The sequence below is a fragment of the Natronococcus jeotgali DSM 18795 genome (assembly GCF_000337695.1).
Lineage (GTDB): Archaea > Halobacteriota > Halobacteria > Halobacteriales > Natrialbaceae > Natronococcus > Natronococcus jeotgali.
This window is the reverse complement of sequence record NZ_AOIA01000162.1, coordinates 54,078-103,589: the sequence shown is the minus strand read 5'-3', so window position 1 is coordinate 103,589 and position 49,512 is coordinate 54,078. Positions and strand designations below refer to the sequence as shown.

Genomic DNA, 49,512 nt, shown 5'->3' with positions numbered 1-49,512 from the left:
GATGGAAGACGCGGCGACGGCGACCGCCCTCGAGCGGTTCGATCTGCTCGAGCGCTACCTGAGCGTGCGCGCGGTCGCCAACTACGACCGCCCGGCGCCCGGCGAGACGGTCGAGGAAAGCTTCGACGGAACCGCGTCGAGTCTCGCGCTGGCGATCGACAACGCCGAGCGCGTCGGCTCGGCGGTCGTCGAGGAACTGCTCGAGACCGATCCGCTCGGGGTCCGGGACGAACGCGGTCCGGTCGAAAACTGAGCGCGGCGTCTCAGGCGCCGCGGGGTTCGGTCGCCGGCGGCGCCACGTCGTCCTCGAGCCGGCGGCCGCCGTAGGCGACCGCGACCATCGAGAGCCCCGTCGTGACGAGACTGATCCCGACGAGCAGCCCGATCGCCCAGGCTGCGGTGGCGGGGAACCCCGCCCACAGAAGCCCCGCGAGAACGAGCGAGAGGGCGCCGCTGACGGCGATCCACGCCCGTCCCGGTTCGCCCGCCATCCGAAGGCTTACGCCGAGTTCGGCGATGCCATCGACGAGCAGGTACGCCACGACCAGCAGCGTCAGACTGAGCAGGCCCAGGGCCGGATTGACGAACAGAAGCAACCCGGCACCGATCGACACCGCTGCGAGCGCGAGTTGCCACAGCGACCCTCGCCAGCCGCGCGCGGTGAACGCGTGTCCGGCGTGGACGATTCCGCCGCCGACCAGCAGGGCGCCGACGAGGTACGTGATCGCGATACCCGTCGCGAGCGGGAGGAGGATCGCGAGCAATCCCAGCACGGCGACGACGCCGCCCGCGATCGCGAGCGTCCGCCAGCCCTGCTGTAACGAGTAGGTTCCGGGTTCGGTAGTTGGTGTACTCATGGAACTCTCCGAGCGAACGGAGGCGCCGCACGGAGATAGCTATTATCTACGCGCTGACAGTAACTCCGAGAAAGGGACCGGTCCGCGTGGGTGAGGGTTCGAACACGTCTGAAACGGTCGAACGAGGTCCCGAGCCGATCAGACCTCGAGCGCCAGCCCCGACTCCGTCAGCGCCTCGTCGACGGAGCGGTCGTCGTGGACGATCCCGCCGACGGCCGTCGCGATCGCCTCGGGGTCCTCGTGCTGGAAGATCGACCGGCCCATCGAGATCCCGTCGCCGCCGGCGTCCATCGCGCCGCGGACCATCTCGAGGGTCTCGCGGTCGGTGCCCCGCGAGCCGCCGGCGATGACGACCGGGAGACGGGTCGACTCGACGACGTGCTCGAAGCTGTCGGCGTCGCCGCTGTACCCCGTCTTGACGACGTCGGCGCCGACCTCCTCGGCGAGCCGAACGGCGTGGCCCAGCGACTCGGGGTCGGCCGAGTCGATTCCCGGGCCGCGGGCGTAGGCCATCGCGAGGACGGGGATGCCGAACCGGTCGGCTTCGGCGGTGATCTCCGCGAGCTGGCTGGTCTGGTCGGGCTCGTAGTCCGAGCCGACGTTGATGTGGAAGGAGACGGCGTCGGCGCCGACCCGGATCGCCTCCTCGACGGTGCCGGTTACCCGTTTGTCCTGCTCGTCGGGGCCGATCGTCGTCGACCCGTTGAGGTGGACGATGTACCCCTTGCCGTTCTTGTTGTCGTGGACGCGGGGCGCGATCCCCTTCTGGGTGAGGACGGCGTCGGCCCCGCCGCGGGTCACGCCGTCGATGGTCGATTCGATGTCTTTCAGCCCCTGGACGGCTCCCATCGTGAGGCCGTGGTCCATCGGGACGATTACGTACGATCCGTCTGTACCGATCCGCTCGAGTCGTGCGTCGGTGCCTGTAGTCATTGCGAGTGTCTAGCAATCAGGTGGTTATGGCTGTTCTGGTTCCGGTACATCTACCCCGCCGCCCCGGCGGGCGCCGCGTTTGAGTTCGGCGGCCTTGGCCTCGAGGGCGGCGGCCGCGGGGGCGTTGCCCTCGCCGTGTTCCGCAATGATGTCGACCAGGGCGCTGCCGACGATGACGCCGTCGGCGCCGGCCTCGATTATCTCCGCGGCGTGGTCGCCCTCGCTGACGCCGAAGCCGACCGCCTTGGGCACCTCGTACTCCTCGAGGCGCGTCAGGCTGTCGTGGGTCGCGTTCGAGACGTCCGCCCGCGCGCCCGTCGTCCCCAGGCGGGCCTGGACGTACGCGAAGCCCGACACCTGGGACATGATCCGCTCGAGGCGTTCGCCCTCGGTCGTCGGCGCGACGATGAAGACCAGATCGAGCCCGTGCTCGTCGCAGGCCTCGCGAAGGGGATCGGCCTCCTCGGCGGGCAGGTCGGGGACGATGATCCCCGAGAGCCCGGCCTCGGCGGCGCGCTCGACGAACGGCCGAACGTCGGCTTCGTTCCGCGGCTTCTCCGCGTCACCTTCCGAGGCGCGTTGCGCCTCGCTTGGCCCATACTGGAGCAGCATGTTGTAGTAGGTCATCACCAGCAGCGGCGCCTCGGTCTCGAGGTCGTCGACCAGCTCGAAGAAACCCTCGGGGGTCGTGCCCGCCTCGAGCGCGCGGTTGATCGCCGCCTGGATCGTCGGCCCCTCCGCGATCGGCTCCGAGAACGGGAGACCGAGTTCGATCAGGTCCGCGCCGCCCCTGTCGAGGGCCTCGACGTACTCCGTGGTGTCCTCGAGCGAGGGGTCGCCCGCCGTGATGTAGGTGATCAGCGCGGGGTGGTTCTCGCGGATGGCGGCCTCGATTTCGCTGTCGGCGGTCGTCTGTTCGTCGGTCATTGTCGGTCGAACACCTCCACGTCCGGCGCGGCCTCGAGGTCGCGCGTTTCGGTCTCCTCGAGCACCGTCTCCAGGTCCTTGTCGCCCCGTCCGGAGACGTTGACGACGACGAGGTCGCCGAGGTCCTCGTAGTTCTCCTCTAAGTATCCGAGCGCGTGACTCGACTCCAGCGCCGGAATGATCCCCTCGAGGTTCGAGAGCCGGTGGAAGCCGTTCAGCGCCGCCTCGTCGGGGACGCTGACGGGCGTCACCCGTCCGGTCTCGACGAGGTGTGAGAGCTCGGGGCCGACGCCGGCGTAGTCCAGGCCCGCGCTGACGCTGTGGGACTCGACGATCTGGCCGTCCGTGCTCTGGAGCAACTTGGTCATCGCGCCGTGGAGCACGCCGTCGGTGCCCGTCGACAGCGTCGCCGAGTTGGGTGCGACGCCTTCCGCCTCGTCGATCTCGAGGCTCGAGCCGCCTGCCTCCACCGCGTGTAGCGCGATGTCCTCGTCGGGCACGAACTCGTGGAAGGCCCCGATCGTGTTCGATCCCCCGCCCGCGCACGCGAGGACGCTGTCGGGGAGCCGACCCGTCTTCTCCCGGATCTGCTCGCGGGCCTCGCGACCGATCACCGACTGGAACTCCCGAACCAGCTTCGGGAAGGGGTGGGGGCCGACGATCGAACCGATCACGTAGTGGGTTCGCTCGACGGTCGTCGCCCAGTCACGCATCGTCTCGTTGATCGCCTCCTTCAGGGTGCCGGAGCCGGCGGTGACCGGGTTCACCGCCGCACCGTTCATCCGCATCCGGTAGACGTTGGGCCGCTGGCGGTTGATGTCGGTCCGGCCCATGTAGATCTCGCAGGGCATGTCGAGGTGGGCCGCCGCCATCGCCGTCGCCGTGCCGTGCTGGCCGGCGCCGGTCTCGGCGACGATCCGTTCCTTGCCCATATACTTGGCCAGCAGCACCTGGCCGAGCGCGTTGTTGAGCTTGTGGGCCCCGCCGTGGACCAGGTCCTCGCGCTTGAGGTAGACCTCCCGATCGTAGCGCTCGCTGAGTCGATCCGCGCGCTGGAGCGGCGTGGGCCGCCCGCCGAAGTCGCGCATCCGCTCGCGGAACTCGTCCATGAACCCGTCCTCGTTCTCGAGGACGTACCGCTCGTAGGCGTCCTCGAGTTCCTGGAGGGCGGGCATCAGCGCCTCGGGGACGTACTGGCCGCCGTACTCGCCGAACGTCGCCTCGCCGTCTCGATCGCGGTTTCGTTCCGGTGTGCTCATTGGGTTGCCTCCGTCAGCCGTCGGGTGTTCTCGGTCACGTCGCTCCCGCCGCCGTGGTCCATGATCGCGCTGCCGACCAGCAGGGCGTCGGCGCCCGCGCGACGCATCCGCCGGACGTCCTCGGGCGAGGAGACGCCGCTCTCGGCGATCACGGTCACGTCGTCGGGCGCGTGGGGCGCCACGGACTCGAACGTTCCGAGATCGACCTCGAGTCGTGCGAGGTCCCGGTTGTTGATTCCGACGATCTCCGCCCCCGCCTCGAGGGCGGTCTCGAGTTCGTCGCGGTCGTGGACCTCCACGAGCGGCTGGAACCCTCGCTCGCGGGCGGCCGTCACCAGCTCCTCGAGATCGTCTACGAACCGCGCGATGAGCAGGAGGAGGTCGGCCGCGACGGCATCCAGTTGGGCTTCCCGGACGAGGAAGTCCTTGCGCAACACGGGGACGTCGACGGCCTTCCGGACCCGTCGCAGCGCCTCGGGGGAGCCCCCGAAGTGCTCGGGTTCGGTCAACACCGAGATCGCCGCCGCGCCGCCCGCGACCATCGCCTCGGCCAACTCGACGGGATCGTCCGCGCGGGTGCCCTCGGCGGTCGGACTCGTCGGCTTTACCTCCGCGATAACCGGGACGCGGCCCTCGCGCTCCGCCCGAGCCAGCGCGTCGGGCAGCGACCGCGCGTCGACCGAGACCCGCTCCCGATCGGTCGATCGCTTCCGCGCGGCCTCGAGGATGGCCCGGACCGCGGGATCGAGCTCCGTTTGAGAGGTCATTATTGTACATCGACGTACTGTTATGTACATAAGGCTTGCGTCCGCGTCGCCCGAACGACCGGCGAATATTCAAGCCCGTCGCCCGTATCGCCGCCCATGGAGGATGTCACCGACGCCGGGATCTACGCGCGGGAGTCGTCGTACCTCGACCGACACGTGCAGGTCGGCGTCGCGGGCGGACGGGTGCTGCGGGTTTCGTTCCCGAAGACGCCCGAGGACGACGCCGAGACCGACCACCCCGTCCTCGATCGGATCTTCGAGTACCTCGACGGACTCGAGGAGGTCGCGTTCGACGACGTCCAGGTCGCGCTGACGATGCCGACCGACCAGCGGGCGGTGCTGGAGGGGGTCCGGGAGATCCCGTACGGCGACCAGGTCGACGTCCGCACGCTGGCGCGGATGACCCCGGAGCTGGATCACGAGGACGACGAGGATCTCACCCTGGTTCGGACGGCGCTGGATAGCAACCCCGCGCCGATCCTGATTCCCGACCACCGGGTCCGCGACGGCCCCAGCGCCGCGCCGCCGCCGGTCGAACAGAAGCTGCGCTCGCTCGAGGGGTTGTAGGTTCGGCGCCCTCGGTTCTACCCTCTCAGGGTCGCGTAGGCGTAGAGGCCGATCCCCGCGTAGATCAGCAGCGTGCTCGCCAGGTCGACGACCACCAGCCGGGTAGCCAGGTGGACGAACTGGAGGACCCCGCCGGCGATCAGACAGCCCGCGGCGCCGGAGACGACCGTCGCCCCGTCGGCCTCCCGATAGAGGACCGCACCGATCCCGACCGCGACCAGCCCGAAGGCGACCTCGGCCGCGGCCGCCGCCGGCTCGCTCTCGGCGAGGGTGGCGTACGCGAACAGCCCGAAGTACGAGAGGATCCCGTAGACGATCAGCCGCCGCGTCGACGCCGAGAGCTCGATCGCGTCGCTCATACGCGAGTTCGGGCCCCGCGTCCCTTAGCTTTCGATGGTTCGGGCCCACTCGAGGTCGATCGCCTCGTGGACGACGAACTCGAGGGCGTTGATCAGGTAGTGGGCCACGACGACCACCAGGAAGCTCTCGGTCACGATAAAGACCGCCGCCAGCACGAACCCGAGCGCTCCGGTGACGACGACGCCGACGACGCCTTGCATCCCGTGGCCGAGCGCGAACGCGATCGAGGACGCCGCCGCGAGCAGCCACGGCGAGACCCCGAAGCCGACCGAGAGCGCGCCGATTAGTGCGGCCCGGAACAGTAGTTCCTCGAAGACGGCGATGATCGGGAGCACGCCCCCGAGCAGGACGACCCACTCCCGCGCCGAACCGGGCGCGAGCAGCTTTCGAAGCCGTTCGTCGTGGTCGAACCCCAGCCGGGTCACGAGCGCGGCGCCGAGCTCGTCGGCGACGTAGAGGACGATCCCGACCCCGGTCCCGACGACCAGCCCGGTCTCGAGGTACGTTCGCGAGAACTCGATCCCGAGCGCGTCGGCCGGCACGCCGGTGTAGACGACGGCGCCCAGCAGGACGAGCGCGAACAGCCCCTGGGAGGCCGCGACGTTCGCCAGCATCGCACCCGCTGTCAGCGAATCGGGATCGACGCCCGCGCCCCGGCGCGTTCGCGACCGTCGCCGCCGATCCGGCTCGGCGGTTTCGTCGGGTCCGACCCCGCGGCGATCGGTCGCCGCCGGCTCGGATCTCGGTGCGGCGTTCGACGCCGCGGGCTCGCGGTCGGGTTCGGACTCGACCTCGCGTCCGCGCTCGGAGACCGACTCGGCCTCGAGAGACTCGCGGGTCGACTCGTCGGCGGTCTCGAGATCGACGCCGTCGAACGCGGATTGTGTGAGGTGTGACAGAACGAGGAGAACGAGGAGGACGGCGCCCGTAATCGCCGCGAACGCCGTCCAGGTAGCCATCTACTGCGGGCTGGGGTTCGAACCGCTGGCCGAGCCGACGGTCTGCTGATCGAAGGCCGATCCGGTGATCGACTTGAGCCGATCGACCAGCGAGTCCTTCTTGGGTTCGCCCATCAGGGCGACGTCTAGGACCTCGCTGATGTTCGAGCACGGGATGATCTCGATCATCTCGGCGTACTCGTCTTCGATCATCACGTCCTGCTCGTTCGCCTTGGGGATGATGACCTTAGTGCAGCCGGCCTTGGCGGCGGCCTCGATCTTGTGGGTGACCCCGCCGACCGGGAGGACGTCCCCGCGAACGGAGAGCGACCCGGTCATCGCGACCGACTGGTCGACCGGGATATCCTCCAGGGCGGAGATGACGGCCGTCGCCACCGTGATGGAGGCGGAGTCGCCGTCGACGCCCTGCTGGCCGGCCTGAACGAACTGGATGTGGACGTCCTTCTCGGAGAGGTTCACGTCGGAGAACTTCTTGATGATCGCCGAGACGTTCTGGACCGACTCCTCGGCCATCTCCTGGAGTTTGCCGGTGGCGATCACCTGGCCCTGGCCCTGGGCGGGTGCGATCTCGGCCATCACGGGGAGCATGATACCCGAGTCCTCGCCCATGACCGCCAGGCCGTTGACGCGTCCCTCCATGCCGTCCTGGGTGACCTGCAGCTCGTAGTCCTTGCGCCGTTCGATGTAGTCGTCGGCGAGTTGCTGTTCGATCGACCGCGAGCGTCCCTTCGCCTCGAGGACGTGCTCGCGGGTCGTGAACTCGGCGTCCTCGGCGCGGGCGATGTCGCCGGCGACCCGCACGAGCCCGCCGAGGCTCCGGAACTCGAGGGTCAGGTGCTCCTTGCGGCCCGCGCGGCGTTTGGCCTCGAGGATGACCTCCTCGACGGCATCGCGCGTGAAGTGGGGAAGCCGTCCGTCGCGCTCGACCTCCTGGGCGATGAACCGGGCGTACTTCCGGCGCATCTCGGGGGTGTCCTCGATGGTGTCGTCCATGTACACCTCGTACCCGTAGCCCTTGATACGGCTCCGGAGCGCGGGGTGCATGTTCTCCATCGCGTCGAGGTTGCCCGCAGCGATCATGACGAAGTCACAGGGGACGGGCTCGGTCTGGACCATCGCGCCCGAGGAGCGCTCGGACTGGCCCGTGATCGAGAACTCGCCCTCCTGGATCGCCGTCATCAGCTTCTGCTGGGTGCGGATGTCGAGCGTGTTCATCTCGTCGACGAACAGCACGCCCTTGTTGGCCTTGTGGATGGAGCCGGGCTCGACCCGGTCGTGGCTCGGCGTCTCCATGCCGCCGGACTGGAACGGGTCGTGGCGGACGTCGCCCAGCAGGGCGCCGGCGTGGGCGCCGGTGGCGTCCTCGAAGGGAGCCTGGCGCTGCTCGCCGTTGTCGACGATCATGTTCGGCACCATCGCGTCCGACCCGCGGGAGGTGTACCGGAAGATAAACCAGATGATCCCCGCAGCGAGGATGCCGAGCAGGATCTGTCCGGAGAGGATCGCGTACCCGACGACGATCGCGATGATGATCCACATCAGGATCGAGCGCATCTGGTTGCGCTTGCGGGCTTCCTCCTTGTGGGCGTCGATGATCTGTTCGCCCTTGCCGGCTGGAACCGTTCGAACCTTCGGTTCGTTACCGTCGTCGGGGTTGTGGTAGACGAGGACGTCCTGGAGGTCCTCCTGGGGCAGTAGCTGGCTCATCGCCTTCGCCAGCATCGACTTCCCGGTCCCCGGCGACCCGATCATCATCACGTGGCGCCGTTGCTTGGCCGCCTTGATGATGATGTCGCGGGCCTCGTCCTGTCCGATCACTTGGTCGACGAGTCGGTCGGGTACCTCGATGTCCGCGGTCGAATCGATCTTGAGGCCACCGAGGAGGTCGTCCTCGGCGTTTTCCTCGTCGATCTCGACGCCGGGATCGACGTCGACCTCGCTACCGAGGTCCTCGACCGTCTCGATGTCGTCCCCGTCGGGGTCCTCTTCGAACCCCTCGGGCGGACGTTGCTCGGACCCGTCGGGCCCCGACTCGCGGCCGAACTCGCCGTTCGGCCGGCGGCCGGACTCGTCGGTCCGATCGCCGGAGTCCGTCACTGGCGATCGATCCCCCTGGTCGTCCGACGCCCGGTCCCGTTCGGTCTCGTCGGGAGCGGCGTCAGGTGCGCCTTCGGGGGAATCGTCGACGTTCGTATCGTTGCTCATAGAACTCTGTTCAGTACCTGATTCGAAGGGATTGCGACTGATATACTTTCTCCATGCGGGTCGCAGCGATAGACGCCGTAAGCGACGACTACGGCCCTCGAGACGCCCGATTCCCGCTGCGACTGCTCCCGATGTCGCCGCCCCGAAGTAGCGTCCGCGCGAGGAAACTCGCCACGCTTAAGCGCCGCCCCGAACCAGTACCCGCCATGAGGGGGTTTTACATCGGTCGCTTCCAGCCGTTTCACAACGGTCACCGCAACATGGTCGAGCAGATCGCCGAGGACGTCGACGAACTCGTCCTGGGAATCGGAAGCGCCGACGACTCGCACTCCGTGCGCAACCCGTTTACCGCCGGCGAGCGAATCATGATGATCACCAAGTCGCTGGTCGACTCCGATCTGGTGACCTACGCCGTCCCGATCGAGGACCTGGACCGCAACTCGGTGTGGGTGAGCCACGTCCGGAGCATGAGTCCTCACTTCGACGTCGCGTACTCGAACAACCCGCTGGTCGTCCAGCTGTTTCGCGAGGCCGACTTCGAGGTTCGCCAGTCGCCGATGTTCAACCGCGAGGTGCTCGAGGGAACTGAGGTCCGTGAGCGGATGATCAACGACGGCGACTGGGAGTCGCTGGTTCCCGAGGCCGTCGTCGAAGTCGTCGAGGAGATCAACGGGATCGAGCGGATCCAGATGGTCAGCGGATCGGACTCGAACGGCGGGTAGCGCGACGGTACTCGCCGATTACGCCCGCCTCGCGGCCGCCCCGAGCCGCATCCGTTTTCATCGACCGCTCCGTACCGCCGACCATGATCACGCTCGCGTCAGACTTCGGAACGCCCTACCCCGCCGCGATGAAGGGCGTTCTGCTCCGACGAACCGACGCGCGGCTTGTCGACGTCGGTCACGACTTCCCGCGCCAGGACGTCCGCACCGCGGCGTTCTGGCTCCGGGAGACGCTGCCGTACTTCCCGCCGGCGACCCACCTCGTGGTCGTCGACCCCGGCGTCGGCACCGACCGCGCGGCGATCGCGATCCGGGCCGGCGACCACGCGCTCGTGGGGCCGGACAACGGCGTCCTGGTTCCCGCGGCCCGCCGTCTGGCCGGCGACGGGCCGATCGAGACGTACGCCGTCGACGAGCGGGCGATCGAACCGGTCGATCCCGCAGGCGAGTCGGCGCCGGATCCCGGTGCGGGCCCGCAAAGCAACACGTTCCACGGGCGGGACGTCTTCGCGCCCGCCGCGGCCGCGGTCCACGAGGTCGCCCTCGATCGACTCGGCTCGCTCGAGGCGCTCGGACGGACCGACGACCGCGTCGATCTCACCTTGCCCGAAGCGACCGTCGAGGACGGCGCGGTCGACGGCGAGGTGCTGGTCGTCGACGACTTCGGCAACGTGGTCACGAGCGTTCCGGGTGACTACCTCGAGGGTCGCGACCGGGTCCTCGCGAACGGCGAGCCCGTGCCCGTCGGCGACGCCTTCGCGGACGTCCCGGTCGGTCGGCGACTCGCGCTCGTCGGCAGCCACGGCTACGTCGAACTCGACGTCAACCGCGGACGTGGCGAGGCGGCGTTCGACCTCGCGGTCGGCGACAGGATCGTCCTCGAACCCGTAACGTGAGCAGCTCCCGGCCGCGGGTCAGTCGCCCTCGGGCGGTTCGATGCGGAACTCGCCGGACGCGTATCCGGTGACCGCACAGCGAGCGAACCGAAAGGAGACGCTCCCGGTCCCGGGACGGTGGCGCGCCCAGTGGGAGAACAGCGCGTCGAGCGCGTCCGGATCGATCCGTCGCGACAGCGTCTCGAGGTCCGCCGGATCGGTCTCGAGTACCGACGCGACGGCGAGTACTAGCGCCGTGCTCGCCGACTGGGACTCGTCGCTGGACCACCACACGTGGTAGGTGTCGCCGTCCTCGTCGTAGTAGACGGTTCGGCCGGCCGCGTCGTCGACGGGAGTCAGCCGATCCGAGGGAGGCGAGACGGACATACTTCAACGTGTCCGCATATTATTCCTTAAGACTATCGTCAAAAATACAATTAGTGTTAGAGGGGAGACGAACTGCGCTTACTCGGCGGCGATGACGTCGTCGATGCGGACGATCATCGTCGCGGCCTCGGTCGCGCTCTCGATGGCCTCCCGTTTGACGTCGGCGGGGTCGACGACGCCGTACTCGAAGGGGTCGTCGATGGTGACGGTCTCGCCGTCGGTGATGAGGCCGGCGCGGTCGCCGCCCTCGTGGGCCGCCCGCAGGTCGACCAGCGTGTCGATCGGGTCCTGGCCGGTGTTGGTCGCCAGCGTCCGCGGCACGACGTCGAGGGCGTCGGCGAAGGAGGTGACCGCGAGCTGTTTGCGGCCCTCGATGCCGGCGGCCTCCGAGCGGATCTTGTCGGCGATCGCGATCTCGGTGGCGCCGGCGCCGGGGACGACCTCGCCGGACTCGAGCGCCGTCGCGACGACGTCGAGTGCGTCGTTGATCGCGCGCTCGAGCTCGTCGACGACGTGTTCGGTGCCGCCGCGGACGAAGACGGTGACGGCCTCGGCGGCCGCGCCGCCCTCGACGAACGCCAGGTCGTCGTCGCCGTAGTTCTGTGCGCGCACGCGGTCGGCCGCGCCGAAGTCGCTCTCCTCGAGGTCCTCGAGGGCGCCGACGCGGTTGGCGCCGGTCGCGGAGACGATCTGGCGGGCGTCGGAGTCGCCGAGGCCGTCGAAGACCAGCACGCCCTCCTTCGCGAGGAACGAGCTGATGCGGTCGTCGACGTCGTCGGTCGTGAAGACGACGTCGGCGCCGCTCTCGGCCAGCGTCTCGGCGTAGCCCCGAACCTCGCTCTCCTCGGCGTCGATGGCCTGGTTGAGCTGGTCGATCGAGTCGATGGCGTACTCGGCGTCGAGCTCGCCGGTGCGGACGCCGAGTTCGACGTCGAGCACGGCGATCGAGGCGTCCTCGACCTCGCCGGGCATCGAGTCGTGGGCGGCCTCCTCGTCGATGACGATCCCCGGAACGAGCTCGGTCGCGTTCGAGGAGGCGCCGATCTGGGTGTGGACGGTGACGTTGTCACGCTCGACGCCGGCGTCGCTCTCGACGTGGCGGATGGCCTCGACGACCGTCTCGGCCAGCGATTCGGCGGTCAGGCCGCCGGTGCCCTTGCCCGTCATGCTGGATTCGGCGACCTGCTTGAGCACGTCGTCGTCGACGGTCTCTTCGCTGACCTGCTCGTCGATCGCCTCGAGGGCGATCTCGGCGGCCTCGTGGTAGCCCTCGACGATCGTCGTCGCGTGGACGTCCTGTTCGATGAGGTCTTCGGCCTCACCGAGCAGGTTGCCGGCGATCACGGCCGCGGTCGTCGTCCCGTCGCCGACCTCCTCCTCCTGGGAGTCGGCGACCTCGACGAGCATCTGGGCCGCGGGGTGTTCGATGTCCATCTCGTTGAGGATGGTCGCGCCGTCGTTCGTGATGACGACCTCGCCGCCCGAGTCGACGAGCATCTTGTCCATCCCGCGGGGCCCCAGTGTCGTCCGTACCGACTCGGCGACGGCCTTGCCGGCCATGATGTTCGACGACTGGGCGTCCCGGCCCTGGGTTCGCTGGCTATCCTCGCTCAGAATGAACATGGGCTGTCCGCCCATGCGTCGCTGTTGTGCCATTGTGGATCCTCACTAACCATGTCGTCAGCACTTCTATATAATTGTTTCGCTAGCCGGCGCGCCTCCGTCTTGCGATTTCCCCTGTCACCGTCCGACGCACTGCGGTTCCGGGGCGATCGACCGCCGCAGTCGGCCCGTCCCGGTTCGCTCGCGGTCCCCCGCGGGCCGGCTCGAGCCGTTCGAACGCCGCCGAGGCGGGACGTTCCCTCGACCGAGTGAGGCGATTTATATCGCTCCCGGAACGTGCGGTACGTATGGTCGCGAAACGGGTAGTCGATTCTCCGGCGACATCGACCGAACGGTGACTCCAGGCGTGTTACCCGCTCTCGAACGCCGGCTGCGATCGCGGCTGTCGGTGCTTCGCGTCTACTGCTACGGGCTCTGTATGGGCACCGCCGACGCCCTTCCGGGCGTCTCCGGCGGCACGGTCGCGCTTCTGCTCGGGTTCTACGAACGGCTGATCGCCGCCGTGACGGCGTTCACGCCCGGGCGCGTGCTCGACGTTCTCGGAGGGTACGACCCGCGGCGCCGCGCCCGGGCTCGAGCGGCCCTCCTCGAGCTCGATCTCCAGTTCCTGCTCCCGCTGGGCGTCGGGATAGTAACCGCCGTCGCGCTCGTCGCGGGCGCGGTGTCGGCCCTCGCGGAGTCGCACCCGGTCGCGCTGTTCGGGTTCTTCGTCGGACTGATCGCCGCCTCGGCGGTCGTGCTCTTTCGGAGCCTGTCGCTCGGCTCGGCCCGCCGCGTCCTCGCGGCCGCCGCCGGGACCGCGCTCTCCCTGCTGGTCGCGACCAACGTCCTCCAGCTGCCGGGCAGCGGCGCCGTCGTGATCTTTCTCTCCGGCGGGCTGGCGGTCAGCGCGATGATCCTCCCGGGCGTCTCCGGCTCGCTGATCCTCATCTTGCTGGGCCAGTACGTCTTCCTCTCCGAGTCGCTCACCGCCTTCCTCGGGTCGCTCCGAGATCTCGCCCTCGGCGACGGGACCGTCGGCGCGGTCCTCGAGCCGGGGACGACCGTCGCCGTCTTCGTCGCCGGCGGCGCCGTCGGACTCGTCACGGTCGCGCGGGTGGTCCGGTTCGCGCTGGAACGCCACCGCGAGCCGACCCTGCTCTTTCTCGTCGGCCTCATCGCCGGCTCGGTTCCCGCGCCGCTGCACGAGATCGCCGACGCGCGCGCGCTGACGGGCGAGGTCCTGGCGCTGACCGCGGCCTGGGCCGTCGCCGGCGCGGTCGCGCTGTTCGCGCTCGACAGGCTCGCGGGCGGGTTCGATCCCGAGTGACGCCCCTCGCGGGGCGGCCCCGAACGTTATGGCTCTGGCGGCGAACCGCTCGGGCATGGAATCCGTTGGCACGGGACTCGCACGCATCGATCGGAACGACCGACGGGCCGACGTCTACCTCGCCCGACCCGAGAAGCGAAACGCGATGTCGGTCGAACTCATACGGGATCTGACCGCGGCGTTCGAACGCGTCGACGCCGACGAGGACGTCCGGGCGGTCACCCTGCTCGGGGAGGGGCCCGTCCTCAGCGCCGGAATGGATCTCGAGATGATGCGCGACCGGGTCGAGCCCGACTCCGACGTCGACCGGGACGTCTTCCCGACCCTGCTCGAGACCGTCGAGACGACGCGACAGCCGACCGTCGTCGGCATCAAGCGGGCCGCGCCGGCCGGCGCGTTCGAGCTGACGCTGCCCTGTGACTTCCGGATTCTGGGCCGCGACGCGAAGTACGGGCTGCTCGAGGTGACGCTCGGCACGTTCCCCCACGGTGGCGGCACCCAGCGCCTCCCCCGACTGGTGGGACTCTCGAAGGCGAAGGAGATCGTTCTCACCGGCGAGTACGTCGACCCCGAAGCGGCCGAACGGATGGGGCTCGTCCACGAGGTCTGCGCCGACGAGGCGGTCGACGAGCGCGCGAAGGCGTTCGCGGACCGACTCTGCGAGAACGCGCCGCTGGCCCTCGAGAACGGAAAACGAGCGCTCAACGCCGCCCTGGAGACGCCACTCGACCGGGGACTCGAGTTCGAGCGCACCCTGGCGCGCGAACTCGACGACACCGACGACTACCGGGAGGGGTTCGACGCGCGACTCGCCGACCGGGAGCCGCAGTTCCGCGGGGAGTGATCACCGGCGGTCGTAGATCCGAACGGCCCGGTCGTGGCGCACCGACAGCCCGTTCGGATTGCGCCGCGTCGACCGGTCGGCGTACCGGGCTCGGAGCCCGTCCTTGAGGCCGCCGGCGGCGTTCGTGACGACGTCGACGCCGTCCGAGAACCAGCCCGTCGGCGTCGCGCTCCCGGCGACGATCCCCCGAACGCCCGCGGCCCCGTCCCGGATCGCGCTGCCGACGGTGCGCCCGAGGACCGTCGGTCGCGGGCCGTAGTTCTTCCCGAGTCCGTAGGCGAGCGCCCGGTAGGCGGTCCCCCAGTCGGGGTCGGCTCGCCCGCCGTCCGCGCCGACGTCGCTCCGAGCGGTCATCGACCGCTCCCAGGCGACCTCGAAGCCGAGGCCGCTCGCGCGGTGGGCACAGTCGACGGCGCCGTCGCCCTCGATGTACTCGTCGAACCCGTCCAGGGCCTCGAGCGAGGTGCGGTCGAACGCGACGTTGCCGCCGTCGAACAGGGTCACCTCCCGTCCGGCGACCGACCGCGTCCGTTCGGTCTCCGCGAGCGTCCCGTCGGCCTCGCCCGTCGGGCCGGCGACGACGTCCGCGCCGTCGGCGACCGCGCCTTCGAGACCCCCGTACCAGCCCGGCTCGACCGCGTACCCGGCGTCGAGGAAGGCGACGACGTCGCCGGTCGTCGTCTCGAATCCGGCGTTGCGGGAGACGTTCGAGTTTCGCTCGGAGATCTCGACGAGAACGTCGACGTCCTCGCGCTCGCGGACGACGCCGGTGGTTCCGTCCGAAGAGGGGCCGTTGACGACGACGAGTTCCGTCTCGACGGGGGTCTCCGTCGCGAGCGCGTCGAGACACGACAGCAGTCGCTCCCGGTCGTTGAGCGTCGAGACGACTACCGAGAGCTCCATGCCCTACAGTAGCCGCGTCCGAGGATAAAAATAGGGTGGAATTCGATCCCGCTCACCGCACGCGGGTGTTCCAGTAGGAGACCGACGCGAGGTGGTCGGTCAGCGGGCGGCCGCCTACCGTCTCGTCGACCGAGCGGATCGCGTTCGCCAGTCCGTTCGGGATCGATCGGTAGAGTCCGTACGGCGCGAGGAAGTCGTCCTCGACGTCGACCAGCGTCAGGTCGGTCTTCGCGAGCAGGACGCTCACCTCGCTTTTCGAGTAGAGGCGCGACCCCATCGGTAGCGCCCAGTTGTAGACGCTGCGCGCCGAAAAGCGGTTGAACGTGTCGAAGACGATCTGATCGCGCGAGACCCGGCGCATCTCCCGGAGGAACGCCTCGGGATCGTCGGCCAGGTGGAAAAACCGCATCGCGACAACGGTATCGAAGTGATCGTCCGGGAACGGCAGCCGTCCGGCGTCGCCCCGCAGAAACTCGAGGGTTCCCGCGACGTTCGCCGCCTTCGCTTTCTTGCGTCCCTGTTGCAGCATCGCCGCCGAGATGTCCAATCCGACGACGTCCGCGCCGCGCTCGGCAAGCATGACCGTAAACCGCCCGGTACCACAGGCGATCTCGAGGACGTTGCGGTCCTCGACGGGCATGATCGCCTCGAGTACGGCCTCCTTCTCCCGGCGGTCGATCAGCTGTCCGCCCTGGGAGAACCGCTTGTCGTCGTACTCGGCGGCGACGTCGTCGGCCTGGTACCACTCCTGTCCTTTCACGCTGGCTCCAACTACGGCGACGACAGGATAAAACGATACTGGAGTCCGACGACGACCGTCCGAGGACTGACACGTTCTCGAACGTCGGAAACGACCTCGACGGCGGCTGTAGCCCGACGGTTCGGTTACCCGGCGAGTTGATCGGTCCGTTCGCGAGCGAACACGTCAATCGGGAGTGATAATATGTCGGGTATACACCTTATACAAACTGGATTGTTCGTATCCACATATAGGGAAGCTTTACCAGTACCGACTCCGCTGTACTCGGTATGAGCATGAGTACCGCAGAGGATCGCGCCGGCGCTACCGAGCAGTCGCTCTCCGAGGAGGAGTACCGCGATCGGCTTCGCGACCTGCCCCCGAGCGCGAAACTCGTCGCCAAGGTCCTCGAGACCGACTCGCCGCTTTCCCAGGGGCAACTCGCCGAGGAGTCGCTGCTGCCCGACCGGACCGTCCGCTACGCGCTCAACCGCCTCGAGGACGTCGAGCTGATCGGTTCCCGGTACAGCTTCCGCGACGCCCGCAAGCAGGTCTACTTCCTGAAGCGGTAGCGACACCCCTTTTTTCCCCGACCGTAACGTCCGCCCGTGAACGTCGTTTCCAGCGCCGTCCCGGTGTCGACCTGCGCGCCCGGGGGCCAGACCAACGCCTACCTGCTCGGCGAGGAGCCGTCGGTCCTCGTCGACCCCGCGGCCCGAACCGACGCGCTCGATCGACTGGTCGCGGCCCGATCCGTCGAGCACGTCGTCCTCACCCACACCCACCCCGACCACGTCGGCGCGGTCGCGGCGTACGCGGCCGAGACCGAGGCGACGGTGTGGGCGCGGTACGGCCGCGCCGACCGGTTTCGCGAGGCGACGGGAATCGAACCCGACCGCGAGTTCGCCCCCGGAGCGACGATCCCCGTCGGGGACGAGCGGGTGCGCGTCCTCGACGCCCCGGGACACGCCCCGGACCACCTCGCCTTCGAGGCCGGCGCGGACGGTCCGATCGTCTGTGGCGACTGCGCCGTCCGCGAGGGCAGCGTCGTCGTCGGCGCCCCCGAGGGCGACCTGCGAGCGTACCTGACGACGCTGCGTCGGCTCCGGGCGATCGATCCGCCGACGCTGTTCCCGGGTCACGGGCCCGTCATCGAGGACCCCCGGGAGACCCTCGAGCGGCTCATCGCCCACCGGAACCGCCGCGAGCGACGGGTCCTCGAGGCGGTCGAGGACGGCGCGAGCGCGCCGCCGGAGATCCTCGAGGCGGCCTACGAGAAGGACCTCTCGGGCGTTCGCGACCTCGCGCGGGCGACGGTTCGGGCCCACCTCGAGAAACTCGCCGTCGAGGGGCGGGTCGAGTGGGACGGCGAACGCGCCGCGACCCTCGAGACGGGCGTCACTCGCTCGAAGTGAACTGGAACTCGAAGCTGAGCTGCTCCTCCGCTTTGACCCGGACGCCGCCGAACTCCTCGGCGATCTGCTTTTGGGCTTCCGAGCTCGGTTCGACGGTGAACGAGACGCCGTTGTGGTTCGCGTTGTACTCGATCCCGCTGACGGTCACGTCGAAGGCGAACAGCTCCGGAACCTCCGTCCGGAGGCGGTCCCGGACGCGATCGATCTCGGTCTGAACGTCGGCCATCTCCTCGTTGAGCGTTGCCATGCGGTACCGTAGGTCGCGGTCGATCCTAACGGTTCGTTCCGGTCCGGGAGACGGTCCGATCGACCGACGGACGCCCGGAGCCAAGCGACTCGCTTTTGCCCCTCGAGGCGTACGAACGGGTGTGCAATCGCTGGAGGCCGAACTCGAGTCCGCCCGCGAGCTCGCGATCGACGACCTGGCCGACGCCATCGAGTCCATCGGCTTCGAGTGTACCCGGTGTGGCGCCTGCTGTACGGGCCACGGCGAGGAGGAGCATACGGCGACGGTGTTCCCCGACGAGGTCCGCCGGCTCGAGGACGCCGAGGCCGCCGCCGTCGGGAGCGACGGAGGCGAAGACGACGCGGTGCCAGAGGTCGAGGACCGCGAGTGGCGCGACGTCGCCCGACCGGTGCCCTACGGGCTCGCCGAGGGCGCGGACGGCCTCGAGGGCGAGACCTTCGAGTGGGCGTTGCAGACCGACGGCTGCGGCGACTGCGCGTTCTACGCCGAGGGCGACGACGGCGTCGGCGCCTGCACCGTCCACGAGGACCGCCCGCTGATCTGTCGCACGTACCCCTTCAGCGTCGCGCTCGCGGGCACGAGCCAGCCGATGGGCGAGGCCGTCGACGAGGAGGGCGTCGTCCGCGCCCACGAATGCGAGGGGCTCGGCCGGGAGATCGCCCGCGAGGACGCCGAGGAGCTCGCCCGCGCCCTGAAAGAGCGGGCGGTTCGAGAGCTCGAGGAGGCGATCGGCGTCCGGGACGCGTACGAGCCCGCCGACCCCGGGCCGGGCGAGGTCGTCGTCCACGACTCCGAGGGCGCCAAAGGGATCGACGGAACCCCTCTGGAGGACTGACGCCGCAAGCGCGTTCGAGACCGACAGGACTTTGCGGCGACCGGGGTATCCGTGGCTATGGACATCGACTGGGACGCGATCAGCCACGTCACCAAGGTCGATCCGGCGAAACCCCTCCCGTCGGATCTCGGCGCGCTCGAGGGGACGGATCTGGTGCTCGTCGGCGGCTCGGACGGCGTCACCGAGGCCAACAGCCTCGCGGCGATCGAGCGCGTCGCCGACTCGTTTCCGTCGCTGCCGGTCTGGCAGGAACCGTACAGCTCCTCGCACGTCTCCCGTGAGACCGTCGAGGCGGCCGACGCCGTCTCGATCCCCGCCGTCTACAACGGGGATCGGAAGCACTTCGTGGGCAAACACCTCGAGCTGTTCACCGAGGTCGGAAAGAAACCCGACGAGCTGCTGGGCTCGAGCGTTCCGCTGGTCGGCGAGCTGATCGCCTCGAAGGGCGTCGACGCGGTCGCCGAACTCGCTGACAAGCTCGTCGGCGAGGGGTACGTCGTCCAGCACCTCGCGTCGACGGCCGCGGCCGTCTCCGGGGTCGAGGCGGCCTACTCCCCCGAGGAGGTCGCCGGCGCCGCCCTCGCGACCGAGTCGTTCTACGGCTTTCCGATCTTCTACGTCGAGTACTCTGGCACCTACGGCGGGACGGCGGACGTCGAGACGGCTACGCGGTACCTGGAGGAGACGACGCTGCTGTACGGCGGCGGGATCGACAGCGCCGAGAAGACCCGCGAGATCCTCGAGGCCGGTGCGGACGCCGTCGTCGTCGGGGACTGTTTCCACGACGATCCCGAGACGTTCCGGGAGACGATTCCGCGGTAGGGCGCGTTCCGGACCCGCGGCCGACCTGACGCAACTTCCTCGGTGCCGATCGTTCTACTCGCCGTCCGAAATCATAACGAAAATAAAATCCGTTCGACTATCGAGCCAGTATGGGCTCGCTTTCTTCGTACCCGCAACTGGCCGGAGAGCTCTTCGAGACCGTCCAGCTGTCGCGGACGCTCGAGGACTCGAAGACGTTCGTCGACGCAATCCCCGAGGACGAGAGCGACGCGATCAGGGAGCGCTTCGAGCGGCGACGCGGCGAGCCCGACTTCGACCTCGAGGCCTTTCTTTCGGATGCGTTCGCCCTCCCCGAGGATCCCGTTACCGCCGCCGATCCCTCCCGGCTCTCGATGGAGCGCTACATCGACGAGCTCTGGGAGCACCTGATCAGGGAGCCCGCCGAGGGGGCCGAAGGGAGCACGCTGCTGTCGGTTCCCGGTCGGTACGTCGTCCCCGGCGGGCGGTTTCGGGAGAGCTACTACTGGGATACGTACTTCACCGCGACCGGGCTGGCCGTCACCGGACGGCTCGACCTCATCGACGAACTCGCGGAGAACTACGCGGCGCTTATCGAACGGTACGGCTGCGTCCCCAACGGGAACCGGCTGTACTACTCGAGCCGATCGAACCCGCCGATGTTCTGTCACCTCCTCGATATCCTCGAGAGCGAGCGCGGGTTCGAGGCGGTCCGGCCGTACCTGCCGGCGCTGCGCCGCGAGTACGAGTTCTGGATGGACGGGCGAAACGATGTCGCCGAGGACGACCGCGCCGTCCGACGCGTCGTTCACACCGACGACGGGCCGCTGAACCGGTACTGGGACGACCGCTCGGCCCCGCGCGAGGAGTCCTACCGCGAGGACGTCGCCCTCGCGGAGACGACCGATCGACCCGACCGGGAGCTCTACCGGGACGTCCGGGCGGCCTGCGAGTCGGGCTGGGACTTCAGCAGCCGGTGGCTCGCCGGCGACGAACTGGCGACGATCCGGACGACCGAACTGCTCCCGGTCGACCTGAACGCCCTCTGTTACGGCCTGGAGCGAACCCTCTCGCGGTGGGAGCGGACCCGCGGGAATCCCGACGCCGCCGACCGGTACGCCCGCGCCGCGGGGCGACGACGGCGGGCGATCGACGCCCGCTGCTGGGACGACGACGCGGGCTTCTATTTCGACTACTGCTGGACCGAAGGGAGACGGACGGACAGCTGGTCGCTCGCCGGGGCGGTGCCGCTGTTTTGCGGGCTGGCGACCGACGACCAGGCGGCCGCCGTCGCCGCTCACCTCGAGGAGCGGTTTCTCCACCCCGGCGGGCTGGTGACGACGCTGACCGAGTCGGGCGAGCAGTGGGACTACCCGAACGGGTGGGCGCCGCTGCACTGGATGGCCGTCGTGGGGCTTCACCAGTACGGGTACGACGAGCTCGCGGAGACGATCGCGGGCCGCTGGCTCGACCTCAACCGCGAGGTCTTCGACCGTAGCGGGTTGATGCTCGAAAAGTACGACGTCGCCGGGGGCTCCGGCGCCGGCGGGGGCGGCGAGTACCCGCTTCAGTTCGGCTTCGGCTGGACGAACGGCGTCGCGCTGGCGCTCCCGGCGCTGTTCTACTGAGCGACGCCGCTTGCGGCTCGGCCGCTTTCGGGGCGTCCCGACGGCTCGAGCGGTCCGTTTACGACGGGAAGAACCGGCGCGATCTCTCGATCGCGCGGCCTCTCAGAACGTGTCCTCGATAATCTCGCCGACGGCGAAGTTCGACTTGACTTCGGTGATCTCGACCTTGACCCGTTCGCCGACCTCGGCACCGGGGACGATGATCACGTACCCGCGCTCGACGCGGGCGATGCCGTCGCCCTGCTTGCCGATGTCCTCGATCTCGACGTAGCGAGTCTCGTCGACGTCGACCGGGGGCTGGGGCTCCGACGGCGCGGTCTGGGGCTGGGACGCCGAACTCGAGGCGTCCTCGGTTGCTTCATCACGAGAGATGAGCGCGACGCGGTAGACGTCGCCGGCGTCGATATCGCCGGTTTCGACTTCCTGTCGTGGCACCTCGATGACGTACCGATCCTCCTCCTCCGAGACTTCCGTACTGAACAAACACAGCAGTTTTTCAGATATTTCCACAGGTAGACCCTCGCGTTTGACTCTGCGCCCCGACCGTAATAGAACTACCGAACGACTACCGTGGTGAGCGGTGTCAGTCAAGGGCCGCCAGTCCCCGTCAGTCGGCCCGCTCGAGCGGCCGCGCCGTCGCGAACCCCTCGAGATCGACTTCGCCGCCGAACTCGGCGTCGGCGACCGACTCGTAGGGGCGGTTGACGACGATGTCGCCCGCGGTCGAGCTCCCGATGCCGGGAACGGTCGTGAGTTCGTCCATCGACGCCGCGTTCAGATCCAGCGGGTACGGCACCCCCGTCACCGACCGGTAGCCGTGGTCGACGACCGCGACGTCGGTCGTCTTCCCGAGTTCGCGCTCGCCGGGGATCCCGACCAAAAGCGGATAGGTGCCCAGCTGGCGACCGAACGTCTTCCCGTCCTGGTGGTACTCGAGGTGGACGTCCGGGAGGACGGTTCCCGTCGGGGCGACCCGGGCGAGCATCGGGTTGTCGATCTCCTCGCGGACCTGGCGTTTGTAGCGCTTGAAGAGCTTCTTGTGGTCGTTTGCGATCTCCGCACCCGTCTCGCTCATCTCGGTGCCGTCGAACGACATTACCTGCCGGATGTTCACCCGCCGGAGCATGTACCCCTCGTCGTACACCCGACGGAGAAACTCGAGGTTGCGCTCGTAAGTCTCCTCGCGTTCGCCCTTGAGCCCGTGCAGGAGGTTGATCCCGGGCAGGAGCTTGGGAAGGCGCGTCGGGGCGTCCTCGTCCGCGCTCGCGTGACCGTCGGGCCTCGGATCCCTCGGTCCGCCCGGTCTCCAGCCAGCCTCTTCGTTGACGATCCGAACCGCCTCGAAACACTCCTCGGCGGTGACGTTGAGGTTGTTCTCCTCCTGGACCAGCGGGTCGGCGGACTCGAGGCCAAAGGCCGCGGTGTCGCCGGGCGTGTTGTGCTCGGCGATGATCCGGATCCCCTCCCGAGACTTCTCGGGCCACTCGACGATCGTGATGGGGTTCATGTTGTCCAGGTGCAGCGTCTCGAGGTCGGGCGCGACCTCGCGGATCCCGCCGTACAGCGAGCGGAGCGCGTCGGGATTCGGGGCCTCGCCGTCGCCGCCGTAGGCGAGGATGTCGGCCTGGCGGCCGATCCGGAAGTGTTTGACGCCGAGATCGGAGAGCGCGTCGACCTCGCCGACGACCGACGGCGGCGGACGGAAGGTCGGATTCCCGTAGAGGGGTTCGGTACAGAACGAACACCGGTAGGCACAGCCCCGCGAGGTCTCGAGTTCGGCGATGAGGTACTCGGGATGGTTGGGGTGCTGTTCGACGATGAAGGCCCCCTCCCGAGCCCACCGGGAGACCTCGTCGACGTCGCGCATCCGGTTGTCGAATCCCTCGAGACCGCTCTCGACTACGTCGTGGACGGCGGCCTCGACGTCGCCCTTGGCGACGAAATCGAAGTCCAGATCCTGCCGTTCGGTCTCGGTGGCGCCGGCGTTTTCCTCGCCGACGCCGAACTTGACGGGACCGCCCATCAGGCTCGTCCCGCTCGCGGTCCAGGCGAGTTTGCGCACCTCGTCGGGCTCGGCGGGCGTGCCGCCGACGTACTTTCCGGGGACGGTCATCCCCCCCAGGTAGATCAGCAGGTCGGCCTCGTCGACGTCGCGCCACCGATCGGGCTCGTCGCGCAGCCCGTCGATCGTGTGGTACGTGATTTCCTCGCGTGGAACGCCCGCGTCGACGAGGGCTCCCGCGGTGTAGCGGGGGTACGTCGAGATGTACGGCGGCACCCCGAAGTGGGCGGGTTCGTCGACGTAGCCGTCGACGATCGTCACCGACAGCGTCTCGGGGTCGGACATAGCGGCCGGTAGCGCCTCGAGCGGTAAAACGGTGACTACACGGAAGCCCTCGCCAGCCGCGCTGCACGACAGCGCGGGCGGTGACCCCTTTCAGTCCCGCCCGAAAGCCCCGACGCGCCGGGCTGTGACTCGGCGTATCGTCCCGTTCAGTCCCGCCCGGCGGTGACCGGGTCGAGAGGCCGACACCGACGGATCGTACGGGTCTCGAGCCGTCTCGATCGAGTCGACGCTTCGGCGTCGGCGACGGTTCGGCGTGCCGTAACCCCGACGTTGATAGTACTCGTGGCGCTACTAGGGCCCATGCCACCGACCGAGGAGATCGTCTGCACCGCCGAGGACTGCTTTCTCGACCTCTTCGAGAACCACTACACCTACGACGTTCCCGAGGACTTCGACGTCTCGGAGCTCTCCTGTCCGGTCTGCGGGGGGACCGACTGCCTGCGGCCCGTCGAGCTTTGATCGGTCGCCGCCGTCTCCGTATTTTGCACGGGCACAATCACTAAGAGCGAGCCCGCCGTACCGTTCGAATCTGACGATGACCTGGATCCCTCGGTCGAGTTCCGTCCCGGCGTTCGGTCGCCCTCGCTCGCGTCGGTCGCACGGAGGACGACGCCGATGAGTCTCTCGGATCTCGCGGGCGCGGTGAGCGGGGCCATCTACCGGCAGATCGGGCGCGCGAACGGGTGCGTACAGCGCCACCGCCCGCTCGCGGTCGACGTCCTCGAGAACGAGACCAGCTACCTCGTCGTCCTCGACGCGCCCGGTGCCGGCGCCGACGACGTGCAGGTTCGCTACCTCGAGGGAACCGTCAGGGTCCAAATCGACCGGTTCCGGCAGTTCCACGACGGCTACGAGATGCGCTTTCCCGGCCGCGGGATGACACTGGAGGGTGAGGCCGACCTTCCCGACGACGCGCTCGTCGAGCCCGACGCGGGGACGGCCACGCTCACCGAAGCGGGCGCCCTGCGCATCGAGATCCCGAAGCGGGCGGCCGTCGACGACGTCGAGCTCGAGGAAGCGGTCGAACCCGGGACCGACGGAATCGCGATCGACGACTAGTTCTCCGGGAGCGTCATCCCCTCGGCGACGTCGAACGCCTCGTCGCCGTCGAACCGCGTCGGATCGAAGGGGTCGATCCCCGCCCCGCCCAGCACCTGGTCGGCGATCCGTTCGCCGATCGCGGGCGCGCGCATGAAGCCGTGGCCCTGGAACCCGGTGGCGACGTAGAGTCCGTCCGCGAGCTCGCCGACCAGCGGGTCCCGGTCCGGCGTCGCCGTACACAGTCCCGCCCAGGCCCGCACGAGGTCGTCGCCCTCGAGGTGAACCCCCGAGACGCGGCGGTCGACCCGCTCGAGCAAGTTCGTCGCGAAGCCCGGCGAGGCGTCCCGGTCGTAGTCGTCGGGGTCGGCCTCGATGTACTCGGTGCCGTCGCCCGCCAACAGCCCCTCGGGGTGGGGCCGCAGGTAGAACTCGGCGGTCGCGTCGTAACACATCGGCTCGGCGAGTTCGCAGTCGGCGACCAGCGCCTGCACGCGGTAGGGTTTCATCGCGATTGCGACTCCCGCGTCCGCGAGCAGTCGCTCGGTGTGGGCGCCCGCGGCGACGAGGACGGCGTCGACCTCGTGGGTGGTTCCGTCCGCATCGCGCACGACCCGCGCGGGATCGGTCCGAACGCGAACCGGCGTCTCCGGGCGCAGCGTCGCGCCGGCGCCGTCGGCGGCGGCCGCGAGACAGGCCGTGTACCTCGCGGGGTCGGTGTAACCCGCGGCGCCGGCGATCCCCGCGACCGCGACGTCGTCGGTCCGCAGCGCCCGGAATCGTTCAGCGAGTTCGTCGCCGTCGACCTCGAGCGCGATCGTCCCGTTCTCCTGCATGCGGGTGATCTGATCGCGAAGCGCCGCGGCGTTTCGCTCGTCGCCCTCCCGAGCCAGCCAGACGTAGGGGCACTCGACGAACGGGAACGTGTCGTCGCCCGACAGGTCCCGGAAGCGCTCGATCGCGTCGCTCCCGATTTCGGCGTCCAGCGGGTCGGCGAAGGCGTCGTAACAGACCCCCGCCGCGCGCCCGCTCGAGCCGCTCGCGATCGTCCCGCGGTCGTACAGCGTCACGTCGGCGCCCTCCCGAGCCAGGTCGTAGGCCGCGGTCGCGCCGATCGCCCCTGCGCCGACGACGGCCACCTCGAGGTCGCGACCGCGCTCGGTGAACGCGTCCGCGCCGACCGCGAGTTCGGACTCCCCGCTCATCGGCGATCACGAGGCCAGCAGGCCTCGAGCGGGCGCTCGGCGAGCCACTCGAGCGGCGCGCGGAGACGTTCCCGCCCGGTCGCGCGGGCGACCGCCCCCGACGGGGGCGCAGGGTCGTACGGTTCGGTGCTTCCGGCGGAAACGACCGTGGTGGCGGCCGCCTCGGGGTCCTCGGCGGTCGTCGTCCGTTCGGCGAGCGACGTCATACCCGCCGGTGGACGCCGGAGGAACTTATTTACACGGGGGAGAATCGAAAAAGAGCGCTCGAGGAACCCCTTCGAGGGTGGTCGAACGTGTCTACCGAGAGTGGTCGGTTTGGACTGATACTGATACCGAGCCGGGACACACCACCGTTTCAGCAATTCCTTAGAAGGCGCGATCAGGAGACGGAACGGCGCTACTCGAGCAAGGGATCCAGCCCGCGGGCGGGGTAGCCGACGACGGTCGTCGCGCCGGCCTCCCGGAGGGAGTCGGTCTGCTCGCTGACCTCCCGTTCGGTGCCGACCAGCGCGTAATCCCCTGCGGCCTTCAGCAGGACCTCGCGTGCGCGCCCGGTGGCGCTCGAGTCGGTGGCACAGTCCTCGGGCAGCGCGCGGGCGACGGGCCGACGGCGGGCGACGTAGTCGCCGACGGCGTCGAGGACGGCGTCGTCCTCGCCGGCGAACACCGCGGGCGCGTAGACGGCGAGGTCGCCCTCGAAGCCGGCTGCCCGCAGGGCCCGGAGCTCGCGGGGGGTCGACCGCGAGAGCAGGTCGTACTGGGTCGCGCCCGTCGCCATCGCGATCCGTTCGACGCTCTCGGAGCCGACCCAGGCGTCGGGGTCGGTCTCGAGGGCCGCGCCCAGTCGGGGCGCAACGGCCCGCTCGCGTTCCTCGTCGGTGAGGTAGGCGGGGTGGCCGGCGACCAGCACGCGGCTCACGCTCGCGGGCAGGTCGGCGAGCAGGGAGTCGTCGCCCAGCGGGTCGAAGCCGTCGGCCCGGACCGGGGTCGTCACGAACACGTCGGCGTCGGCCGACAGCGACTCGAGGACCGACGGTGCCGGGACGTACTCGCGACCCTCGTAGTCGACGGCGATCGTCTCGGCGGGGATCGATGCTGCTCGGGAGACGTCACACTCGGTCGGTTTCAGTGCGATCGCGTCCAGTCCGGCGCGGGCGACGGTGCTCGTGGTCAACATTGGAACTCACCTCGCGCGACGAAACGACGGCTACGATCGGTGCGGAACGCGATCGCTCGTCTGCGCGATCATGGCCGTTCTGGGCGGTCCGCGAGCAAAAAGCTGACGCTCCGCACAGCGCTCACGGCGTCGAGCGGTCGACCCGTTCGGGGGCCTCGAACTCGGTAGCGAGCTCGAGCAGCTGGACGAGCATCCGTCCCGTCGCCCCCCAGACGGTGTAGCCGTCGACGTGGAAGTAGTGGATGACGATGTCGCCGTAGTAGGGGTGGTCGCGGCGCTCGTACTCGTAGTTCGCGGGGTCGAGAAACCCGGACAGCGGAAGGACGACGATCTCGGCGACCTCGATTTCGTCGCGCTCGTACTCCCGGTTGGGGATCCGGGCCACGAAGGGGGTGACGGCGTACTCCGAGATCGTCCGAATGTCGTCGAGCTGGCCGACGACCTCGGCTTCCTCGGGCTCGAGGCCGATCTCCTCGTTGGCCTCCCGCAGCGCGGTCGCGAGGATCGACTCGTCCTCGGGTTCGGCGCCGCCGCCGGGAAAGCTCATCTGTCCGGGGTGGTTGCCCAGGTCGTCCGATCGACGGGTAAACAGCAGGTAATCCCCGTCGTCGCGCTCGACGACCGGGGCGACGACGGCCGCGTCGTACTCCTGGTCGTGGATCTCGTCGGGTCGGTGGGCCGCGACGGGCTCGAGGGTCAGTCTCGGTCCCATCGGATCACTCGAGTGCGTCCTCCAGGCGCGCGCGTTCGTCCGCGAGCTCGACGGGCGCCCACGTCTCGACGTCGTAGCTCGCGTCCAGCAGCGTCTCGATCCTGTCGTCGTCGCCGTCGGCGACGGCGTCCTCGACGGCCGCGACGAACTCGGTCCGGGCGGTCTCCCCGAGGGCCTCGCGGTCGAGGCGCCTGGGTTCGATCTCGAGGATGTGCGGAACGTCCTCCGCGCCGTCGGGGACGGTCGGAAAGGCGGTGGGGCCGGCGACCAGCAGCGGCTCGCCGGGTTCGATCCCGTCGGGGGCCGATCGGTTGGGGGGGTCGTAGGCGACGAGCGCGAACGACTCGAGGGCCCGATCGACCCGCGCCTCGAGGGCGTCGCGATCGACGTCGCCGCCGCCGTCGCGAAACGCGGCCTCCGCGAGGGCCCGATCGAGTTCGTCCCGAGTCAGGCCGCCGAAGAGGTCGACGACGCCGGCGAGTTCGTCGGCGGTCGCGTCCATACGCCGTCCAACGGTCGGTGCGCTGATAAAGGTTGAGCGGTCAGCTGTCGCTCGCGGAACCGACGCGGGGCTCGAGCCACGGTCGGGCCCGCTCGCGGACGAACTCGGGGTCGATCGGGGCGTCGCGCCACCGGGGGAGTCGGCGGTCGGGGCCGGGCGGCGCGATCGCGTCGGCGTAGCGAGCGAGCTGGTCGCGCTCGCCGTCTGGATCGTAGGCGAGTCCGTTGAACGCCGCGTCGGCGCGGTACTGGGCGATCAGCTCGCGGCCGGCCTCCCGGTAGCGCGCGGGCAGGGTCTCGTAGTCGGGGGCGACGCCGCCCTCCTCGAGCACCCGCAGCAGCTCCGCGCCGACGGCGCGGCTCATCCCCTCGAGTCCCGCCTCGCCGGCGACGGCGCGGTGGTCGTGCTCGTGGACGCCAAGGTCGACCTGGGCGGTCCCCTCGAAGCCGGCGTGCTCGAGGGCGTCCCCGAGGGTGCCGACCTCGAGGCCCCACGTCCGGGGCGGGCGCAGCCGTTCGGCTAACCCGGCGGTCATCGCGAACTCGCCGGCCAGCGCGTACCGGAACGCGCCGCAGTACTCGAGGACCGGTTCGTCGTGCCGGGCCGAGAGGGCTCGAATCAGCGGCTCGTAGAGCAGACGGAACAGGCGTCCGTAGAGCCGCCCCCGTTCGACGCGCGCGTAGTACCCCTTCGAGAAGGCGAACTCGGCCGTCAGGGGCGCGAGCAGCCGACGGACGTGGTCGGCCTCGTAGCTGCGGGCGTCGGCGTCGTGGACGACGACGAACTCGCCGGCCTCGGCGGCGGGCCCGAGCGCGAGCCAGACGTCCCGGCCCTTACCGGCCCCGCCGTCTATCCCCGCGGCCGTGAGCGCGCTCTCCAGCGCCGGCGCGTTACACCACAGCACCTCGATCGGCAGGGAAAACGACTCGAGCCACTCGCGAAACGGCCCGATCCGATCGGCCGAGGCTCGGACCGGGACGACGACCGCGGCGGGATCGAGCGCCTCGAGTTCGCCGAGCACGCGGGCGGCGGCGGGGCTGTGGTGTTCCCGGTCGGTCATCGGGACGACGACGGCCGCCTCGGCGACGGGGCCGTCCGACGGGCTCGCGTCGCCGAGGTCGTGGAGCGTCGCGATCCGCTCCTGGACGTACTCCATCGGTCAACTGTTGGTGCGAGCCGGTAAAACGACCACGACTCCGGCGAGCCGGACGAGGGCTCTCGTCGGTGACCGCTCGCCCGCGACTGGCCCTGTGGGAGGCACTCGCCAGCGCCTCCGTCTGCTTCGTCGCGACCGCGGAGACGGGCGATCGGTCGGCGCTGGCGGCGGTTCTTCGCAAGCGGAGTCGACCGCGCTACCGCCACTTGCCGGCCATCGCCGCGAACAGCCGATCGTCGAAGGCCGCCCGCCCGCTGCCGTCCTCGGTCTCGATCGCCTCGAGGTGGTCGGTCGGGATCTGACTGCCGCCCATCCGGGCGTGACCCCCGGCGTTGGCCATCGGGACGTCGCTGACGGCATGGCGAAGCGTCTCGCCCATGTGGACCCGGTCGTCCCGGGAGCGGCCCGAGACGTGGACCGTCCCCTCGTACTCGCCGTAGACGGCGACCGCGGTCACCCCCTCGAGCTGGATCAGCTCGTCGGCGGCCTGCGAGATCGCGTCGACGTTCCCGATCGAGCCGACGTCGCAGACGGCGAACGAGCCCTCGATCCGGCGCTCGGTGATCGCCCGGGCCTTCGTCTTGAGGACGTCGTCGCTGACCTGGGGGTTGGCGATCCGATCGAGCAGATCCTCGTCGATCCCGTCGTAGAGGTAGCCACACGCCGCGAACTCGGCCCACGAGCAGCCGCGGGTCAACCGGTTCGTGTCCGACTGAATGCCGTAGAGCAACCCCGTCGCCAGCGCGGGCGAGAGCGCCGGCTCGAGCCCCCCGTCGGTCTCGCCCGCGGGGGCGCCCAGCTCCTCGAAGTACTCCGCGACGATCGTCGAGGCCGCGCCGTAGTTCGTCCGAACGTCGGTGAACTCGGTTCCGGTGCCGTTCCCGGGGTGGTGGTCGACGACCGCGACGGGCTCGACGAGCTGGGCCCCCGTGAACCCTCGCGGCGTGTTGTGATCGACGAGGACGACGGGCTCGGCGGCCAGCTCCGAGGCCGCCTCGACGCGCTCGAGATCGAGCTCGAGGACGGTTCGGAACGCGCGGTTCTCCTGGTGGCGGATCTCGCCGGGAAACTGCAGGATCGGATCGGTGTCGACCGACGAGGCGATCTCGGCGATCCCCATCGCACACGCCATCGCGTCGGGGTCGGGATTGGGGTGTAACAGCACCGCGACCTCGTCGTAGCTCTCGAGCAGGTTGCGAAGCCGCACGCCGGGCGGGCGGCGAACCCACCGACCGAACCACCAGCCGCCGACCGCGACGCCGCCGACCGCGACGACGAGCAGGGAGACCACGAGCGGATCGAGCGTCCGAACCGCATCCCCGGCCGGGTCGAGGGCCAGCGTGACGGCCTCGATCCCGTCGCTATCGGCGCCTCGGCGTCGCATACCGCACCATTACATCGGATCCTCAAGAAGGTTCTCCCCGGCTCGTTCCGCGTAATCGCCACCTACTCGCGGGCGGCGATCGCCTCGCGGTACCCCTCTCGGAACGTGGGGTAGGCGAGCTCGTAACCGAGCTCCCGGAGCCTCGCGTTCGAGCAGCGCTTGCTCGCCAGGATCCGACGGCGGGCCGTCTCGGAGAGGTCGTCGTCCTCGAGTCGCTCCGCCTTCGTCCGCTTCGGCGGTCGCTCGAGGCCCGCCTCGTCGGCCAGCCAGTCGGCGAAGGTCCACTTCTCGACTGGCTCGTCGTCGACCACCTGGACGACCTCGCCGCGGGCGCGGTCGGCCTCGAGCAGGTGCCGGACGGCGCCGGCGGCGTCGTCGCGGTGGACCATGTTCAGGTACCCCGCCGTGACCGGGCCCTCGAGGTAGCGCTCGAGGCGGTAGCGGTCCGGCCCGTACAGTCCCGCATAGCGCGCGACGGTGCCGTCGAACCCGTACTCCGGAGGGGTCTCGCGGGCGATCCGTTCGGCCTCCGCAAGCACCTCGGTCTTTTCGGTCATCGGCTCGATCGGGGTCTCCTCGTCGACCCAGTCGCCGCCGTGGTCGCCGTAGACGCCCGTCGAGGACGTGTAGACCAGTCGCTCGGGCGGGTTCTCGCGCTCGCCGAACGCCCCGATCGCCGTCTCGAGTCCCTCGACGTAGATCTCGCGGGCGGCCGCCGCGTCGCGACCGCCGCTGCTGGCCGCGAAGACGACGGCGTCGACGTCCGGAACGGCCTCGAGGTCGGTCGGGTCGGTGAGGTCTGCCCGGATCGGGTCGATGCCGTCGCCCTCGAGCCGTTCGATCCCGTCGTCGGAGCGGCGGACCCCGATCGCCTCGTGGCCGCGCTCGAGGAGCTGGCGTCCCAGTTCGCGGCCGACGTAGCCACAGCCGAGAATCGCAACTCGCATACCCCGACTCGGTGCCCGGCCCCCATAACCGCACCGACGGCCCGGGAGCCGACGGGCGCCTCCTCGAGCGAGGTCCCGGGCCGATTCGAGCCGGGAACGCGCGGAGCACCTTTGCCGCTCGAGGCGAAACGGGGGGGTATGAGCTTCATCGCCGAGTTCGAGCTCTCGACGCCGATCCTCCGGGAGACGGCGGTCGCGAGCTCGAAACTCGCGGTCGAGCAGATCTACCGTTCGGGGGACGACACCACGAAGCTCGTCTTCTGGGCCTACGGAGACGATCCAGGGGCGATCGAGGCGGCCCTCGAGAACGATCCCACCGTCGCCGAGTACTCGCTGCTCGAGGCGCTGTCCGAGCGTCGGCTCTACAGCGCGGCGCTGACCGAGTGGGGTACCGACCTGCTGATCTACCCCGCGGCCGCGACGAACGACATCTCCTTTCGCGACGTCACCGTCACGGGGGACGGAGAGACGCGGATCCGCGCCCGCGTTCCCTCCCGCGAGGCGCTGCAGGCCTACCGCGAGAGCTGTCTGGAGCGGGACCTCGGGTTTCGGCTCCGGCGGATCTTCCGGGAGTCCGAGTCCGAAACCTCCCCATACGGCGTCTCGAGCAGGCAGCGCGAGGCGCTGCTGGCCGCCCTCGAGGCGGGCTATTTCGACGTGCCCCGGGAGGCCACGCTGGCGGCGGTCGCCGAGGAGCTCGAGATTTCGGATCAGGCGCTGTCGGCGCGGCTCCGCCGCGGACAGGCCGCCCTGCTCCGGAACACGCTCGCGACTGCCGACCCCACTTGAAACGTTGGCGATCCAATCAGTGCCGTTTCACCGCTCCCGGCGATACGGGGAGGTATGACTTCGATGACAGCATCCGACGGGGCGAACGGATCCCCGACGACCTACCAGGCCGATCCCGACCAGTCGCTCAGCCAGGCCGTTCTCGAGGCCGTCGGCGAGGCCACCGGCGTCGACCAGCTCGAGCTGGCCGACGAGTTCGGCCCGCTGTACCACGCGATCGACCCGTCGGCGCTCGACTCGCTGTTCCGCGAGCGCGCCGAGACCGGCCGTTCGATGGGCAGCGTCACCTTCGAGTACGCCGGCTACCTGGTGTCGGTCGACCGAACCGGACAGGTAACCCTCACCTCCTGACGGCCGCTACCGCGCGCGACCCGCGATGACGTGCTGGAGGCGGACGTACTCCTCGAACGACATCGGCGCGCGCCGTTCGATCTTCTGTTGAATCTCCTTGGCGTCGAGGTCGAGCTCCAGGTGGCTCTCGACGGCGTCGACGTCGAGCACCGCCGTCGTCATCCCCAGCAGCAGGTGCTCGCAGGCCATCGTCTCGATCGTCTCGGCGTCGGGCTCCCCGTCCTCGAGGGCCTGGATCTCGGCGGCCGCCTCGAGCGAGAGGGCGGGCGACTCGCCCGCCAGCAGCGCCTCGAGGGCGTCGCGATCGGCGCTCGTTCGCTCGGCGACTGTCTCGAGCCCGCGCCGGTCGACGATCGAGGCGAGCTGGTCGTCGTACTCCGCCCGGAGGTCGGCCGCCGTCTCGGGGACGGACGTCCGCTGTTCGTAGAACATACGCGAGACCACAGCGGTCGGCCCCAAGTGGATTGCCCTTCCGGCGGCGCCGTCGGTATTTATACCCGTCCGCGATATCCCGAATCGTTCGAGTTCGCCCGACGCGCCCCCTGCTAACGGTTTTCAGGGGTAAAGTGACCGGTACATTTAAATTACCGGCGACAGTAGATGCGGGTACCAGAACGCCACCGGGGCGCGTATCGCTCGACGATCGATGACAGGAAATCTTATTCACCGAGGTTTCGCAGGTCTCGAGCGAACGCTGTACGCGGCGGGGCAACGAGCCGGCGACTCGCCGAACGCGCGGGTCGACGCCCGGCGACGAGCAGCTCCGACCGCTCCCCGGTGCGGGTATGGCACAGAGGTTTGACTAACACATGGTAGACGAATCGAAAAACATCGAACTGACAGAGGACGACCTCGAAAACAACTCCAAGGGACAGCTTATCAAGAAGGCGGGTCAGCTCCGCGACCGACGAAACGAGCTGAACCAGATGGCCTCCGAGCGCGCCTCCGAGCGCGACGACCTCAACGCGAAGACCCGCGAGAAGGTCGACGAGGCCCAGGAGCACCGCGAGAAGCGCGACGAGCTCAACGAGCAGGTCCAGGAGCACAAGGACAAGCGCAACGAGCTCAACGCCGAGGCCAACGAGCTGTTCGACCGCGTCGAGCAGCTCAAGTCGGACATGGAGCTCGACGAGGGCAAGGACCTCGAGGAACTCGAGGAGGAGATCGAGCAACTCGAGTTCAAACAGCAGACCGAGGTCCTCTCGAGCGAGGAAGAACAGGAGCTCATCGAGAAGATCGAGTCCAAGCGCGAGGAGTACGAGGAGCGCAAGCAGAAGCTCGACCAGAACGAGGATCTCGAGGAGCTCGTCGAGGAAGCCGAGGAAGTCCGTTCGGAGGCCTCCCAGCACCACCAGAAGGTCACCGAGCTCGCGGACAAGGCCCAGGAGCACCACAACCAGATGATCGAGGCCTACCGCGAGGCCGACGACATCCGCGACGAGGCCGACGAGATGCACGAGTCCTTCGTCGAGGCCCAGGAGGCTGCCGACCGCCACCACGAGGACTTCGTCCGCGTCCAGAAGCGCCTGCGCGAGCTGGACAAGCAGGAAGAGGAGGAGCGCAAGTCCGAGCGCGACAAGAAGAAAGAGGAGGCCAAAGAGGAGGCCGAGGAGATCTATCAGAAGTTCAAGGAAGGCGAGACCCTCGACACCGAGGACCTGATGAAGCTCCAGAAGACCGGACTGCTGTAGGCCGATTCGTCAACCTGTGTCTGCTGCCGTTCGTTTCTCTCGGTAGTGACCGCCCCCCCCCTTCTCGACTCCGGGCGGTCCTGCTCGGCGGTCGGACAGTCGTCGTCTCGAACCCGTAGCCGTCGAGTACGATCCCCGATTCGACGGTCTCGAGGGACGGAGCTCGACCGCGAGCGTCGGCTCTGATCCGAAGACCGTGGTAACCGGGACTTACGTCGGCGATCGGGGACCGTGTGCGGGCGCCGGCTCCGGAGGCGATCGGTAGTCCGGCAATAACAATGCGTCCGTCGCGTGGCCCGACTCACATGCACGAGTCCAGGGACGACGTCGCCGTCTTCGTACCCGGGATCGACGCCCCGAGTACGGTCGCCTGCCTTCGGTCCCTTCGCCCTCGCGGTATCAAAACGATCGTCGGCTCCGAGACCGCGACCACACCCGGCGCGGTCTCGCGGTACTGCGACGAGTTCGTCCGCCTGCCCGATCCGGCCGAGGAGCTGGCGGCCTACGGCGACGCCCTCCTCTCGGTCGCCCGTCGGCCCGACGTCGAGACCATCGTTCCGGTCCGCGAGGAGGACGTCTACGCGCTGGCCCGACGCCGGGAGGCGTTCGCGGCATCGGTTGCGACCCCGTGGCCGTCGTTCGAGGCGCTCCGGACGGTTCAGGACCGGATCGAACTGTTCGCGGCGGCAGAGCGGGCCGGCGTCGCCGCCCCCGAGACCGCCCTCCTCGACGAGTGGGACGACTGGAATCGCGAGACGATCGTCAAACCCCGCTACTCGGTCGCCACGCCGGAGTACCTCGGGCCGACGTACGATCGGGTCGAGGTCGGTTCGACGGCCTACCAGACGCCCGGGACGCCGCCGAACGCGGCCGCGGAGATCGAGGCTCGCGGACACGTCCCGCTGGTCCAGGAGCGAATCGCCGACTCGAGGGAGTACGGCTTCTTCGCGCTGTACGATCGCGGCGAGGCGGTCGCGACCTTCCAGCACTGTCAGCGACGGGGCTGGGAGTACTGCGGCGGCCCCAGCGCCTACCGCGAGTCGATCTACCTGCCGGAGCTCGAGGCCGACGGCCGGGCGCTTTTGGACGAACTCGAGTGGCACGGGCTGGCGATGGTCGAGTTCCTGCGGGACCCTCGCGACGGGCGGTTCAAGCTAATGGAGATCAACCCCCGGTTCTGGTCGTCGCTGCCCTTTACCGTCCAGGCGGGCGCGGACTTTCCGTTCTACTACTGGCAGCTGGCGGTGGACGAGCCGATCCCGGGGAAGCCGACCTACGAAACGGGGCTGGGCGGCCACCTCCTGCGGGGGGAGCTGAGCTACCTGCACAGCGTCCTGACCGAGGAGTACCCCGCGGTCGAGCGCCCGTCGCCGCGGCGGGCCGTCCGCGAGGTCGGACTGTCGCTGGTTCGACAGCCCCGGTTCGACTACGCGGTCGCCGACGACCCGCTGCCGTTCGTCCGGGACGGCCTGAACGTCCTCCGGGAGTGGGTCGGCGACTGGACGGCCGATCCCGACGGCGAACTCCCCTACCGCGCCGACGCCGACGGACGGGTCGCCGACGACGGGGATTCCGCCGACGCACCCGGGGGCGTGACCGCCGAGTGACGCCGTCGGATCGCCAACGCTTAACGGGGTTGCGGCGTCACTCACGGGTATGACTCGAGGTGTCCGGAGTGGTCAGTAGCGATGGAATCGGTCGACTCGCCGTCCTCGCGGCCGGCGCCGCGGCCTTCGCGGTGGTCGGGGTCGCGCTGTTCGTGGTCTACCCCGAGACGCTCGCCGACCTCGCGGGCGTGCTCGCCGCGCTCGCCGCGACCGCTCTGGGCGTGCGGATCGTCGGTCCGATCGCCGGCAGCGTCTTTCCCGGCTACGACGTGGCCGAGGTCGCCGTCGAGGGACCGATCACCCGCGACGGCGGGGGCGGACGGTTCCCCTCGAGCCCAGGGTCGACGCCCGCCGACGACATCGTCGACCAGATCGACCGCGCCGACGAGGACGAGGCCGTCGACGCCCTGCTGGTGAAGCTGAACACGCCCGGGGGCGAGGTCGTCCCCAGCGACGACATCAAACTCGCCGCCGAGCGCTTCGACGGGCCGACGATCGCCTACGCGACCGACGTCTGCGCCAGCGGCGGCTACTGGATCGCCAGCGGCTGCGACGAGCTGTGGGCTCGCGACGGCTCGGTCGTCGGCTCGATCGGCGTCATCGGCTCGCGGGTCAACGCCAGCGACCTCGCCGAGCGGCTCGGGGTCTCCTACGAGCGCTTCGCCGCGGGGCAGTTCAAGGACGCCGGCACCCCGTTAAAGGAGATGAGCGACGACGAGCGGGCCTACCTCCAGGGGCTGATCGACGACTACTACGAGACGTTCGTCGAGCGGGTCAGCGAGGGCCGTGAGCTCGACCCGGAGTTCGTCCGCGAGACCGAGGCCCGGATCTACCTCGGCGAGCAAGCCCACGAGATGGGCCTGGTCGACGAACTCGGCACCCGCCGCGAGCTCGAGGACGAACTCGCCGATCGGCTCGAGCGGGACGCGGTGGCCGTCGAGGAGTTCGAACCCAGGCGGCCGCTGATGGCCCGCGTCGGCGCGGGCGCCCGGAGCGTCGCCTACGCCTTCGGCGCCGGGGTCGCGGGCCTCGTCGGCGACCGCGAGTTCCGGCTGCGATTCTAGCCGTGGTTTTATCGTCGCACGGGATCGAACGCCTACCGTGACAACGCTGGTGGTCTGTCTCGACCGGACCGACGACGTCGGACGCAAGACCGGGCTCCGGTCGCCCGTCGTCGGCTGGGAGGCAGTTCGCGCGCTGGTGACCGACGTCGGCCTCGCCGACCCCGAGGACTCGGGGGTCAACTCGCTGCTCGAGACGCTTCGGGTCGCCCAGGACCTCCGCGACGACGGCGAGGCGGTCGTGGTCGCCGTCGTCTCGGGGGATCGCGAGTCGATGGTGTCGGCCGATCGCTCGGTCGCGCGACAGCTCGACGACCTGATGGCCGCCCACGACCCGGAGTCGGCGGTCGTCGTCATCGACAGCGCCGAGGACGAGCGGCTGGTGCCGATCGTCGAGAGCCGCGTGCGGGTCGACTCGGTCGACCGCGTGGTCGTCCGCCAGGCCAGGGACATCGAGTCGACGTACTACCTGCTCAAGCAGTTCCTGGCCGACGAGGAGCTGCGCCAGACCGTACTCGTCCCGATCGGGCTGACGCTTCTGGTGTTTCCGATGCTCGCGTGGTTCGTCGGCCCCGCGGAGGGCGCCGCGGCGATCACGACGGTTATCGGGCTCTTCTTGCTCTACAAGGGGTTCAACGTCGACGAGGTCGTCACCGGGCTCGCCCGCCGGATCCGCGAGTCGCTGTACTCCGGACAGGTCTCGGTCGTCACCTACGCCGTCGCGGCCGGACTGACCCTCGTCGGGATCTTCGTCGGCGTCCTCGGCGTCTCGAGCCTCGAGGACGCCTCGGGCGTCGCGCTTCCGGCGGTGCAGTTCGCCTTCGACAGCGTCCCCTGGCTCGCCGCCGCCGCTCTGACCGCAAGCGCCGGGCGACTGCTCGACGAGGCGATCGGCGAGGAGCCGATCCGCGGCTCCTACCTGAATCTGCCCTTCATCGTCGTCGCCGTCGGGCTGGTCGTTCGGGGGTTCTCGGCGTACTTCCTCGAGCAGCAGGCGCTGATCGATCCGGTCCGGGTGTCGGCGATCGAGCTGGGCGTGCTCTCGATCGACACCTTCGGCATCGCGGCCGGCGAGCGGTTGGCGGGCTACGTTGTCGGCGCCATCGTCGTCAGCCTCGTCGGCGCCAAGGTCGCCGCGACCTTCAGCGGCGACGCCGACCGAACCGTCCTCGAGGACGTCGCGCCGGAGTCGGGGCTCACCGACGGCGGCCCCCAGGAACTCGACGGCTGGCGGTCGGACTCGGACGGCGATTCGAGCCCGGGCTCCGAGTCCGAGGCGGCCGACTCGGCGCGCGACGAGGACGGGTCGGGCCCAGACTACCCCCGGTAGCGACCGAAACTCGTCACCCATTTCCCCCTCCTCGCCCCAGAGGTCGATATGAGCGACGCAGACGGCGCCTGGGTCAGCCTCTTTTCGGGCGGCAAGGACTCGGCGTGGGCGCTGTACCGGGCCCTCGAGCGCGACCTGAACGTCGAGCGGCTCGTGACCGTCCACCCGACGGGCGACTCCTACATGTACCACGTCCCCGCGACCGAACTGGCCGGGCTGGCCGCCGAGAGCATCGGCGTTCCGCTGCTCGAGGTCGAGCCCGACGGTTTCGGGGCCGACGCCGCGACCGACGCGAGCGCGCAGGGCGACGACGAGCTCGAACCCCTCGAGGCGGCCCTGCGGGAGCTCGACGCCGAACTTCCGGACGGGATCGCGGGCGTCACCGCGGGGGCCGTCGAGAGCGAGTACCAGACGAGCCGGATCGAAGCGATGTGCGAGCGTCTGGACTGTGACCTGTTCGCGCCGCTTTGGCGCGAGGACCCCCGCGAGCTCGCCGACGCGATGCTCGCCGCGGGCTTCGAGATCCGGATCGTCCGGGTCGCGGCCTACGGCCTCGACGAGTCCTGGCTCGGGCGCACGCTCGACGCGGAGGCCCTCGCGGAGCTCGAGGCGCTCAACGAGGAGTACGGCGTCCACGTCCTGGGCGAGGGCGGGGAGTTCGAGACGCTGGTCGTGGATGGCCCGCACATGGATCGACGCATCGCCCTCGAGTACGAGACCGAGTGGGACGGGACTCGCGGGACGCTGCGNCGCTGGTCGTGGATGGCCCGCACATGGATCGACGCATCGCCCTCGAGTACGAGACCGAGTGGGACGGGACTCGCGGGACGCTGCGGGTGACCGACGCACGGCTGGAGTAACGGTACTGGACTGCGAGTGAGCGGAGCGAACGAGCAGTTTTTGGTCCAGATTTTTGCTCGAGCGGTTCGACCGAACGAAGTTCGGGAGAACCCGAGAGGAAAAAGGTGGTTCTGAGACGCTGGTCGTGGATGGCCCGCACATGGATCGACGCATCGCCCTCGAGTACGAGACCGAGTGGGACGGGACTCGCGGGACGCTGCGNCGCTGGTCGTGGATGGCCCGCACATGGATCGACGCATCGCCCTCGAGTACGAGACCGAGTGGGACGGGACTCGCGGGACGCTGCGGGTGACCGACGCGCGGCTGGAGTGAGCGGACTCGCGACGAACGTATCGTTCCTCGAGGAGCTACTGCGATTCCGCCGGATCGGGCCACGCGGGGGACTCGAGGTCGCCGTCGAGGACGGCCGACAGCGACGGCTCGAGGGCCGCGAGCCGATCGGTCGGCTCGACGAGCCGTCGCTCCCCGTCGTACTCGATCAGCTCGAGGGCGGCCAGCTTCGGAACGTGGACGTGCTGTAGCGACAGGAAGATGTCCTCGATCGCCTCGCCGGGGACGTCGGCGATGGTCGGTCCCGACTCCTCGAGGGCGATCGCCGTTGTCAGGTCGTTTACCGTCAGCCGACGGTCTTCGGCGCTGAGGACGGCCAGGACCCGCCGACGCCGTCGGTTCGCCAGGAGGTCGAAGACGACGTCGGGATCGGGGCGACCGCGTGTCATATCTACGTACCGGCGTCGCCCCCTATTCGTTGGTCGGGTTGTATGTTCAACCGTTCATATACTGCGGCTCCCGAACCCGTCGTGCGACGGCACCTGCGCCGCCCCGGGTCGCGGGCGGGAGCTACTCCGCGGCCATCGACGACTCCTGGGCCGGCGGCGTCACCGCGAGGGTGTTCTCGATCAGCGCCCGGTGACCGCGCTGGAGGCGCTCGGACAGCGACTGGGGCGTGATCCCGAGCTCGGCGGCGACGTCCGCGAGCGAGACCGACCGCGAGGAGAAATAGCCCATCTCCCAGGCGGTCAGCAACGCCTCGTGTTGCTTCTCGCTCAGCCCGTACTGGCCGACACCGCGGGAGTGCGCGCGGGCGAACAGCTGCGTGAGTCGGTAGGGAACGTCGAACTCGCTGCAGTAGGCCTGGAACTCGTCGAGGCTGTCCCGATCGACGAATCGCATCCGAAGCTCCCACTCGTCGCGTTGGGCGGACGCCTCGAGGATCGTCGCCCCCAGCTCCGTGTACGCGTACACCAGCGAGTCGACGTTCTCGGTCCACTCACCTCGGTACAGCATCGAGCGTTCGTAGTCGTCGATGTGTTCGACGCTTCGGATCGACGGATCGGCGCCGATCGCCCGCTCGAACGCGCGGCGGTCGACGCCCGACGCCCACAGATACGGGGTGAGAACCTCGTCGCCGGCGACGACGCGTTCGACCTCGACGACCAGCTCCGGCAGCGACCGGAGCGTCTCGTGGAGCGCGAACGCCTCGGCCGGAATGCGAAACTCCCCGAACAGACTCATAGACGCTACTTTTCCCGGGCCAGCATAAGTCAACCGCCTCGGGGTCAAGTGATTCGAGAGAGTTCGTCTCTCGTCATCACGCGAGACCTCCGGTGGTTCCCGGCGTGGGTCAGTCCGAGCCGTTCGTGATCGTCGTGTGCGCGCCGATCAGCGCGCCGGCCAGGTTCAGCTCCTCGAGGCGGGTGCCCTCGTCGATGATCGACCGCCGGACGGTGGCGCTCTCGATCGACGCCTCCGGGAAGATCACCGCGCAGTCGAGGTCGGTGTCGATCAGGGTAACGTCGTCCATCACGTGGACGTTCTCGCCGATGGTCGCGTTCTCGAGGGTCGCCGAGTCGGCGACCAGCGACTCGCCCTCGAGGTACCAGGCGACCGCCTCGAGGTAGCTCTCGGGGGTGCCGATGTCGAACCACGCCCCCTCGAACGTGTAGGCGTAGGTCGGCTCGCGATCCTGGAGCCACTGGACGAACCAGCCCGGCTCGTCGGGGTTGTTGTCGCCCGCGAGGTAGGTGTCGAACAGCGAGAGCGATTCCTGCGGGAAGGCGTAACAGGCGATCGAGACCAGCGTGCTGTTGGGGTCGTCGGGTTTCTCCTGGAAGTCGACGACGCGGTCGCCCTCGAGTTCGACCAGTCCGTACGACGTCGCCTTCTCCCGGGAGCCGACGTCGTAGGCCGCGAGCGTGGGCGCCTCCCGCTCGAAGAAGTCGTCGACGAACTCGGAGACGTGGAAGCTCATCAGGTTGTCGCCGGCGACGACCAGCAGGTCGTCGTCGATGTTCTCGCGGTCGATCAGCTGGGAGAGCGCGCCGACGACGCCGAACTTGTCGTCCTCCTCGGTGGTCTCCTCGACCGACAGCGTCGGCTTCTCGAACTCGCTGTCGGCGAGGTGGGCCTCGAAGTCGGCGGCGAAGCGCTCGTTCGTGCTGACGTAGACCTCGTCGATCCGATCGTCCTCCTCGAGTTCGGCGAAGATCCGATCGATGACCGTGGCGTCGCCGACCGGGAGAAACATCTTCGGTCGATGTTTCGTGATCGGCCACATCCGCGTCGCGTATCCGCCTGCCAGAACGACGGCTTTCATGCCCTCGAGTTCGCCGAGGGGATGTAAGTCGTTTACCCCTGCGCGCCGCGCGTCGCGTCGGGCGAAGCCGAACACATATGCGGGTCCGGCCGATCCGCCTATGTATGCGCGAGGCAGACGAGACGACCCGACAGCGACTCGCCGACGCGCTCCGGGACGAGCCGGCGACCCCGAGCGAGCTCGCGGTCCAGTTCGAGCTGACCCCGGAGACGATCCTGCGTCACCTCGAGCACGTCTCGCGGTCGATCGACGGCGGCGACGAGCAGTTCCTCGTGGCGCCGCCGACCTGCCGAGACTGCGGGTTCGACGACTTCGACGAGCTGTTGAACCGTCCCTCGCGGTGTCCCGACTGCAAGAGCGAGGCCGTCGACGAGCCGGCGTACACGATCGAGTAGCCGGCCGCGACCGTCGTGGCGGTTTCGACACGCCTATCAGTCGGCGTGGCAACGATCCGATATCGACGCCTCGAGCGGGCGGATCGCCGGTCTCGACGGACGCCGCCGACGCGAGGCCCGACGAACATACGCATGTCCACCCCCGATTCCGATCCGGATCTCGACTCCCCCGAGCTCGCCCTGGCCGTCCTCGAGTGGCTCGAGGACCGCGAGGAGTCCTCGGCGGACGTCGACGCCTGTCTCGAACTGCTGGCCGATCGGCGCCGCCGGCTGCTGCTCGAGGTCATGCGAACCTACGGCGAGGAGCTGACCCTGCCCGACGCCGCCGAGGAGGTCGCCGTCCGCGAGACCGGGCGCAAGGTGACCGAACTGTCCGCCGAGCGAGTCGCCAACGTCTACATCTCGCTGTACCACGATCACATGCCCCGGCTCGTCGAGGCCGGCCTCATCGAGTACGACCAGGAGCGGGATCTGGTGTTCCCGCTCGAGTGCCGCTAGAACTCGACGTTCGACGTCGAGGTCAGGTCGTCGCCGTCGTCGACCGGGCCCGGGCCGACGAACTCGTACTCGTCGTCGGACAGGTAGACCGCGCCGTCGGAGACGGTCACGTCGAGCGCCGAGAGGTACGCCCCCTCGCAGGGGCCGAACGTACACTCTCCGGAGTCGGCCGCGAAGTACGCGCCGTGGTTCGCACAGATCACCTCGCCGTCGCGCATCGGCGCGCCGTCGCCCTTGTCCAAGTTGATGTGCGTGAAGTGCTGACAGTAGTTGAGCCAGCAGGAGACGTCGTCCCCGGTAGCGACGAGGATCGCCTCCCGCTCGTCGCCCAGTTCGTCGACGACCCGAAACAGAAACGTCGACTCCGCGGGGACGTTCTCGAGGGCCGTAATTCGCTGTGTAGCCGCCATCGCTTCGCCGTTACGCATCAGGACTCGTGAACGTTTCGAGACCGTCTGACGGAGTTTTAACAGGCCGAGTCCCTAACGGCTGCCATGGACTCCTTCCTCGTCTACGGCTCGTACGGCTACACCGGCCGGTTGATCGCGCGCGAGGCGACAGCGCGCGGTCGCTCCCCGACCCTCGCGGGGCGCGATCGCGACCGGGTGACCGAGCAGGCGGCCGACCTCGGCCTCGAGGGGCGGACGATCGACCTCACGGAGGGACCCCTCGAGGACGAACTCCGCGAGTTCGACGCCGTGTTGAACTGTGCCGGCCCGTTCGATCGCACCGCCGAACCGCTCGTGCTGGCCTGCCTCGAATCGAACACGAACTACCTCGACGTCACCGGCGAGTTCCCGGTGTTCGAACGGCTTCGTCAGTACGGTGAGACCGCCCGCGCGGCGGGGATCGGGCTCCTGCCCGGCGTCGGTTTCGACGTCGTGCCGACCGACTGTCTGGCGGCGATGCTCCAAGAGGAGCTTCCTACGGCCGAGCGGCTCCGGCTGGGGATCAAAAGCGACGACGGGATCTCGCCGGGAACCGCGCGGACGATGGTCGAACTGGCGGGGCAAGGGGGGGTCGTCCGCCGAAACGGACGCCTGCTCACCGTCCCCGCCGCCTACCGGAGCCGGAAGATCGACTTCGGCGACGGCCCCGAACACGCCGTGACGATTCCGATGGGCGACGTCGTCACCGCCGCCCACACCACCGGGATCGAGTCCGTCGAGGTCTACGGCGCCGTCCCCGAACGAGGCGAGCCGTTGCTGTCGGCCGCCGACTCGCTGCGCTGGCTACTCGAGCGCCCGCCGATCGAGCGGGCGATGACCCGCGCGATCGACGCCCTCGTCGACGGCCCCGACGGGACGACGCTGTCGACGGGATCCGCGACCGTCTGGGGCGAGGTCGTCGACGGGGACGGCGGGCGCGCAACCGGGCGGTTGCACACGCCCAACCCCTACGCGCTGACGGCCGACGCCGCGGTCAGCGCGGTCGAACGCGTCCTCGAGGACGGGCTCGAGGCCGGGTTCCGGACGCCCGCGAGCGCGTTCGGCGCCGAGTTCGTCACGGAGTTGGCGGGAGTCGAACTGGACGTCCTCGAGTCGAACGCCGAGGCGGGGCTCGAGCCCGCCGACTGAGCGGCCCCGCTCCAGCGGGGCGGACCGTCGGTCGGAACGATCGCCTCGTCTCGATCCGTCGCCGAAACTCGGGCCGTCGAGCCACCGTTCGGACGCGATCGGCTACGCGTTCGAACCGCCCGTCTCGTCCGACTCCATGTACGCGCGAAACTCCTGGAACCCGTCCGACGTGGGAACGAGGACGTCGTCGCGGATCCCCCCTTCGAGCGCCCTGTAGAGGTCGTGAAGATCCTTGTAGTGGACCGCGACGACCGGAAAGTCCTCCGTGGTCAGGTCCCGCGCTTTCGCCTCCTCGACGCCAACCTCCTTCGCGGCCTTGCGGGTGAGAAACGTTCCGGCTATCCGGTTTTCCCCCGTCGCGTCGACGAGACACCAGATCACTTCCGGCACCGGATCGTCCCGCTGGACGCGTCTGTGCGGAATGTCGGCCTCACTCATCGCGCGCCTCACTCCTCCGCACTCGATTGCGTTCTCGAGAGCGGTCCCGCTGTCGGTCGAACGGATCGCGCGTCTCCGGGGGTCGCTCCCGATACGTCGCGTTCGGTAGGACACGATAGCATCTCATCGGATCGTTTTGGAAGACCGATCTCCGTCATACTATTCGTTGGGGATGCGAATTCACGCGCAAACCCTACATATACGGTGTTTTTTCCGATCGGCGCCCGTGACGGGACGAGGAAATCGGGAATCGACCTATCGATAACAGCGTTCCTCGACGCGCTCGTCGTACAGCCTCGAGAGTCGTTCGGTCACCGGGCCGCCTCCGAGTTCGGCCCCGTCGAGGACGTCGATCGGTCGCAGCTCCCAGGTGCGGTTGGTGAGGAAGGCCTCGTCGGCTCCGAGGACGTCGGCGAGTTCGTACCGCCCCGTCTCGACGTCGATTCCCGCCTCCCGGGCCAGCTCGAGGACGGTTTCCCGGGTAATCCCGGGCAAGACGTCGGCGTCGGTCGTCGGCGTGCGGAGTCGGCCCTCACGGACGAAAAACAGGTTGCTGGTGGCGCCCTCGGCGACCGCCCCCTCGACCGTCGACAGCAGGGCCTCGTCGACCCCGTCCTCGAGTTCCGCCCGCGCGAGGATCCCGTTGAGGTAGTTGTGCGTTTTCGCTCCGGCGGGCAGTGCCGCGTCGGGGATCCGTCTCGTCTCGACGCTGCGGACCGTCGCGGGCTCGTCCCAGACGGGGTCGCCCTCGAGCCCGCCGCGGGGGAGCGGTTTCGCGTAGACGACGACCGTCGGCTCGACCGATGGCCGGGGGGTCAGCTTCCCGGGCTGGACGCCGCGGGTGATCGACAGCCGGACGTAGGCGTCCGCGAGGTCGTTGGCCGCCAGCGTCTCGTCGATCCGAGTTCGGAGTTCGCTCCCCGAAAGGCGGTGCTCGAGGGCGAGGGCGTCGCAGGTCCCCGCGAGGCGCTCGCGGTGGGCCGCCCACTCGAGGACGCGGCCGCCGTAGGCTCGCAGGGTCTCGAAGGCGGCGTCGCCGTACCGGAACCCCCGGTCGTCGACGCTGACGGTCGCCTCCGCGGCGGGAACGAGTTCGCCGTCGATGTGGTAGAGACGGTCGCTCATCGCTGGCCCCGCGAGCCGGACCGTTCGCGCGCGGCGGCGAACCGACAGAAGTTCTCGATCATCCGCTTGCCGACTGACAGCGAGATCTCCCCGCCGTCGTCCTCTTCGGAATCCCGCGTGAGGATGCTTTCGGGGTGGAACTGTACGCCCAGGTGGGGTTTCTCGCGGTGGCGGACGGCCATCAGGACGCTTCGCTCGTCGGCGGTCCGGGCCGTCTCCGCGAGGCTGTCGGGCAGGTCCTCGCGCTCGACCGAAAGCGAGTGATAGCGGCCGACCTGGAACCGCTCGGGGAGCCCGTCGAACAGTCCTGCGCCGTCGTGGGAGATCCGCGAGGGCTTGCCGTGGACGACGTGGGGCGCGCGTTCGACTGGCGCGCCCGCCGCGGCACACAGCGCCTGGTGGCCCAGACAGACCCCGAGGATGGGGTACTCGGTCTCGGCGAACAGCGGGATCGAGATCCCCGCCTCCTGAGGGGTGCCCGGCCCCGGCGAGACGACGATCCCCGTCGGATCCAGCTCGCGGACGCCCTCGAGGTCGATCTCGTCGTTTCGTCTGACGAGAACGGCGTCCTCGTCCTGCGACGCCGTCGTGGGGGCCGTCGAAGCGACGGCCTCGCCGACGTACTGGACGAGGTTGTAGGCGAACGAATCGTAGTTGTCCACGACCAATATTCTCGTGCGCTCAGTCATCCCCGCCACCCCCATCCGTCGACTCGAGGCCCATTCCGGCCCGTTCCCCGAGCGCGTCGTCGATGGCGGCGATCAGCGCCCGTCCCTTGGCGAGGGTCTCGTCGTACTCGCCGTCGGGATCCGAGTCGTGGACGATCCCCGCGCCGACCCGGAGGTGGTACTCCTCGGCCTGGCGGACGAGCGTTCGGATGACGATGTTCAACGTCGCCCGCCCGTCGAAGCCGAAGATCCCGACGCTGCCGGTGTAGGGGCCGCGTCGGGTCGCCTCGAGCTCGTCGATGATCTCCATCGTCCGGGGTTTGGGCGCGCCCGTGATCGTCCCCCCCGGGAACGCGGCGGCGATCGCGTCCGCGAGGGTCAGGTCCGAACGGAGCCGCCCGGTGACGTTCGAGACCAGGTGCATCACTTCCGAGTAGCGATCGACGCGGCGGTACTCCTCGACGGCGACGCTGCCGTACTCGCTTACCTTCCCGAGGTCGTTGCGCTCCAGGTCGACCAGCATCGCGTGCTCGGCGCGTTCTTTCTCGTCGGTCAGGAGGTCGGCCTCGAGAGCCTCGTCCTCCTCCGGGGTCTCTCCGCGCGGCCGAGTGCCGGCGATCGGCTCGGTTCGGAGGAAATCCCCATCGCGCTCTCGCGGACTGCGAGACGGCGAGGCCGTCTCGTTCGAGGCGATTCCACCGCCTCGCCGTCCGCTCGCCGACTCCGGGGGGCGTGGCCCCCCGCGCTCGAGCAGCAGTTCGGGGCTCGCGCTCACCAGGTCGGCGCTGCGGAACTCGAGCAGCGCCGAGTACGGCGCCGGATTCACCCGTCGCAGGGCGTCGTAGGCCGCGACGGGATGAACTGCTGCGGGTGCAACCAGCCGCTGGGAGACGTTCGCCTGGAAGGTGTCGCCGGCCCGGACGTACTCCTTGACCCGCCGCACGCGGTCGGCGAAGGCCTCGCGGCCGCAGTCGCTCTCGAAGGTCGCCTCGTCGGTCGCGGCGGGCGGGGCACCGACCGCGGGATCGCCCTCGAGACACGCCCGGGCGAGCTCGAGGGCTCGCTCCCGGCCCCGGTCGTAGGCGTCCGCGAGGTCCTCGTCGGACTCGACGCGCGGACAGGCCGCGATCCGGAGGTCGGTCGGTCCGTCGTCGGGGGTCGGCTCCTCCCAGGCCGCCAGTCGGTCGTAGACGCCGACCTCGAGGCGGGGCAGCCCGCGGTCGTCGACGGCCGACTCGGGAAGGGCCTCGAGCTCGCGGGCGATATCGTAGGAGAGCCAGCCGACGGCGCCACAGGGGTAGGGGATCGAACACTCGCCGCGGGCGAGCGCCTCGCCCGCGAGGACGCCCTCGAGGGCGGCGAGCGTCGGCGACTGGCCGTCGGCCGGCCCGACGGCGTCGGGGCCGACGGTGAGCCCGTCGACGGGGTCGGTGCCGAAGTACCCCCAGCCGGGCTGGCCGCCGGTGGTTTCGAGGTAGACGCCGCCGGGGCCGTCGCGGGCCCGGCGGTACGCGAGAAAGGGATCGGAGACGGGGAGACGGACGACCACGGGCGCGCGGACGGTCGAGCCGTCCTCGAGCCCGTCGCGGGCGGCGGCGCGAAAGGCATCGGCAGCCGTCTCGACGCGCGGATCGCTCATACGCCCGAAGAGGGGCGTCGGCCTAATCAGTGTACGGTTCGGTCGGGTTAGCGGACCTTCGCGCGGTCGATCCAGCCCTGGATGCGCTTCTCGGAGATGTCGGTCTCGGACTCGAGACGGCCCGCGTCGGCGTCGGCGAGTTCGGCGACGGTTTCGACGCCGGCGTCGGCCAGCCGATCCGCGTAGGCGGGACCGATCCCCTTGATGACGTCGACCGGTTCGTCGGGGGTATCGGACGGCTCGCCGTCGGCCTCGTCGCTTTCGGCCGACGACTCCTCCCCGTCGGTCGCTGTCGCGTCCTCGGCCTCCTCGAGCGCGTCCCCGCTCTCGGGGGTGGAGTCGTCGACCGTCTCGGGCTCGCTCGCCGGTTCGGTCTCGGCTCCGTTCTCGTCCGTGTCGGCCGACTCGACCGAGTCGGACGGATCCTCGAGTTCGACGCCCCCGGCCTCCGGCTCGGCGTCGTCGACGAACTCCTCGTCGTGGACGTCCTCCTCGGCGGGCACCTTCGATTCGGTCGGCGCCGCGTCGGACTGGTCGGGCCCCGTCGCCTCGGCCGGCTCCGCCGCCGCGTGCGGGGCGTCGTTGACGTCGGTCATCGACCCGGTCGAGGCCGCGGCCGCGGTTTCGGCGGCCGCCGACTCCTCGTTGGGGTCGGCCCCGCGCTCTCGTTCGACCGTTACCCCGACGTCCCGGGCGTCCCCGCGCTCCGAGTCGGAGTCGTCGAACCCCAACAGCGACTTCAGCTTTTGGAGGATTGCCATTAGCTGGATATAGTCGACTCCCACCACTTAAATTCGCCTGATACCCGAGCTGAACGACAGGTTCGGCGCTCGAGGCCTACAGCCGCGAGCGAAGCGCCTCGTTCATCTCGTCGACGGGGGCGGTTCGATCCGTCCACAGCTCGAACGCCTCGACACCCTGGTACAGCAGCATCCAGGCGCCGTCGACGGTCGTCGCCCCGGCGGCGGCCGCGTCCCGCAGCAGGCGCGTCTCGAGGGGGCGGTACACCGCGTCGAGCACGGCCAGCTCGCCGTGGAGGACCTCGGACGGCACCGGCGTCGCGTCCTCCTCCATCCCGACGCTCGTCGCGTTGACCAGAACGTCGGCGTCGTCGACGGCGTCCTCGAGGTCCTCGAGACCGCGTCCGTCGGCGCCGGGAACCTCGGCGGCGAGTTCGCGGGCCGTCGAGGCGGTCCGGTTGGCGATCGTCACCGCGGCCCCGGCGTCGGCGAGCCCGAACGAGATCGCACGCCCGG

At 69.4% G+C, this 49,512-nt stretch carries 56 protein-coding genes and 2 pseudogenes (1 of these 58 cut by a window edge); 24 read left to right on the top strand and 34 right to left on the bottom strand.

The annotated features are described in order from the left end of the window. A pseudogene (locus C492_RS20375) lies at positions 1-253 on the top strand (phosphorylase); the annotation flags it as partial. Between the two features lie 10 nt (positions 254-263). Here the strand turns inward: C492_RS20375 and C492_RS20370 are convergent. From C492_RS20370 to trpC, 5 genes are all read right to left on the bottom strand, one after another. Beyond that, entirely contained in the window at positions 264-857 is a 594-nt protein-coding gene (locus tag C492_RS20370; RefSeq protein ID WP_008427089.1) for an HdeD family acid-resistance protein, read from the bottom strand. A gap of 138 nt (positions 858-995) precedes the next feature. Beyond that, positions 996-1,790 carry a 2-amino-3,7-dideoxy-D-threo-hept-6-ulosonate synthase gene (locus C492_RS20365; RefSeq protein ID WP_008427088.1) on the bottom strand — a complete coding sequence of 265 codons (795 nt, stop codon included), beginning with the start codon at positions 1,788-1,790 and terminating at the stop codon, positions 996-998. Positions 1,791-1,814: 24 nt separating this feature from the next. Continuing rightward, positions 1,815-2,717, bottom strand: a complete 903-nt coding sequence (trpA, locus tag C492_RS20360; protein WP_008427086.1) for a tryptophan synthase subunit alpha — start codon at positions 2,715-2,717, stop codon at positions 1,815-1,817. Next, a complete protein-coding gene (gene trpB, locus C492_RS20355; protein WP_008427084.1) occupies positions 2,714-3,976 on the bottom strand; it encodes a tryptophan synthase subunit beta in 1,263 nt (420 codons plus the stop codon). The genes trpA and trpB overlap by 4 nt, the downstream gene beginning before the upstream one ends. Continuing rightward, entirely contained in the window at positions 3,973-4,743 is a 771-nt protein-coding gene (gene trpC, locus C492_RS20350; protein ID WP_008427080.1) for an indole-3-glycerol phosphate synthase, read from the bottom strand. The genes trpB and trpC overlap by 4 nt, the downstream gene beginning before the upstream one ends. 96 nt (positions 4,744-4,839) lie before the next feature. Between trpC and C492_RS20345 the strand changes: the two genes are divergently transcribed. Next, complete coding sequence (locus C492_RS20345; RefSeq protein ID WP_008427078.1) at positions 4,840-5,310, top strand: MGMT family protein; 471 nt, start codon at positions 4,840-4,842, stop codon at positions 5,308-5,310. A gap of 17 nt (positions 5,311-5,327) precedes the next feature. On the opposite strand, the gene C492_RS20340 is transcribed toward C492_RS20345, so the two are convergent. Genes C492_RS20340 through lonB form a run of 3 tightly spaced genes read right to left on the bottom strand, consistent with a single transcriptional unit; the run spans position 5,328 to position 8,834 of the window. Beyond that, on the bottom strand, positions 5,328-5,669 hold the full coding sequence (locus C492_RS20340; protein ID WP_008427076.1) for a hypothetical protein: 342 nt from the start codon (positions 5,667-5,669) through the stop codon (positions 5,328-5,330). Between the two features lie 24 nt (positions 5,670-5,693). After that, complete coding sequence (locus C492_RS20335; RefSeq protein WP_008427074.1) at positions 5,694-6,629, bottom strand: CPBP family intramembrane glutamic endopeptidase; 936 nt, start codon at positions 6,627-6,629, stop codon at positions 5,694-5,696. Then, entirely contained in the window at positions 6,630-8,834 is a 2,205-nt protein-coding gene (lonB, locus tag C492_RS20330) for an ATP-dependent protease LonB (RefSeq protein ID WP_008427072.1), read from the bottom strand. A 206-nt stretch (positions 8,835-9,040) separates the two neighbouring features. Here lonB and C492_RS20325 point away from each other — a divergent pair, with 206 nt between their 5' ends. After that, complete coding sequence (locus tag C492_RS20325) at positions 9,041-9,556, top strand: nicotinamide-nucleotide adenylyltransferase (RefSeq protein WP_008427070.1); 516 nt, start codon at positions 9,041-9,043, stop codon at positions 9,554-9,556. An 83-nt stretch (positions 9,557-9,639) separates the two neighbouring features. Beyond that, a complete protein-coding gene (locus tag C492_RS20320; RefSeq protein WP_008427069.1) occupies positions 9,640-10,452 on the top strand; it encodes an SAM hydrolase/SAM-dependent halogenase family protein in 813 nt (270 codons plus the stop codon). Between the two features lie 18 nt (positions 10,453-10,470). Here the strand turns inward: C492_RS20320 and C492_RS20315 are convergent, their stop codons facing one another. Both C492_RS20315 and thsA read right to left on the bottom strand, forming a co-directional pair. Beyond that, positions 10,471-10,818: a HalOD1 output domain-containing protein gene (locus C492_RS20315; RefSeq protein ID WP_008427067.1), complete on the bottom strand. Its 348-nt coding sequence runs from the start codon at positions 10,816-10,818 to the stop codon at positions 10,471-10,473. A gap of 78 nt (positions 10,819-10,896) precedes the next feature. After that, entirely contained in the window at positions 10,897-12,441 is a 1,545-nt protein-coding gene (gene thsA, locus C492_RS20310; RefSeq protein WP_049893221.1) for a thermosome subunit alpha, read from the bottom strand. Positions 12,442-12,787: 346 nt separating this feature from the next. On the opposite strand from thsA, the gene C492_RS20305 reads away from it, so the two are divergent. Further along, on the top strand, positions 12,788-13,750 hold the full coding sequence (locus tag C492_RS20305; protein WP_008427062.1) for a DUF368 domain-containing protein: 963 nt from the start codon (positions 12,788-12,790) through the stop codon (positions 13,748-13,750). A gap of 55 nt (positions 13,751-13,805) precedes the next feature. Beyond that, complete coding sequence (locus tag C492_RS20300; RefSeq protein WP_049893220.1) at positions 13,806-14,594, top strand: enoyl-CoA hydratase/isomerase family protein; 789 nt, start codon at positions 13,806-13,808, stop codon at positions 14,592-14,594. Here C492_RS20300 and C492_RS20295 read toward each other — a convergent pair whose 3' ends face one another. Together C492_RS20295 and C492_RS20290 are read right to left on the bottom strand one after the other, a co-directional pair. Continuing rightward, positions 14,595-15,497, bottom strand: a complete 903-nt coding sequence (locus tag C492_RS20295) for a glycosyltransferase family 2 protein (protein ID WP_008427059.1) — start codon at positions 15,495-15,497, stop codon at positions 14,595-14,597. Between the two features lie 52 nt (positions 15,498-15,549). Next, a complete protein-coding gene (locus tag C492_RS20290; RefSeq protein WP_008427057.1) occupies positions 15,550-16,257 on the bottom strand; it encodes a class I SAM-dependent methyltransferase in 708 nt (235 codons plus the stop codon). Positions 16,258-16,526: 269 nt separating this feature from the next. Between C492_RS20290 and C492_RS20285 the strand changes: the two genes are divergently transcribed. Both C492_RS20285 and C492_RS20280 read left to right on the top strand, forming a co-directional pair. Continuing rightward, positions 16,527-16,808 carry a MarR family transcriptional regulator gene (locus tag C492_RS20285; RefSeq protein WP_008427056.1) on the top strand — a complete coding sequence of 94 codons (282 nt, stop codon included), beginning with the start codon at positions 16,527-16,529 and terminating at the stop codon, positions 16,806-16,808. 36 nt (positions 16,809-16,844) lie between these two features. Further along, the gene (locus tag C492_RS20280; RefSeq protein WP_008427054.1) at positions 16,845-17,651 is read left to right on the top strand and encodes an MBL fold metallo-hydrolase; all 807 of its coding nucleotides are present in this window, start codon (positions 16,845-16,847) and stop codon (positions 17,649-17,651) included. On the opposite strand, the gene C492_RS20275 is transcribed toward C492_RS20280, so the two are convergent. Further along, on the bottom strand, positions 17,635-17,898 hold the full coding sequence (locus C492_RS20275) for a hypothetical protein (RefSeq protein ID WP_008427052.1): 264 nt from the start codon (positions 17,896-17,898) through the stop codon (positions 17,635-17,637). The genes C492_RS20280 and C492_RS20275 overlap by 17 nt on opposite strands. Before the next feature lie 121 nt (positions 17,899-18,019). Between C492_RS20275 and C492_RS20270 the strand changes: the two genes are divergently transcribed. From C492_RS20270 to treF, 3 genes are all read left to right on the top strand, one after another. Further along, the gene (locus C492_RS20270) at positions 18,020-18,733 is read left to right on the top strand and encodes a YkgJ family cysteine cluster protein (RefSeq protein ID WP_008427049.1); all 714 of its coding nucleotides are present in this window, start codon (positions 18,020-18,022) and stop codon (positions 18,731-18,733) included. A 57-nt stretch (positions 18,734-18,790) separates the two neighbouring features. Next, positions 18,791-19,555 (top strand): heptaprenylglyceryl phosphate synthase, encoded by a 765-nt coding sequence (locus tag C492_RS20265; RefSeq protein ID WP_008427047.1) that lies wholly within the window; start codon positions 18,791-18,793, stop codon positions 19,553-19,555. A gap of 110 nt (positions 19,556-19,665) precedes the next feature. Further along, a complete protein-coding gene (gene treF / locus C492_RS20260) occupies positions 19,666-21,162 on the top strand; it encodes an alpha,alpha-trehalase TreF (protein WP_008427045.1) in 1,497 nt (498 codons plus the stop codon). Positions 21,163-21,264: 102 nt separating this feature from the next. Here treF and C492_RS20255 read toward each other — a convergent pair whose 3' ends face one another. Together C492_RS20255 and C492_RS20250 are read right to left on the bottom strand one after the other, a co-directional pair. Further along, positions 21,265-21,672 (bottom strand): TRAM domain-containing protein, encoded by a 408-nt coding sequence (locus tag C492_RS20255; RefSeq protein WP_008427043.1) that lies wholly within the window; start codon positions 21,670-21,672, stop codon positions 21,265-21,267. 97 nt (positions 21,673-21,769) lie between these two features. Then, positions 21,770-23,509 (bottom strand): radical SAM protein, encoded by a 1,740-nt coding sequence (locus C492_RS20250; RefSeq protein ID WP_008427041.1) that lies wholly within the window; start codon positions 23,507-23,509, stop codon positions 21,770-21,772. 300 nt (positions 23,510-23,809) lie between these two features. On the opposite strand from C492_RS20250, the gene C492_RS24795 reads away from it, so the two are divergent. Both C492_RS24795 and C492_RS20245 read left to right on the top strand, forming a co-directional pair. Then, complete coding sequence (locus C492_RS24795; RefSeq protein WP_008427040.1) at positions 23,810-23,968, top strand: DUF7559 family protein; 159 nt, start codon at positions 23,810-23,812, stop codon at positions 23,966-23,968. Between the two features lie 156 nt (positions 23,969-24,124). Further along, positions 24,125-24,568, top strand: a complete 444-nt coding sequence (locus C492_RS20245; RefSeq protein WP_008427038.1) for an Hsp20/alpha crystallin family protein — start codon at positions 24,125-24,127, stop codon at positions 24,566-24,568. On the opposite strand, the gene C492_RS20240 is transcribed toward C492_RS20245, so the two are convergent. The 8 genes from C492_RS20240 to C492_RS20205 form a co-directional block, all read right to left on the bottom strand. Beyond that, positions 24,565-25,752, bottom strand: a complete 1,188-nt coding sequence (locus tag C492_RS20240) for an NAD(P)/FAD-dependent oxidoreductase (protein ID WP_008427036.1) — start codon at positions 25,750-25,752, stop codon at positions 24,565-24,567. The genes C492_RS20245 and C492_RS20240 overlap by 4 nt on opposite strands. Next, positions 25,749-25,958, bottom strand: a complete 210-nt coding sequence (locus C492_RS20235; protein WP_008427034.1) for a hypothetical protein — start codon at positions 25,956-25,958, stop codon at positions 25,749-25,751. The genes C492_RS20240 and C492_RS20235 overlap by 4 nt, the downstream gene beginning before the upstream one ends. 191 nt (positions 25,959-26,149) lie before the next feature. Further along, the gene (locus C492_RS20230) at positions 26,150-26,929 is read right to left on the bottom strand and encodes a DUF7388 family protein (protein ID WP_008427033.1); all 780 of its coding nucleotides are present in this window, start codon (positions 26,927-26,929) and stop codon (positions 26,150-26,152) included. A 121-nt stretch (positions 26,930-27,050) separates the two neighbouring features. After that, positions 27,051-27,641 carry an NUDIX hydrolase gene (locus C492_RS20225; protein ID WP_008427032.1) on the bottom strand — a complete coding sequence of 197 codons (591 nt, stop codon included), beginning with the start codon at positions 27,639-27,641 and terminating at the stop codon, positions 27,051-27,053. Positions 27,642-27,645: 4 nt separating this feature from the next. Continuing rightward, a complete protein-coding gene (locus C492_RS20220; protein WP_008427031.1) occupies positions 27,646-28,143 on the bottom strand; it encodes a DUF7109 family protein in 498 nt (165 codons plus the stop codon). Positions 28,144-28,183: 40 nt separating this feature from the next. Then, a complete protein-coding gene (locus C492_RS20215; protein WP_008427030.1) occupies positions 28,184-29,299 on the bottom strand; it encodes a glycosyltransferase family protein in 1,116 nt (371 codons plus the stop codon). 196 nt (positions 29,300-29,495) lie between these two features. Continuing rightward, the gene (locus tag C492_RS20210; protein WP_008427029.1) at positions 29,496-30,683 is read right to left on the bottom strand and encodes a DHH family phosphoesterase; all 1,188 of its coding nucleotides are present in this window, start codon (positions 30,681-30,683) and stop codon (positions 29,496-29,498) included. A gap of 62 nt (positions 30,684-30,745) precedes the next feature. Further along, a complete protein-coding gene (locus C492_RS20205; protein WP_008427028.1) occupies positions 30,746-31,630 on the bottom strand; it encodes an SDR family oxidoreductase in 885 nt (294 codons plus the stop codon). 138 nt (positions 31,631-31,768) lie between these two features. On the opposite strand from C492_RS20205, the gene C492_RS20200 reads away from it, so the two are divergent. Next, positions 31,769-32,419: a helix-turn-helix domain-containing protein gene (locus tag C492_RS20200; protein ID WP_008427027.1), complete on the top strand. Its 651-nt coding sequence runs from the start codon at positions 31,769-31,771 to the stop codon at positions 32,417-32,419. 54 nt (positions 32,420-32,473) lie between these two features. Continuing rightward, entirely contained in the window at positions 32,474-32,770 is a 297-nt protein-coding gene (locus C492_RS20195; RefSeq protein ID WP_008427026.1) for a HalOD1 output domain-containing protein, read from the top strand. A gap of 6 nt (positions 32,771-32,776) precedes the next feature. Here C492_RS20195 and C492_RS20190 read toward each other — a convergent pair whose 3' ends face one another. Beyond that, on the bottom strand, positions 32,777-33,202 hold the full coding sequence (locus tag C492_RS20190) for a DUF5791 family protein (protein WP_008427024.1): 426 nt from the start codon (positions 33,200-33,202) through the stop codon (positions 32,777-32,779). A gap of 377 nt (positions 33,203-33,579) precedes the next feature. Here C492_RS20190 and C492_RS20185 point away from each other — a divergent pair, with 377 nt between their 5' ends. From C492_RS20185 to C492_RS26095, 6 genes and pseudogenes are all read left to right on the top strand, one after another. Continuing rightward, complete coding sequence (locus tag C492_RS20185; protein WP_008427021.1) at positions 33,580-34,461, top strand: coiled-coil protein; 882 nt, start codon at positions 33,580-33,582, stop codon at positions 34,459-34,461. Positions 34,462-34,766: 305 nt separating this feature from the next. Further along, on the top strand, positions 34,767-36,068 hold the full coding sequence (locus tag C492_RS20180; RefSeq protein ID WP_008427019.1) for a carboxylate--amine ligase: 1,302 nt from the start codon (positions 34,767-34,769) through the stop codon (positions 36,066-36,068). Positions 36,069-36,136: 68 nt separating this feature from the next. Next, positions 36,137-37,132 (top strand): signal peptide peptidase SppA, encoded by a 996-nt coding sequence (sppA, locus tag C492_RS20175; protein ID WP_008427016.1) that lies wholly within the window; start codon positions 36,137-36,139, stop codon positions 37,130-37,132. A 37-nt stretch (positions 37,133-37,169) separates the two neighbouring features. Then, positions 37,170-38,459 carry a DUF373 family protein gene (locus C492_RS20170; protein WP_049893215.1) on the top strand — a complete coding sequence of 430 codons (1,290 nt, stop codon included), beginning with the start codon at positions 37,170-37,172 and terminating at the stop codon, positions 38,457-38,459. A gap of 48 nt (positions 38,460-38,507) precedes the next feature. Then, positions 38,508-39,299, top strand: a complete 792-nt coding sequence (locus C492_RS20165) for a diphthine--ammonia ligase (RefSeq protein ID WP_239643466.1) — start codon at positions 38,508-38,510, stop codon at positions 39,297-39,299. A 225-nt stretch (positions 39,300-39,524) separates the two neighbouring features. Continuing rightward, a pseudogene (locus C492_RS26095) lies at positions 39,525-39,632 on the top strand (diphthine--ammonia ligase); the annotation flags it as partial. Positions 39,633-39,667: 35 nt separating this feature from the next. Here C492_RS26095 and C492_RS20160 read toward each other — a convergent pair. From C492_RS20160 to C492_RS20150, 3 genes are all read right to left on the bottom strand, one after another. Further along, positions 39,668-40,039, bottom strand: a complete 372-nt coding sequence (locus C492_RS20160; RefSeq protein ID WP_008427011.1) for a DUF7344 domain-containing protein — start codon at positions 40,037-40,039, stop codon at positions 39,668-39,670. Positions 40,040-40,160: 121 nt separating this feature from the next. After that, entirely contained in the window at positions 40,161-40,835 is a 675-nt protein-coding gene (locus C492_RS20155; protein ID WP_008427010.1) for a helix-turn-helix domain-containing protein, read from the bottom strand. Positions 40,836-40,944: 109 nt separating this feature from the next. Further along, on the bottom strand, positions 40,945-41,916 hold the full coding sequence (locus tag C492_RS20150) for a sugar phosphate nucleotidyltransferase (RefSeq protein ID WP_008427009.1): 972 nt from the start codon (positions 41,914-41,916) through the stop codon (positions 40,945-40,947). Positions 41,917-42,020: 104 nt separating this feature from the next. Here C492_RS20150 and C492_RS20145 point away from each other — a divergent pair, with 104 nt between their 5' ends. Continuing rightward, entirely contained in the window at positions 42,021-42,311 is a 291-nt protein-coding gene (locus tag C492_RS20145; RefSeq protein ID WP_008427008.1) for a transcriptional regulator, read from the top strand. A gap of 132 nt (positions 42,312-42,443) precedes the next feature. Beyond that, the gene (locus C492_RS20140) at positions 42,444-42,809 is read left to right on the top strand and encodes a DUF7344 domain-containing protein (RefSeq protein WP_008427007.1); all 366 of its coding nucleotides are present in this window, start codon (positions 42,444-42,446) and stop codon (positions 42,807-42,809) included. Here C492_RS20140 and C492_RS20135 read toward each other — a convergent pair. Next, positions 42,806-43,219 carry a Rieske (2Fe-2S) protein gene (locus C492_RS20135; protein WP_049893219.1) on the bottom strand — a complete coding sequence of 138 codons (414 nt, stop codon included), beginning with the start codon at positions 43,217-43,219 and terminating at the stop codon, positions 42,806-42,808. The genes C492_RS20140 and C492_RS20135 overlap by 4 nt on opposite strands. Positions 43,220-43,303: 84 nt before the next feature. On the opposite strand from C492_RS20135, the gene C492_RS20130 reads away from it, so the two are divergent. Then, positions 43,304-44,386 carry a saccharopine dehydrogenase family protein gene (locus C492_RS20130; protein WP_008427005.1) on the top strand — a complete coding sequence of 361 codons (1,083 nt, stop codon included), beginning with the start codon at positions 43,304-43,306 and terminating at the stop codon, positions 44,384-44,386. 102 nt (positions 44,387-44,488) lie between these two features. Here C492_RS20130 and C492_RS20125 read toward each other — a convergent pair whose 3' ends face one another. The 6 genes from C492_RS20125 to C492_RS20100 all read right to left on the bottom strand — a co-directional run. Then, positions 44,489-44,824 (bottom strand): hypothetical protein, encoded by a 336-nt coding sequence (locus C492_RS20125; RefSeq protein WP_152424963.1) that lies wholly within the window; start codon positions 44,822-44,824, stop codon positions 44,489-44,491. A 255-nt stretch (positions 44,825-45,079) separates the two neighbouring features. After that, complete coding sequence (locus tag C492_RS20120; protein WP_008427003.1) at positions 45,080-45,949, bottom strand: aminotransferase class IV; 870 nt, start codon at positions 45,947-45,949, stop codon at positions 45,080-45,082. Further along, on the bottom strand, positions 45,946-46,638 hold the full coding sequence (locus C492_RS20115) for an anthranilate synthase component II (RefSeq protein WP_086009428.1): 693 nt from the start codon (positions 46,636-46,638) through the stop codon (positions 45,946-45,948). Before C492_RS20115 ends, C492_RS20120 begins: the two co-directional genes overlap by 4 nt. After that, the gene (locus tag C492_RS20110) at positions 46,631-48,256 is read right to left on the bottom strand and encodes an anthranilate synthase component I family protein (protein ID WP_008426998.1); all 1,626 of its coding nucleotides are present in this window, start codon (positions 48,254-48,256) and stop codon (positions 46,631-46,633) included. Before C492_RS20110 ends, C492_RS20115 begins: the two co-directional genes overlap by 8 nt. Before the next feature lie 47 nt (positions 48,257-48,303). Next, positions 48,304-49,017 (bottom strand): helix-hairpin-helix domain-containing protein, encoded by a 714-nt coding sequence (locus C492_RS20105; protein ID WP_008426996.1) that lies wholly within the window; start codon positions 49,015-49,017, stop codon positions 48,304-48,306. 76 nt (positions 49,018-49,093) lie between these two features. After that, positions 49,094-49,512, bottom strand: partial view of a shikimate dehydrogenase gene (locus C492_RS20100; RefSeq protein WP_008426995.1) — the 3' portion only. It continues 382 nt past the right edge of the window; only the last 419 of its 801 coding nucleotides appear in the window; the start codon falls outside the window, past its right edge — the gene reads right to left on this strand; its stop codon occupies positions 49,094-49,096.

Coding starts and splice junctions, on each gene's coding strand:
- C492_RS20120 (WP_008427003.1), bottom strand. CDS start 45,949: ATGAGCGACCGTCTCTACCACATCGACGGCGAACTCGTTCCCGCCGCG.
- C492_RS20250 (WP_008427041.1), bottom strand. CDS start 23,509: ATGTCCGACCCCGAGACGCTGTCGGTGACGATCGTCGACGGCTACGTC.
- C492_RS20190 (WP_008427024.1), bottom strand. CDS start 33,202: ATGTTCTACGAACAGCGGACGTCCGTCCCCGAGACGGCGGCCGACCTC.
- C492_RS20130 (WP_008427005.1), top strand. CDS start 43,304: ATGGACTCCTTCCTCGTCTACGGCTCGTACGGCTACACCGGCCGGTTG.
- C492_RS20150 (WP_008427009.1), bottom strand. CDS start 41,916: ATGAAAGCCGTCGTTCTGGCAGGCGGATACGCGACGCGGATGTGGCCG.
- trpB (WP_008427084.1), bottom strand. CDS start 3,976: ATGAGCACACCGGAACGAAACCGCGATCGAGACGGCGAGGCGACGTTC.
- thsA (WP_049893221.1), bottom strand. CDS start 12,441: ATGTTCATTCTGAGCGAGGATAGCCAGCGAACCCAGGGCCGGGACGCC.
- C492_RS20245 (WP_008427038.1), top strand. CDS start 24,125: ATGAGTCTCTCGGATCTCGCGGGCGCGGTGAGCGGGGCCATCTACCGG.
- C492_RS20320 (WP_008427069.1), top strand. CDS start 9,640: ATGATCACGCTCGCGTCAGACTTCGGAACGCCCTACCCCGCCGCGATG.
- C492_RS20240 (WP_008427036.1), bottom strand. CDS start 25,752: ATGAGCGGGGAGTCCGAACTCGCGGTCGGCGCGGACGCGTTCACCGAG.
- C492_RS20210 (WP_008427029.1), bottom strand. CDS start 30,683: ATGCGACGCCGAGGCGCCGATAGCGACGGGATCGAGGCCGTCACGCTG.
- trpA (WP_008427086.1), bottom strand. CDS start 2,717: ATGACCGACGAACAGACGACCGCCGACAGCGAAATCGAGGCCGCCATC.
- C492_RS20370 (WP_008427089.1), bottom strand. CDS start 857: ATGAGTACACCAACTACCGAACCCGGAACCTACTCGTTACAGCAGGGC.
- C492_RS20235 (WP_008427034.1), bottom strand. CDS start 25,958: ATGACGTCGCTCGCCGAACGGACGACGACCGCCGAGGACCCCGAGGCG.
- C492_RS20285 (WP_008427056.1), top strand. CDS start 16,527: ATGAGCATGAGTACCGCAGAGGATCGCGCCGGCGCTACCGAGCAGTCG.
- C492_RS20110 (WP_008426998.1), bottom strand. CDS start 48,256: ATGAGCGATCCGCGCGTCGAGACGGCTGCCGATGCCTTTCGCGCCGCC.
- C492_RS20295 (WP_008427059.1), bottom strand. CDS start 15,497: ATGGAGCTCTCGGTAGTCGTCTCGACGCTCAACGACCGGGAGCGACTG.
- C492_RS20155 (WP_008427010.1), bottom strand. CDS start 40,835: ATGAGTCTGTTCGGGGAGTTTCGCATTCCGGCCGAGGCGTTCGCGCTC.
- C492_RS20145 (WP_008427008.1), top strand. CDS start 42,021: ATGCGCGAGGCAGACGAGACGACCCGACAGCGACTCGCCGACGCGCTC.
- C492_RS20215 (WP_008427030.1), bottom strand. CDS start 29,299: ATGGAGTACGTCCAGGAGCGGATCGCGACGCTCCACGACCTCGGCGAC.
- treF (WP_008427045.1), top strand. CDS start 19,666: ATGGGCTCGCTTTCTTCGTACCCGCAACTGGCCGGAGAGCTCTTCGAG.
- C492_RS20115 (WP_086009428.1), bottom strand. CDS start 46,638: ATGACTGAGCGCACGAGAATATTGGTCGTGGACAACTACGATTCGTTC.
- trpC (WP_008427080.1), bottom strand. CDS start 4,743: ATGACCTCTCAAACGGAGCTCGATCCCGCGGTCCGGGCCATCCTCGAG.
- C492_RS20265 (WP_008427047.1), top strand. CDS start 18,791: ATGGACATCGACTGGGACGCGATCAGCCACGTCACCAAGGTCGATCCG.
- C492_RS20185 (WP_008427021.1), top strand. CDS start 33,580: ATGGTAGACGAATCGAAAAACATCGAACTGACAGAGGACGACCTCGAA.
- C492_RS20180 (WP_008427019.1), top strand. CDS start 34,767: ATGCACGAGTCCAGGGACGACGTCGCCGTCTTCGTACCCGGGATCGAC.
- C492_RS20135 (WP_049893219.1), bottom strand. CDS start 43,219: ATGGCGGCTACACAGCGAATTACGGCCCTCGAGAACGTCCCCGCGGAG.
- C492_RS20365 (WP_008427088.1), bottom strand. CDS start 1,790: ATGACTACAGGCACCGACGCACGACTCGAGCGGATCGGTACAGACGGA.
- C492_RS20200 (WP_008427027.1), top strand. CDS start 31,769: ATGAGCTTCATCGCCGAGTTCGAGCTCTCGACGCCGATCCTCCGGGAG.
- C492_RS20315 (WP_008427067.1), bottom strand. CDS start 10,818: ATGTCCGTCTCGCCTCCCTCGGATCGGCTGACTCCCGTCGACGACGCG.
- C492_RS20140 (WP_008427007.1), top strand. CDS start 42,444: ATGTCCACCCCCGATTCCGATCCGGATCTCGACTCCCCCGAGCTCGCC.
- C492_RS20325 (WP_008427070.1), top strand. CDS start 9,041: ATGAGGGGGTTTTACATCGGTCGCTTCCAGCCGTTTCACAACGGTCAC.
- C492_RS20125 (WP_152424963.1), bottom strand. CDS start 44,824: ATGAGTGAGGCCGACATTCCGCACAGACGCGTCCAGCGGGACGATCCG.
- C492_RS20340 (WP_008427076.1), bottom strand. CDS start 5,669: ATGAGCGACGCGATCGAGCTCTCGGCGTCGACGCGGCGGCTGATCGTC.
- C492_RS20105 (WP_008426996.1), bottom strand. CDS start 49,017: ATGGCAATCCTCCAAAAGCTGAAGTCGCTGTTGGGGTTCGACGACTCC.
- C492_RS20195 (WP_008427026.1), top strand. CDS start 32,474: ATGACTTCGATGACAGCATCCGACGGGGCGAACGGATCCCCGACGACC.
- lonB (WP_008427072.1), bottom strand. CDS start 8,834: ATGAGCAACGATACGAACGTCGACGATTCCCCCGAAGGCGCACCTGAC.
- C492_RS20345 (WP_008427078.1), top strand. CDS start 4,840: ATGGAGGATGTCACCGACGCCGGGATCTACGCGCGGGAGTCGTCGTAC.
- C492_RS20300 (WP_049893220.1), top strand. CDS start 13,806: ATGGAATCCGTTGGCACGGGACTCGCACGCATCGATCGGAACGACCGA.
- C492_RS20225 (WP_008427032.1), bottom strand. CDS start 27,641: ATGGGACCGAGACTGACCCTCGAGCCCGTCGCGGCCCACCGACCCGAC.
- C492_RS20160 (WP_008427011.1), bottom strand. CDS start 40,039: ATGACACGCGGTCGCCCCGATCCCGACGTCGTCTTCGACCTCCTGGCG.
- C492_RS20230 (WP_008427033.1), bottom strand. CDS start 26,929: ATGTTGACCACGAGCACCGTCGCCCGCGCCGGACTGGACGCGATCGCA.
- C492_RS24795 (WP_008427040.1), top strand. CDS start 23,810: ATGCCACCGACCGAGGAGATCGTCTGCACCGCCGAGGACTGCTTTCTC.
- C492_RS20335 (WP_008427074.1), bottom strand. CDS start 6,629: ATGGCTACCTGGACGGCGTTCGCGGCGATTACGGGCGCCGTCCTCCTC.
- C492_RS20205 (WP_008427028.1), bottom strand. CDS start 31,630: ATGCGAGTTGCGATTCTCGGCTGTGGCTACGTCGGCCGCGAACTGGGA.
- C492_RS20220 (WP_008427031.1), bottom strand. CDS start 28,143: ATGGACGCGACCGCCGACGAACTCGCCGGCGTCGTCGACCTCTTCGGC.
- C492_RS20275 (WP_008427052.1), bottom strand. CDS start 17,898: ATGGCAACGCTCAACGAGGAGATGGCCGACGTTCAGACCGAGATCGAT.